Source organism: Bordetella ansorpii, from assembly GCF_900078315.1.
Taxonomy (GTDB): Bacteria; Pseudomonadota; Gammaproteobacteria; order Burkholderiales; family Burkholderiaceae_B; genus Bordetella; species Bordetella ansorpii.
This window is the reverse complement of sequence record NZ_FKBS01000006.1, coordinates 57672-115342: the sequence shown is the minus strand read 5'-3', so window position 1 is coordinate 115342 and position 57671 is coordinate 57672. Positions and strand designations below refer to the sequence as shown.

Sequence of the window (57671 nt, the reverse complement as noted above, 5' to 3'; positions counted from 1 at the left end):
CAGCACGGCCTCGTTGGGGATCACGTTGTAGGCGTCGCCCGCATGGATCTGCGTGATGGACAGCACCGCCGAATCCAGCGGATCGCGGCTGCGCGAGATGACGGTCTGCAGCGCGTGCACCATGTCGGCCGCCACCACGATAGGATCGACCGCGCGGTGCGGCTGCGCGGCATGGCCGCCGATGCCCTTGATCACAATGTCCCAGCGGTTGCTGGAGGCCATGGCCGGACCGGTGCGGAAACCGAACTGGTTGGTCGGCATGCCGGGCATGTTGTGCATGCCGAAGATGGCGTCACAGGGGAATTTCTCGAACAGTCCGTCCTGCATCATGGCGCGTGCGCCGGCGTTGCCGCCTTCTTCCGCGGGTTGGAAGATGAAGTTGACGGTGCCGTCGAAATCGCGGTGCTTCGCCAGGTACTGCGCCGCGCCCATCAGCATGGCGGTGTGGCCATCGTGGCCGCAGCCGTGCATGCGGCCGGGAATGGTGGAAGCATGCTCGAAGCGGTTCAGCTCGGGCATGGGCAGCGCATCCATGTCGGCGCGCAGGCTGACGGCCCGTTTCGAGTTGCCGCCCGTGCCGCGCAGCACGCCCACCACGCCGGTCTTGCCCAGGCCGGTGTGCACTTCCAGACCCAGGTCGCGCAGGCGCTGCGCCACCAGGCCGGACGTGCGGGTCTCTTCGAAAGCCAGTTCGGGATGGGCGTGGATGTCGCGCCGCAGGGCGGTGAGTTCAGCATGCGCGCGTTCGATTTCGTCGATGGTCTTCATGGGAAATTCCCTCGTAAAGCGTTGGCCCGACAACGGGCCCTTAACCAATCCATCTTAAATCATGCCGCGGGAGCGTCATTCAAATGGCAGGCGCTGAGATGGCCCGGCGCCACGCGGCGCAGCATCGGCTGCTCGGTCTTGCAACGCGGCATGGCGTGCGGACAACGGGGGTGAAAAGTACAGCCCGGCGGCGGCGCCAACGGCGACGGCAGCTCGCCCTTGATGGGCTGGTACTGACGCCGGCCCGCCGACAGCGTCGGCAGTTCCTTCAGCAATGCCTGCGTGTACGGATGGTTGGCGCGCGCGAACACGTCCTGCGCGCTCGCCAGCTCGACCACCCGGCCCAGGTACATGATGGCCACGCGATCCGAGATGTGGCTGACCACGCTCAGGTTGTGGCTGATGAACAGGTACGTCAGGTTCAGGTCGGCGCGCAGGCGCTCGAACAGGTTCAGCACCTGCGCCTGGATGGACACGTCCAGCGCGGCCACGGCCTCGTCGCACACGATGGCGGAAGGCTTCAGGGCCAGCGCGCGCGCGATGCCGATGCGCTGACGCTGGCCGCCGGAGAACTGGTGCGGATAACGCTGCGCATAGGAAGGATCGAGCCCCACCTGGCGCATCAGCTCGGCCACGTATTCCGTGCGGTCGCGGCGCGTCACCAGGCCGTGCACCATCGGCGCCTCGCCCACGATGTCGGCCACGCGCATGCGCGGATTCAGCGAGGCATACGGGTCCTGGAAGATCATCTGCACGCCCAGTTCGTACTGGCGCCGCTCGTCGGCCTGCAGGCCGGCGACGTTGCGGCCGCGGTAGTGGATGGCGCCGTCGGTCGGCCGCAGGATGCCCGCGGCGATGCGGCCCAGCGTGGACTTGCCGCAACCCGACTCGCCGACGATGCCGATGACTTCGCCAGCCGCCACGTCGAGATCCACGCCATCGACCGCATGCACGGTCAGCGTCTTCAGGCCCGCGCCGAACAGGTTGGCGATGCGGCCGGCCACGTCGACCGGCTGCACGAAGCGCATCTGTACCTGGCGCAGCGACAGCAGCAATGCGGCGTTCTGGGGGGTATCCACTTACGGCTCTCCGGGATGCCAGCAGCGCACCCAATGCGCGGGCCGGTGTTCGACGGACTCGGGCGCTGTCTCGCAAGCCTGCGAGGCACGGGGACAGCGCGTGCGAAAGGCACAGCCCTGCGGCAGGTTCAACAGCGAAGGCGTCATGCCCGGGATCTGCGCCAAAGGCTTGCCACGCGATTCGGGCGTGGGGATCGAGGCGATCAGGCCATGCGTGTAGGGATGCAGCGGATGGCCGATGACGTCGCCGGTGGCGCCCGTTTCCACCACGCGTCCCGCGTACATCACCGACACGCGGTCGGCCAGCCCCGCGACCACCGCCAGGTCGTGCGTGATCCAGATCAGCGCCGTGCCGGTGTCGCGGCACAGGTTCTGCATCTCGTACAGGATCTGGCCCTGGATGGTGACGTCCAGCGCGGTCGTGGGTTCGTCGGCCACGATCAGGCGAGGCTTGTTCAGCAGCGCGATGGCGATGGCCACGCGTTGCCGCATGCCGCCGGACAATTGATGCGGATAGGCGCGCAGGCGTTCCTGCGGCGCGGGAATACCGACCATCGCCAGGGTCTTCAGTGCGCGGTCGTGCGCCTCGGCGCGGCTGACGTCGTGATGCGCCAGCACCGTTTCGATCATCTGGGTATCCACGCGCAACACAGGGTTGAGCGTCATCATCGGATCCTGGAAGATCATCGCGATCTCGTTGCCGCGCAGCGTGCGCCACTGCGCGGGCGAGGCCTGCCGCAAGTCGTTGCCCGCGAAGCGGATGCTGCCGTCGACGATGCGGCCCGGCTCGTCCAGCAAGCCCATCAACGAGAAGCCGGTGATGCTCTTGCCCGAGCCGGACTCGCCGACCAGGCCCAGGATCTCGCCGCGCGCCAGCGTCAGGTCGACGCCGTCCACGGCCTTGACCACGCCGGCGCGTGTATGAAAATGCGTCTTCAGGCCGCGCACGTCCAGCACGGCTTCGTTTTCAGGGGCGATGACGTTGTCCATGGCGTGCAGCCCTCAGGAAACGTGGCGCGGGTTGAGCACGTCGCGCAGATGATCGCCCACCAGGTTGATGGCGATGATGGAGATGGCCAGCGCGATGCCGGGAAAGAACGAGATCCAGTATTGCCCGGACAGCAGGTACTCGAAGCCGTTGGAGATCAACATGCCCAGCGAGGGTTCGGTCACCGGCACACCCACGCCCAGGAACGACAGCGTAGCCTCCAGCGCGATGGCGTGCGCCAGGTCGATGGTGGCGATGACGATCAGGGGCGGCATGCAGTTGGGCAGCACGTGGCGGAACAGGATGCGCCCCCATCCCAGCGACAGGCAACGCGCGGCCTCGACGTATTCCTTGCCGCGCTCGACCAGCGCGGCGCCGCGCGCGGCCCGTGCGAAATAGGCCCACTGCACCACCACCAGCGCGATGATGACCTTGTCCACGCCCTTGCCCAGGATGGCCAACAGCATCAGCGCCACCAGGATGGCGGGAAAGGACAGCTGGATGTCCACGATGCGCATCAGCAGCGCATCCACGCGGCCACCGAAATAAGCCGCCACCAGGCCCACCGCCGCGCCGATGGCGAACGCCGCCAGCACCGACACGAAACCCACCATCAGGCTGGTGCGCAGGCCGTACAGGATGGCCGACAGCACGTCGCGCGCCTGGCCATCGGTGCCCAGCAGATAGGCGCTGCCGGTCATGCTTTCGCCGCCCGGCGGCAGCTTGGAATCCATGATGTCCAGCGAGCCGATGTCGTAGGGATTCTGCGGCGCGATCCACGGCGCCAGCAGCGCCGCGCCGATCACCAGGACCAGCAGCACCAGGCCCAGCGTGGCAAGCTTGCTGGCGAAGAAATCCGAGGCCAGTCTGCGCCACGGAGACTCGACGGCCGGCGTGGAAAGCGTGGTGGTAGTCATCGGCGGGCATCCAGACGTACGCGGGGATCGAGCACGGTGTACAGAATGTCGACCACGAGGTTCAGCATCACCAGCAGGAAGACCGTCAGCATCAGGTAGGCCACCACCACCGGACGATCCAGGTTGATGATGGAGTCGATCAGCAGCTTGCCCATGCCGGGCCACGAGAACACCGTTTCGGTGACGACGGCGAAGGCGATCACCTGGCCGTACTCCAGGCCTGACACCGTCACCACGGGAATCAGGATGTTCTTCAGCAGGTGCACGCCCAGCACGCGCTTTTCGGACAGGCCCTTGGCGCGCGCGAACTTGATGTAGTCCATGGGCAGCGATTCGCGCGTGGCCGCGCGCGTCACGCGGATCACCAGCGAACACTTGGCCAGCGCGATGGTCAGCGCGGGCAGCAGCAGGCGCGACCAGCCATCCAGCGTCAGCACGCTGAGACCGATGGGCCCCAACGCCACGGTGTCGCCCCGCCCGCTGGCCGGCAACCAGCCCAGCATCACCGCGAACACCATGATCAACATCATGCCGACCCAGAAGTTGGGCAGCGAGAAACCGAGCACCGAGCCCGTCATGATGGCGCGCGATCGCGCCGCCTTCGGCTTGAGGCCCGCCAGGATGCCCAGCGGCACGCCCACCAGCACCGAGATCAGCATCGCCACGGTGGCCAGCTCCAGCGTGGCCGGCATGCGCTGCAGGATCAGGCGCATGGCCGGCTCGCCGGTCAGGAAGCTGTTGCCGAAGTCGCCTTGCACCGCCTGGCTCATGAAGATCAGGTACTGGCGCCACAACGGCAGGTCCAATCCCAGCGCACGCCGGATGGCTTCACGCTGCGCCTCGGTGGCCTCGGGGCTGGCCAGCATGGCGATGGGATCGCCGATCATGTAGATGCCGGCGAACACCAACGCCGACATCACCACCATCACGACGATCGTCTGCAGCAGGCGGCGGATGATCGTGGCTAGCACGGCAACCTCCTCCCGCCGCTTCTACAGCTACAACGGATAAGCGGCACGTCGATTACTTCGCGGGCGTGACGAACTGGGCTTCGGTGGTCTGGTCCGCGCGGCCCTGATAGCGCAGGTCCGACTTCATTGCCCACACCGACAGCTCGAAGTGGATGGGCAGCAGGGCATAGTCGTCGACCGCCATGCCGCTGGCCTTCTGCAGCAGTTCGGCGCGCGCCTTGTCGTCCATCGTGGACGAGGCCTGCGCGACCAGCTTGTCCATCTCGGGATTCGAGTAGCGGCCGCGGTTGGTGGTGCCCACGCCGCGCTTGGGATCCGGCGTGACCAGCAGCGAGTTCAACGGGTTCGACATCTCGCCCGTCGATACCGCCCAGCCGGCCAGATAGGCGCTGAACTGATACGAGTCGCGGCCCTTGAAGAACACCGGCGGCGCCAGCGCGTCCACGCTGGTCTTCACGCCGATGCGGGTCCACATCGAGGCGATGGCCTGCGCCACCTTGGCGTCGTTGATGTAGCGGCCCGACGGCGAGCCCAGCGTGATCGAGAAGCCCTCGGGGTAGCCGGCCTCTTTCAGCAGCGCCTTGGCTTTTTCGACATCCGCCTTCGGAATGGCGGTGCGTTCCTTCGAGGTGCCGAACATCGGATACGGCAGCAGGTTGGCCGCGGGCAGCGCCGCGCCGCCCATCACGCGCTGCACGATGGCGTTGCGGTCGATGGCCAGCGACAGGGCCTGGCGCACACGCTTGTCCTTCAGCGGGTTCTTGTCGGCGCCCTGGATGCCAGGGCTTTTCTCGGCGTTGAACTGGTCCATCGCCACGTAGATCATGCGCGCCGAAGGTGTCTGTTCGACGAAGAGTTTCTTGTTCTCTTTCAGGCGCGCCAGGTCATCGGTCGGGGGATCCTCGATCATGTCCACGTCGCCTGCCAGCAGCGAGGCCACGCGCGAAGCGGCGTTGGTCATGGGCCGGTAGACGATGCGGTCCCATGCGGGCTTGGGCCCCCAGTAGTTTTCATTGCGCGCCAGCACCAGTTCGGCGCCGCGCTTCCACGACACGAACTTGTACGGGCCCGTGCCGACCAGGCCGTCGCCGCTGTTCAACTCCATCGTCGTCTTGCCTTCGGGGGCCGCGCCCGACGCGGCCTTCTTCGACATGATGGGCAGTTGCGCCAGGTTCACCAGCAGCAGCGGCGAAGGCTCTTTCGTGGTGACGCGCACGGTCTGCGGATCCACCGCCTCGACCTTGTCGACCGCGCTGAGATACAGCGTGAAGGGCGACGGGCTGTTCGGCACCTTGGGCACGCGTTCATAGGTGAAGACCACGTCTTCCGCCGTGAACGGCGAGCCGTCGGAGAATTTGACGCCTTTACGCAGCTTGAAGGTCCAGACCTTGCCGTCGACCGTCCACGACTCGGCCAGCGCCGGTTTCGGATTGAGCTTGGGGTCGGTGTTCACCAAGCCGTCGAACATCGTGTTGGAGATCTGGATGTTGGGCGTGAGCGCGTGATATTGCGGGTCCATCGAGCTGGGCTCGGTCTTCAATCCCACCACCAGGTCTCGCGCCTGGACCGCCCCCACCGCACCGAAAGCCATTGCCACCGCCGCCGCGCCACAGGCCAGTGCCCGTGCGAACTTGAACGCCATTGTGTTCTCCATGGTGTGCCGGCTTGTGGCCGGTGATGCATGCTGAACCAGCAAAGTCCATGCCAAGTCGATTGAGGGCAAGGCAGGGTGCCGGGCAGCAGGTATATTCCCTTATCCCCCAGGCCTTTTAAACAGAGTAATTACCCGATGTTCCCCACCGCCCCCATCGCTGCCATCGCCACTGCTCCCGGACGGGGCGGCATTGGCGTGGTGCGCGTGTCAGGCTCCGACTTGGTGCCTGTGATGCTGTCGCTGTTCGGCCGGACGCTGACGCCGCGGCATGCGCACTACCTGCCGTTCACGGCGGCCGACGGCGAAGTGCTGGACCAGGGGATCGCGCTGTACTTCAAGGGGCCGAACTCGTACACCGGCGAAGATGTGCTGGAGTTGCAGGGACATGGCGGACCCGCGGTGTTGCGGCGCCTGCTGTCGCGTTGCCTGGAGGCGGCGCGCGAGCAGGGCATCCGGCTGGCCGAGCCGGGCGAGTTCACGCGGCGCGCGTTTCTGAATGATCGGATGGACCTGGCCCAGGCCGAGGCCGTGGCGGACCTGATCGACGCGTCGTCCGAGGCGGCGGCGCGTGGCGCGATGGCGTCGCTGTCCGGCGACTTCTCGCGGCGCGTGGAAACGCTTGCCGAACGCATCGTGCACCTGCGCATGCTGGTCGAAGCGACGCTGGATTTTCCGGAAGAGGAAATCGACTTCCTGGAGAAGTACCAGGCGCGGCCGACGCTGGCGGCATTGGTAGCCGATCTGGATACGCTGATCGCGCAGGCGCGCCAGGGCGTGATCCTGCGCGAGGGCTTGCATGTGGTGCTGGCCGGGCAACCCAACGTGGGAAAGTCGAGCCTGCTGAATGCGCTGGCGGGTGACGAAGTGGCCATCGTGACGCCTATTGCGGGCACGACGCGGGACAAGGTGGTGCAGGAGATCCATATCGATGGTGTGCCGCTACATATCGTCGATACCGCGGGGCTGCGCGAGACCGAGGATACGGTGGAGAGCATCGGCATCGCGCGTACGTGGAAAGAGATCGAGCGGGCGGATGTGATCCTGCATCTGCAGGATGTCACGCGGCCGGGGGATCAGCTGGATGCCGCGATCACCGATCGGCTGCCGGCGCGCACGCCGGTGCTGGTGGTCTACAACAAGGCGGATCTGTTGGGGAATGCGGCGGGGTTTGTGGCGCCGGAAGGGTCGCTGGCGATTTCCGCGCGTGAAGGGGTGGGGCTCGATACGCTGCGCAGCGAGCTGCTGCGGTTGGCGGGGTGGAACCCCGGTGGGGAATCGCCCTGGCTGGCGCGCGAACGGCATCTGCATGCGCTGCAGGCGTCGGCGGAGCATCTGGCGATTGCCGGGGAACATGCCGAGCTGGATGATCGGGTGCTGGATCTGTTCGCCGAGGAACTGCGGCTGGCGCATGAAAGCCTGACGTCGATCACGGGGAAGTTCACCAGCGATGATCTGCTGGGGGAGATTTTTTCGAGTTTCTGTATTGGGAAGTGATGTGATATCCAGGGACATCCATTGAAGTCTACTGATGCTCCTGAAAGCCGCATAAATAAAGGAATTTTTGTCTACTGACGGATTTGGTGATACAGTCACAGCCATTGCTATTCGGGTCCATAAACGGGTCCAAATATGCCGAATGGCTTGATTAAATAATTTAGATGGACCCAATGGAGGGTCCATGTCTCTCACAGATACTGCGCTCAAAGCACTCAAACCCAAGGGTGCCTCGTATATCGTCAGCGATGATCGTGGGTTGTACGTTGAGGTGCTGCCAAGCGGCAGCATTGTCTGGCGCTATCGCTATCGGCTTAATGGCAAACGTGAAAAGCTCACTCTGGGCAAGTATCCAGCTCTGACACTGAAGAATGCCCGACTGAAACGAGACGAAGCTGCTCAGCTAATTGCGATGGGCGAATCGCCTGCCAAGAAAAAGCAACAGGAAAAAGTCGTTGGCTCTGAAGATGCCACCGTCACTGACTTTTCTGACCGTTTCTTCAAAGATATTCAGTCACGTGACCGCAAAGACATAACCATACCGAAGCGCTACCTTGAGAAGGACATCCTGCCGCACATCGGCAACAAACGGGTCAAAGACGTTACCACCGAAGACGTACGCAACCTCATCTGGCGCAAGAAGGAACAAGGCTTCGACGCTGCAGCAGGCCAAGTTCGTGGCCTGCTCAAACGTATGTTCGACTACGCACTGACTTGCGGCCTGATCCAGGCCAACCCGGTCATGGCGCTACCTATGCGACACGTCTACCGAGCTACCACTCGTGACCGGGCACTGACACCAGAAGAAATCCGGCTGTTCCTTCGTGCCATGCAAACCTCCAACATTCGTCGTCAGTTCAAGATCGCCTTCCAATTGATCCTGATGACCTTGGTACGTAAATCCGAGCTGATGCAAGCTCAGTGGAAAGACGTGCATCTGGACGAACGCGAATGGCATATTCCAGTGGAAAACTCCAAGACCGGCAAGCCGCACATCATCTACTTATCCACACAGGCTAAGACACTGTTCGAGGAACTCAAACCGATGGCCAGCAGCAGTGTTTGGGTGTTGCCTGGACGAGGTTCCTTGACCAAGCCCTTCGCAGACAATGCGCTGAATCATGCACTGAAAGTGTCATTGCAAGGGCAGGAGATTCCGGCTTTCACTATTCATGATCTGCGGCGTACTGCTTCGACACTGCTACATGAGCAGGGCTGGCCTTCAGATGTGGTGGAGAAGGCGTTGAATCACACGATTGGCGGGGTACGTGGTGTTTATAACCGGGCAGAGTACGCCGAGCAGCGGCGGGAGATGCTGCAAGCGTGGGCGGATTACATCGACAGGCTGGCGCCGTCGGCCAATTTGGTGGTGTGAGCCCGTCCGGGGCACCGATGGCCTTTTCCTTTTTGGGGTAGGCCCGTTGCCCCTTGATTGCCATTCCCTTACACCTGTCTTTTCCTTTGTGGAAGGCATTTGTGATCGACGATGATTATCAGACACTGATACAATTTTGAATCAACGTGTCATTGGATTCGCGATCATGAAGCGCTGCATTGTGGGTATCCGACAGCCAGAAAGTTCGCCGCCGAAAGGAAGCGAAACGCCCAGCATTTGGTTTCCGTCTCTGGCATCACTGGCAGCAGTGCTGTCGGACGACAATCGCCGCCTGTTGCACCTTATCCATGACAAACAACCCAAGTCCCTGACCGAGCTGGCCGAACTCAGCGGCCGCAAGGTACCAAACCTGTCGCGCACCCTGCGGATGATGTCGGATTACGGACTGGTTTCGCTGCAGCGCAAAGTTCGGGATGTTCAGCCGACCGCACTGGCGACTGAGTTTCTGGTGGTGCTGGACTGATGACTATAAATACGAAAGGGAATGCGATGGCACGGATGTGGATGGTGCGCGGCGAAGGCGGTAGCCTGTACGACGCCTTTCGCGAACGCGGCGTGGCTGCTGTGGGCTGGAATCAACTGGCGGCCCATGCCAAACCCGGTGTCGGGCGTAAGCAGCTAATCGCCCTGTACCAGTCCGCCGAGCCCCAAGTAAAACAAGGCACGGTGGTATCGGGCGCATCCCAGGTCTGGCGCTTCGTCAACGACATCCAGGATGGCGATTGGGTCATCACCTATTCGCCAGCCAATCGCCTGTACTCGATTGGCAAGGTCACTAGTTCAGCCGAGCACCACCCGGAGTGGGTCGAGCAAGGCATGCCGCTGGCGCGCAAGGTGCAATGGCAAACGCAGGAGTTGCCGCGTGACAGCTTGGGCACCAGCACAAAAAACAGCCTGGGTTCAACCTTGACCCTCTTCGAGGTGCCGTTCAGCGCGGCTTCCGAAGTTCTGGCGGCGCTAAAGGGTAAACCTGCTCCAATAGTGGAAGACGAGGCTGAGGAAGTCATCGCCGACCCACTGGCCGACATCGAGTCCCAAGCGCTGGAGCGCATCAAGGATCGGGTCAACGAACTCGACTGGGACGACATGCAGCAGTTGGTCGCCGGTATCCTGCGCGCCATGAGCTACAAGACCCAAGTTTCACCACCTGGTTCAGACCGGGGCAAGGACATCGTCGCATCGCCCGACGGCTTCGGCTTCGAACACCCGCGCATCGTCGTGGAGGTCAAGCACCGCAAAGGACAGATGGGCAGTCAGGAAATCCGTAGCTTCCTCGGCGGCCGCCACAAGGATGATCGTGGGCTGTATGTCAGTACTGGCGGCTTCACCAAGGACGCCCAGTACGAAGCAGATCGAGCATCCATCCCTCTGGCAATGTGGACGCTGGACCATGTGGTGCGCGCTCTGATCGAGCACTACGACGCTACAGACGCCGAAACCAAACGAATCGTGCCGCTGAAGCGGCTGTACTGGCCTGCTTGAGTTATCAATGCAAGACGTGTGCTTGACAGCCCCTGAACAAACGCCAATTCGGAGTACGACAATGCCACCTAAATTTTTCGTCAAGGTGAACACATATGGCACAAGCTGATACCTTGGTCGCCCTGGTAAAAGCAGCCAGTAGCGGCGACCAACCTTCTTTTCGGAAGTCGACCGAAGCCTTGATTCAAGAAGAACGTGGCAAGGGGCACCGAATCCTAGCCGACCGCCTGGAAAAGGCATTACGAGCGCCAGCCCATCAGCCGACCTTATTCCAGCCTTCTGCAGCAGCGACGCGACCAGCCCAAACTGGGGGCATAGCGCAGAAAGATCTGATTGCCGAGTTGACACCAGAGCGTTCGCTGGAAAGTTTGGTGCTTAACGATAGTATTCGCGGGCAGTTACGAGAAGTTGTCGAAGAACAGCATCGTGCTGAGTTGCTGCATGCTCACGGCTTAAGCCCAAGGCATCGAATCCTACTAGCTGGGGCGCCAGGGAACGGTAAAACATCGGTTGCTGAAGCGTTGGCATTTGAGTTGATGGTGCCGCTGATCGTTGTGCACTATGAGTCGTTGATTGGCAGCTACCTGGGCGAAACTTCTATCCGCTTGAAAGCCTTACTTGACTACGCTCGAACACGGCGCTGCGTGTTGTTCTTTGACGAGTTCGAAACATTGGGCAAAGAGCGAGGTGACACTCATGAAACGGGGGAGATAAAGCGTGTCGTTAGCTCTTTGCTGCTTCAACTCGACGATCTTCCAGATTATGTCGTTGTCGTTGCTGCTAGCAATCACCCAGAACTTTTGGATAGGGCCGTTTGGCGGCGCTTTCAGGTTCGACTGGAACTCCCTCTTCCTACACGCGCACAGTTGACCGCGTTCGTCGCCTCTATCAGTGAACGCAGCAAGGTCAATTTTGGCTTGGCCAATGAGACTGTCGCAAAAAGACTTTTAGGCCTCAGTTTTTCAGAGGTGGAAGAGTTCTGCTTGGGAGTAGTCCGGAGAGCGGTACTAGATCAGAAGGTAGATGACGCCAGAACCATCGTCTCTTCCAGGTTGGAACAATGGAAGAAGCGGTTGAAACCTGCCAATAAAGAAGTATCAGACGAATAAGGCACAAGGAGGGGGATATGCCTGATGAGTATTTGCCATTACTGGTTTTTCCTGAAAAGCGAATTCTCCAGCCAGAAAAGGGCAACGGTTTTCCTCCGGGAAAACAGAATTTGCCCGGCCATGGTGCCCAAGTAGCCCGTATTGGAAGACAGATCGAACATCTGGAAGAAGACTTCGCACGCTATCAGGCCAGCCTGACTGGTGCTCTGGCCGGGCTCGAACCTGAAATGGTCCTGGTCATCGAGATCGTTGGACGTCTGGACGACTTCCGACAAGCCGTTGAAGCGGCTGGCTTGGAGTGGCTAGGGGAGACGGAAATCGACGATCTGGAGGCTGAGGATGATGGCTTCCATGAGCGAGATGCTGCCGGTCAACCTGCGGTTAAGCCGCTGAGCGGTCGCATGTTTCTGGCCATGAGCAACATGGCGGGCTTGCAAGAGATTCTCGCGCTTTGGGAGCAATGGAAAGCCAATAGAAGCCTGCCCCACGGAAAAACAAAGTGGAAAGCCGTTTTCGAGCAATTGAACGTGCTGAGGCGCTGGGGCATTGAGGAGACATTGGTCGAAACAGGAATGATCGACCGCTGGCAAGACCTGCTTGAACCCCTCGACCCCAAAGAGAAGGTGAGATTTCAGATTGAGCTTTTCTACCGCAAGAGGGTTGAAAAGCGTCGAAATAATGAAGCAACAATTCGATCCTTGCTTGAAGGCCTCGGAGGCCAAACGCTTTCGGAGTTCCTTGATATGCCTCAGATCGCATTCCATGCGGTCAAGGCCGAATTGCCTGCTCACGCCATTCAGTCGCTGCTCGATCAAGTAGCTGCGGATGACGCTGATATCGACATTGAGTTGTTCAAATTCGCCGGCATCATGTATTTCCGCCCTACCGGGCAAAGCCTGGCGGTTTCTGAGGAGGGCGAGGGAGAGCCGGCTGCGTTCCCCGAAAGTGTCAGTGCCCTCCCTCCTGTCGCAGCGCTCCTTGATGGCGCTCCATTGCAATTGCATGAAGCGCTGAAAGACCGACTGCTGGTTGATGACACCTTTGGCTTGGAGGCAACTTATCAACCTGGAGAGCGCAAGCATGGTACTGCCATGGCTTCCTTGATTCTTCATGGGGATCGCAGCAATCCCGAGTCCGAACCGCTACCGCACAAACTGTATTGCATCCCGGTGATGCAGCCTGACCATCAGACACGCGAACATGATGAACATATGCCGGATGACGTTTTCTTTGAAGACCGCATCCATATTGCCATTCGGCGCATGTTCGAAGGCTCTGGCGACGTTCCCGCGCAAGCGCCTACGGTCAAGGTCATCAATCTTTCCATTGGTGATACAGCACGGGAATTTATCCATACGCCGAGTCCTTGGGCACGGTTACTCGACTGGTTGGCCTACCGCCACCGCGTGCTGTTCTGCATCAGCGCGGGCAACTACTGCGACAAGATTAATATCGGACTCAATCAACAGCAGTTCGCCGCTCTTTCTGATGGAGAGAAGGTAAGTGCCACCGTCAAAGCAATATCAAATAGCTTGACTTCCCGGCGCCTGCTTTCGCCAGCAGAAGCGATGAACGCCATTACGGTAGGAGCCGCTCACGCCGATGATTCTGGAGATGCATATCCGCAATTTGGCCAGCGTGTCGATGTGCTGCCTTCGCAAACACTGTTCAGTCCTGCCACCCGTCTGGGCTTTGGTTTTAAACGCTCCATAAAGCCTGACATCCTCATGCCCGGAGGGCGGCAACTCTACAACGCCCCTGTGCTAGCTAGATCTACCCTGTACAGCGTCGACAACTCCATCGTCGGGCCAGGTCAAAAAGTTGCGCTGGACAGCAGACAGCAAGGCGTTTTGAACAACGAAGCCTTCTGGCGTGGCACCAGCAATGCGACGGCGCTGGCCACACGAGGCGCGGTGCGGCTGTACGACATGCTGGACAGACTACGCAATGAGGAGGGGGAGGATATTCCCGAGACGTTGATGTCGGTGCTGATGAAGGCGCTACTGGTACATGGAGCTAAGCAAGACGACGCTGGCAAGCAACACATCGAACAAGCGTTGAAAGACGCGCGCAACTCTCGTCAGTTCAAGCAGGTAATCACGCGCTACCTAGGCTATGGAGCCGTGGATATCGAGCGTGTGCTGACCTGCACTGCCCAGCGAGCAACCGTCCTAGGCTGTGGAGAGATACGAGAAAACGAGGTACATGAGTATGCCTTTCCGATCCCTCCCGGCTTCTCTTCCCAAAAGATTTGGCGGCGGCTGGTAGTGACCTTAGCTTGGCTGACACCAATCAATCCGGACCACCGCAATCTTCGAGAAGCCAAACTGACGCTAGAGCCCGGAGGGGGGAATTGGTCCAGTCAGATCCTTAAACTGGATCGTCAAGACGGTGACCACAATCAGGTGGAGCGTGGCACCGTGCAGCATGAAGTGCTGGAAGGCAAGAAGCAGATCCAGGCTTTCGAGGATGGTGAGACCTTGCGCATTCGCGTCACCTGCAAAAAGGACGCGACCGCACGCCTTGATGCTGTCATTCCCTACGGGCTCGCTGTGACTTTGGAAGCGAAGGAAGACATTCCGATCTACCAACAAGTCCGCGCCCGTATCAAGCAGCCGGTGCGTATTGCACCGGGCGTAGGCCGGTGATCGCATAACGACATGAAACATATAGAACAAGGCATTTGTGCATGAAACCCATAGAACAACAGTTCTTTAACGACCTGGAAAAGAAGCTCTGGACCGCCGCCGACAAGCTGCGCTCCAACCTCGACGCCGCCGTGTACAAGCACGTCGTGCTCGGGCTGATCTTCCTCAAGTACGTCTCCGATGCCTTCGAAGAACGGCAGCGCGAACTGCGCGAGCAGTTCACCAACCCGGATCATGACTACTACATGAATCCGGACGAATACGGCGGTGCAGGCACCCAGGAGTACGAAGAAAACATCGCCGCCGAACTGGAAGTACGTGACTACTACACCGAGAAGAACGTGTTCTGGGTCCCGGTGGAAGCGCGTTGGCAAACCCTACGCGATTGCGCGCAACTGCCGCCCAAGGCGGCGTTGCCGTGGAACAAGCCGGGCAAGGACGAGCCGGAGGAAATGCGCTCGGTCGGCTGGCTGATCGACAACGCCATGGAGGCTGTCGAGCGCGAGAACGCCCGCCTGAAGAACGTGCTCAACAAAGACTTCGCCCGCGTGCAGCTCGATTCCAGCAAGCTGGCCGGGCTAATCAGCCACTTCTCGGATACCGACTTCAGCGCCAAGGAGTACAAGGGCCAGCCGCTGGACCTGAAATCCAAGGACATCCTCGGCCACGTCTACGAATACTTCCTCGGCCAGTTCGCCCTGGCCGAAGGCAAGAAGGGCGGCCAGTACTACACGCCAAAGAGCATCGTCACCCTGATCGTGGAAATGCTCCAGCCGTTCAAAGGCCGCGTCTACGACCCGGCCATGGGCTCCGGTGGTTTCTTCGTGCAAAGCGAGGAGTTCATCGAACAGCACGGCGGCAAGGCAGCCAACGGCAAGAGCGGGCAGATCAGCGTCTACGGGCAAGAGAGCAACCCCACCACCTGGCGGCTGGCCGCAATGAACATGGCCATTCGCGGCATCGACTTCAACTTCGGCACCGGTCCGGCTGACACCCTGCTCAACGACCTGCACCCGGACCTGCGCGCCGACTTCGTGATGGCCAATCCACCCTTCAATATGAAGGAATGGTGGAACGAAAAGCTGGCCAACGACCCGCGCTGGATTGCCGGCACGCCGCCGCAGGGCAACGCCAACTTCGCCTGGTTGCAGCACATGCTCTGGCACTTGGCGCCCACCGGCAGCATGGCTCTGCTGCTGGCCAACGGCTCCATGAGTTCCAACACCAACAACGAAGGCGAAATCCGCAAGCGGCTGGTCGAGGACGACTACGTGGAATGCATGGTCGCGCTGCCCGGCCAGTTGTTCACCAACACCCAGATTCCGGCCTGCATCTGGTTCCTGACCCGCGACAAGCAGAACGGCTTCGCACTGGACAAGAAGAAGCGCGACCGGCGCCGTGAATTCCTGTTCATCGACGCTCGCCAGTTGGGCTATATGAAGGACCGCGTGCTGCGCGACTTTACCCTGGACGACATCCAGAAAATCGCCGATACCTTCCATGCCTGGCAGCATGGCGAGGGGTACGAGGATGTCCCCGGCTTCTGCAAATCCGCCTCATTGGAGAAAGTGCGAAAGCATGAGCATGTGCTCACACCGGGGCGCTATGTGGGCGCGGCGGAGCAGGAAGACGACGGCGAACCCTTTACCGAGAAGATGCAGCGGCTGACGGCGCAACTGGCGGAGCAGTTTGAGGAAAGTGCCAAGCTGGAAGCGGAGATCAGGAAGAATTTGGCGGGGTTGGGTTATGGCTTCTAAGTGGAGACCAACAGTTTTCGGTGAATTAGTGGATTTTGTTTCCGAGAAGGCCAAAGCACAAGATGCAGCCTATGCGACATACGTTTCAACTGAGAACATGCAGGCAGACTTTGGGGGCGTGGAAATAGCAGTAACCGTGCCAAAAAGTGGAAGCGTGACGAAATTTATTATTGGCGATACGCTGTTCTCTAATATTCGCACATATTTCAAGAAAGTTTGGCAAGCAGAGTTTGATGGATACTGCTCAAATGATGTATTGGTCTTTCGCACTAAAGACGAAACTGCTTTGCGCCCTGGGTTTCTAAATAATCTTTGTCGGTGGGAAAAATTCACCGAGTTCAGCATTAGAACATCCAAGGGTGCAAAAATGCCACGCGGAGATAAAGATGCGCTGGCACAGTTTAAATTTGAATTGCCGTCCATCGAAGAGCAGCGTGCGATAGCCAAAACACTTCGTTCTTTTGATAACAAGATCGACCTCAACCGCCGCATCAACCAAACCCTCGAAGCCATGGCGCAAGCCATCTTCAAGTCCTGGTTCGTCGACTTCGATCCGGTCAAGGCCAAGATCGCCGCCATCGAACAAGGCCAAGACCCGCTGCGCGCCGCCATGCGCGCCACTAGCGGCAAGACCGACGCCGAGCTCGACCAGATGCCCCGCGAGCACCACGACCAACTAGCCGCCACCGCCGCGCTGTTTCCCGATGCCATGGAAGAGTCGGAGTTGGGAGAAACTCCAAAGGGATGGAGTCTTGTTCCCTTTGGTTCATTGCTTTCGTACACCATTGGCGGCGATTGGGGGATAGAAGCACCGGATACTGTGAAAGACACGCGTGTTGCCATCATTCGCGGAACTGACATCCCCGACTTAGATCAAGCTCAATTAAGCCGAGTACCCATTCGATATACGAATCAGAAGAAGCTCGCCACACGGCGCCTACAGGTTGGCGATATTGTTCTGGAGGTTTCAGGTGGCAGCAAAAATCAGCCTACAGGCAGATCATTTTATATGACTGCCAACGCGCTGCGGGAGTTTGACTGTCCAGTCGAGCCTGCCAGCTTTTGCCGACTTTTGAGGCCTGTCAGTATTGAGGTTGGTGTAGTACTTAGTTTGCATCTGTCCTACATCTATCAACAAGGAAAGACTTGGGAGTATCAGAATCAGAGTACCGGAATTGCCAATTTTCAAACGTCCCATTTCCTTGAGGCCGAGCTGGTAGTTGCCCCCCCGAATTCGGTCTTAGAAGTATTCTTTCGAATGGTTAGTCCGATTCTGGAGCGGAGGCATGATGCACAAGGGCGGAAACTGGCTCTAACGCGTGACACGCTTCTCCCCAAACTTATGTCTGGAGAACTTTCTGTTTCGTGCCCATTTAATGAGGATGCTCAATGACTCAACAAGAGAGCCCCCTCCCAGAAGAACAACGCACAGATTATTTCGAGAGAATTCCGGTCTGGAGAACTGGTGAAAAGTGCTTTGAAGTCATGGCGGACGAGCGCAGCGGTCGTATCCCGGTAACACGCTTGGAGTCTTGGCGAAATTACGCTGAGCTACTAGAGAGCCCATTCTTTAATCGTTTTGGCGTACAACTGATTTTTCGTGGGCAACGCCGCTCTGATTGGAGCCTTATGCCTACATTAGGTCGCCTATCTGCCAATGGGATAGTTACCAAGAATTTGGCTGAAGCCCAGCTTGAACGCTTCAAGAGAGCGATTCGTGGGCGACTAAGCGACAACAGTCTTGTAGATGAAAATGACGAGCTTTGGTCCATTGGTCAGCATCACGGGCTGATGACGCCTTTGTTGGACTGGACATACTCTCCTTATGTTGCTTTGTTTTTTGCTTTTGCAAAGGCCGACAGCAAGGATGAAGAGGAAAACACCTACCGGGTTGTCTATGTGCTTAACAAAAGTTTTATTCTAGAGAATGAGGGCGAAACAGGCATCCGACTTTGGGAGCCGCGCAAGGATAGCTATGGGAGATTGGTTAATCAGGCCGGACTGTTCACCTTCTCCCCTGACGATGCCACGATAGAAAACAAGCTGGCGAATGTTTTAGCCGACGACAAGGCTTTTGAGGATGAGGAGCTGCGCTCTGCAGCAGAAGAGGATCAGCCCGATTTATTGGCTAGATACATCTGCAAGATCTATATCCGTAACGAAGAACGTGATGTTTGCTTGCGCCATCTGCGGCGGATGAACGTGCATCATGCCAGCCTCTTTCCTGATCTGATCGGCGCGTCTGATTATTGCAATATCGCAACCGCCGAAGCGGAGGAAGAGGCCAGCCTTGCACAGGCAGCAAAGCGTGAGCGCTCGATGGCTACTCAAGTTGTTCAAGTGCCTTCTGTTCCATCTGTGGGCGTTGTGGAGGCTCCCATCATTGATTCGGAGCAAATGTCTTTCAGCATTGAGGCCATCTTGCGTGCTCATCCTGACGCACAGCAAGTGGAACCAGGGCGTATCGCGTTGATTGCCAGCGAGCTGTCCCGCGATATTTCCAAACACCAGGTTGTAGATTGGGACAAGCGCGAAGACGCTCAGGCTCGAATGCGTAACGTTATCCGAGTCACGTTGCGAAAGAATGGCTATCCATCGCAACTACGTGATGAAGTGGTCGAGCAAATCATGGATGCGGTGAAGCAGCAGACAGGGGAGGTGAGATGATTACTGAACAACAACTCGAAGACCTCTGCATTGGGTGGTTCGGGAGCCTCGGTTGGACATACACACAGGGTCCAGACATTGCGCCCGATGGAGACCAACCTGCCCGCTCCGACTATAGTCAGACCGTACTGCGCGAATGCCTGTTGGTTTCGCTCACACGCATCAATCCGCACATCCCCGCTGCGGCGCTTGAGCAGGCGACACACGAGCTTCTGACGGTCAGCGAGCCGCTGCTGATCGCACGCAACCGTCGTGTGCACCGCTTACTGCTGGCCGGCATTCCGATTGAGTTTTCAGTGGGCGACGAGAAACGCAGCGATCTGGTCAATCTCATCGACTTCGCCAACCCACGCAACAATGACTTCCTGCTGGTTAGCCAATTCACCGTGGCTGGCACCAAGCAGCCGCGCCGTCCCGATCTGGTGGCCTTCGTCAACGGCCTGCCGTTGGCAGTGATCGAGCTGAAGAACCCCGCCAACGAGCAGACCGATATCTGGGATGCCTTCAACCAGATCCAGACCTACAAGGATGAGATCAGCGACCTGTTCAACACTAATGTGGCGGTGGTGGTCAGCGACGGTTTCACGGCGCGGCTAGGATCGCTCACGGCCAACCAGGAGCGCATGCAGCCCTGGCGGGCGATCGCCAATGAGGACGACCGACCGCTATTGGAGTTCGAGTTGGAAACGCTGGTGCGCGGCTTCTTCGAGCCTGCGCTGTTTCTGGACTACGTGCGCCACTTCGTGTTGTTCGAGCAGGATGCCGACCAGATCATCAAGAAGATCGCGAGCTACCACCAGTTCCATGCGGTGCGCGAAGCGGTGAAAGCCACGGTGATCGCCGCTAGCAGTCCGAACAAAGGGATGCTAGAGGTGCAGGAGCCGCGTGCCACCTATGGCAAGGAAGTGCAGCGCGGTAGCCGCAAGGCCGGCGTGGTGTGGCATACGCAAGGCTCGGGCAAGAGCATCACCATGGCCTGCTACGCGGGCAAGCTGTTGCAGCAGCCGGAGATGAAGAACCCCACGCTGGTGGTGGTGACCGACCGCAACGATCTGGACGGGCAGTTGTACGGCACCTTCTGCGCCGCCGAAGACCTACTCCGGCAAAGACCAGTGCAGGTCGGTAGCCGCGAAGAACTGCGCGAGATGCTGGCTTCGCGCGAGGCGGGCGGCATCATTTTCACCACGGTGCAGAAATTCGCATTGTTAGACGACGAGGAGCAGCACCCGTTGTTGTCGGATCGCAGCAATATCGTGGTGATTTCAGACGAGGCGCACCGCAGCCAGTACGGCATGAAGGGACGGCTGGATACCAAGACCGGCAAGTACGTATTCGGCTATGCCAAGCACATGCGCGACGCGCTGGCCAACGCCACCTTCATCGGCTTCACCGGCACGCCCATCGCGCTGGAGGACAAGGACACGCGGGCGGTGTTTGGCGACTACGTCAGCATCTACGACATTCAGGATGCGGTAGACGATGGTGCCACGGTGCCGATCTTCTATGAAAGCCGTCTAGCCAAGCTGGACGTGAATCAGGCCGAGATCGACGCGCTCAATGCCCAGGTGGATGAGGTCATCGAGGACGAGGAAGACATCACCGCCCGGGAAAAGACCAAGAGTGATTGGGCTGCGCTGACCAAGTTGGTGGGCGCGCAGCCGCGTCTGGAGCAGGTGGCTGCCGACCTGGTGCAGCACTTCGAGACACGCACCGCCACGCTGGAAGGCAAGGCGATGATCGTCTGCATGAGCCGCGACATCTGCGCCGAGCTGTACAACGCCATCGTTGCCTTGCGTCCGGATTGGCACGACACTGACTCGGAAAAGGGTGCAATCAAGGTGGTCATGACCGGCTCGGCAGCGGACAAGCCCTTGTTGCAGCCACACCTGTACAGCCAGCAGGTGAAAAAACGCCTGGAAAAGCGCTTCAAAGACCCGGCAAACCCGTTGAAACTGGTGATCGTGCGCGATATGTGGCTCACTGGCTTCGACGCGCCCTGCTGCCACACCATGTATGTGGACAAGCCCATGAAGGGCCACAACCTGATGCAGGCCATTGCCCGCGTCAACCGGGTGTTCCGCAACAAGCCCGGTGGATTGGTGGTAGATTACATCGGCATTGCCAACGAACTGAAAGCGGCGCTCAAGACCTATACCGAATCCAAGGGCAAGGGCGACCCGGCGCACAACGCGGCAGAGGCCCTGGCCGTGCTGCTGGAGAAGCTGGACATCGTGCGCGGGTTGATGCACGGCTTCGATTACAGCGGGTTCGAGACCGATGCGATGAAGCTGCTGGTGCCGGTGGCCAACCATATCCTGGGACTGAAGGACGGCAAGCAGCGCTTCCTCGATGCCATGCTGGCGGTGAGCAAGGCGTTTTCCCTGTGTAGCACGCTCGATGATGCTGCCGCCCTGCGCACGGAGATTGCCTTCTTCGCCGCCGTCAAGGCCGCCATCGTCAAGTTCACCACGGTGGACCGCAAGCGTTCCGACGCGGACAAGAACAGCGCGCTCAAGCAGATTCTGGACAATGCCATCGTGGCAGACGGGGTGGCGGACATCTTCGTTCTGGCGGGCTTGGACAAGCCCAACATCGGCCTGCTGTCGGAAGAGTTCCTGGAAGACGTGCGACAGATGAAGACCCGCAACCTGGCGGTGGAGCTGCTGGAAAAGCTGCTGCGCGACGAGATAAAGGCGCGAGCGCGCAACAACGTGGTGCAGGAGAAGAAGTACGGCGACCGCCTGCTGGAAACTCTGCGCAAGTACCACAATCGGGCGGTGGAAACGGCGCAGGTCATCGAAGAGCTGATCCAGATGGCCAAGGACTTCCAGGCAGCGCTGGAACGCGAAGCGGCGCTGGGACTGAATCCGGACGAGATCGCCTTCTACGATGCGCTGGCCAACAACGAAAGCGCCGTGCGGGAGTTGGGCGACGATACCCTGAAGAAGATCGCCGTCGAGATCACCGAGAAACTGCGCAACAGCACCACAGTGGATTGGCAGGTACGCGAGAGCGTGCGGGCGAAGCTGCGGATTCTGGTGCGGCGTACACTGAAGAAGTGGAAGTACCCGCCGGTGGGTGAGGATGCCGCGATCGAACTGGTGCTGAAGCAAGCGGAATCACTGTCGAACGCTTGGTCGAAGTGATGGCTGCATAGGTGGCTTGGTATGAATGGCAAAAAATTGATCCGCAACAGCACAGCCGAGTTTCTGATCTTCACTGGCCAGGCCGGCGAACAGAGCATCGAAGCCCGCTATGAGGACGAAACACTGTGGCTGTCGCAGAAGTTGATGGCTGAGCTGTTCGGGGTAGATGTGCGCACCGTCAGCGAGCACCTGAAGAACATCTTTACCAGCCAAGAACTGACCGAGGAAGCAGTTATCCGGAAATTCCGGATAACTGCCAGTGACGGCAAGAACTACCAGACCCAGTTCTACAACCTCGACGCCATCATCTCCGTCGGCTACCGGGTCAACTCCATACGCGCAACGCAGTTCCGCCAATGGGCGACCGGCGTCCTGCGAGAGTTCGCCATCAAGGGCTATGTGCTGGATCGTCAGCGCATGGAAAACGGCAGCTTCCTGGGCGAGGACTACTTCGAGCGGCTGCTGGCGGAAATCCGCGAGATCCGCCTCAGCGAGCGACGTTTCTACCAGAAAATCACCGACATCTATGCCACCAGCGTGGACTACAACAAGGATGCACCGACCACCAAGGCCTTCTTCGCCAAAGTACAGAACAAATTGCACTACGCCATCCATGGCCATACCGCTGCAGAGTTGATCCGTAAGCGGGCCGATAGCAGCAAGTCACATATGGGGCTGACTTCCTGGGCGAGCGCGCCCGAAGGCAAGATCCTGAAAACCGATGTGACCGTGGCCAAGAACTACCTGACCAAGGACGAGTTGGATTCACTCGGGCGTATCGTCAACGCCTATCTGGAACTGGCCGAGGATCGTGCTCGCCGCAAGATTCCCATGAGCATGGAAGACTGGTCCAAGCGGCTGGACGCTTTCCTCGAATTTGATGAACGGGAAGTGCTACAGAACAGCGGCAAGATTTCTGCGAAACTTGCCCAGACGCATGCGGAAAGCGAATTTGAGAAATACAGAATTGTGCAGGATCGCCTGTTTGAAAGTGACTTCGACAAAGCAGTGAAAAAACTGGCAGCAGGTGAGCCGAACACCAGAGATGACGGATAAGCCTCAGGTTCCCAAATAGATCGACGTCACTTTCAACCTTTCATGCCCGAGCTCATGGCCGATCTGCTGTCGGGCGTGTTGGTCACTCAATCGCTGGCTGGTATTGAGCTGAGCTTTATCAGGTCCTCCCGCCGCCGGCGCCTTCCACCCCGTCAACACCTCATACCGCAGCTGCGCATACCGATGCCTCAGCCCGTGCATGTTGCTCAACCCTGCCGCCTTGCACTGCCCGTCGTAGACATGCCGCTGCTGGATGTAAGTCTTGTGCGATGGAATCAATGATCCCTGGCCTGCCAGGCGATGAGCCTCATTCAGCACCGCACGCTGTTCCAGCGTCGTGATCGGCACCGTCCGATCGCGCCCGCCTTTTGCCCATGATCCCTTGATGGCGATATGGTCGCCACAGTCGGCATAGCGGGGCTGGAACTTGATGGACTCTTCCCGCCGCAAGCCGAAGTCAGCCTGCAAACGCAGGCTCATGCGGACATGAGGGTCGTTGATCCTGTCTAACCTATCCCCCAACTCCTTGGCCTTGCTTTCATTGGTCACATAGCGCCGCTCGGGAATGCCCAGCTTGGTGTTGTCTGCCGGCAAGATGCCTGCCTTGCCAACCTTCTCGGCCCACCAGCGCAGATGCGCCATACGGTTCTTCAATGTACCGGTAGACAGGCCTTCGGCTTGCCAGCGTTGCAGCAGGACTTCGACATGCTTGCCCTTCAACGAAGGGGCACGCATCTGGCGGAAGCCTGCTTCGCGCAATTGATGAGCGGCCAGGCTCAGCGAGCGCTGCCGGTCGGCCTGGGTGGCGTGGCTGCCGTCGCGGTTGCGCAGGCAGAGCTGTCGCAGGGTATAGGTCAGGTCGTCCATCGGAGTGTCCCTCCATCGGTTGTCGGTTATTGGGGCTGAGATACAAGGGTCAGTGTTTGTGCCAACCCGCCAAGGCGAGATCCCGTAGGGGCAAGGGCCAGGTGCTCAGTTCACCTGTGGCCTCGAATGAGGCATCCGCCGCGCTTCCTGCAGGAAGACCAGGCGGAGGAGTTGCAAGGGACGACGACGCGATGTGCTGGGATGGATACCTCCTGTGGAGTGATGGAAAAAGGCGCAAGTATGTCGTGCCAGGTCGGGGCGACCGGCAATGCACGCCGTGTATGGCAAAGCGCCAACTGGCACTGGACAACAAGGATTGGCGGGACGAACCGCGCCGAAGATGAGAAAGGCTCCGCCCGTGGGTAGGGAGGCACACCGAACGAGCCTGTGGTGTGCCTGGGATGGTTCCATCCGGCAAGCCGGATCAGCGCTTGCAGGAACCTGCGCTATCGGGGAAACCGTATGGGAACGGCATGGAAAGCATGGCGATGCTCCATGTGGCGCTTACTGCCCTGCGCCAAAGTTCCGGTGTTCATACCCACCGGCAGGTCATTGCAAGGCCAGTGTGCCGAGGCATCATCATGTACGCAGCAATCAATGAGGTTCCGCGCCGGCCCGTATTGTTGCTGCAGTTCGCCGGGCCGTCACTGCGGCGGGCAGTGACGGCCCCATAGCTAGAGCCAAGCATTGCAGCAATACCTAAATCACCAAGGGCTGGCGCAATTCCTGCGCCACTTTCATTGTGTCTGCAGACGCTTGATCGGCGGATGTGGTCGCTGCCGAGCCTGCCACAGGTCGTAGGCGATCTGCTCCTTCAGATACTGGCTCGCACTACCCATGCCCGCCAGTTCCAGTCGATAGGCCAGATCGGCGCTAATGGCGGCACGGCCATTCCTTACGTTGCGCCAAGCAATCCAGGCATTCCTGCAATGGGCATCCTCTTGCGCCGAGTGGGTAGCACACCACTGCCCTCCATGCTCTCAATGATCTGTCCAACCGATTTTGCGGGAGTCTGCAGGATTTGCCGAATCTGCGCCAAGGACTGCTCCACTACCTCGCGAGAGGCCGGCTTTACGGCTGGGACATCAGGAAATGCAGAGGCTGCAGGCGGCGACACTTGCAATCCACAGCCCACTTTTGCAGCCCCTTGCTGCGGAGCAGGTTTGCGCGCAGCCCACAGCTTGAACATCCCATTCACCGCCTTCTTGATCAGCCCGTACAGATAGGCAATGGCGTTATGCACACCACCCGAGGCGCAGCGCGCGTCCCATTCCGCCAACACAGCCTGGCGTTGTTCCAGCGCCAAGCCCCTGAGACGCGCAATGAGGATTTGCTGCTGATCCTGCGGCAGTTGCCGGAAGCGGATCGGCAAAGCTGACCCGGATGCTTGCACTTCGGATTGTGACGGGTACGTATGTACTTCTTTTAATACTTCTTTTTCTACAGTACGTACTGTTGCAGTGGATACTGGTGCGGACTTCGGAATGCCGTCCCTGGCTTCGACAGACCCGTTCGTGATGGGACCGCGACCATCGGGTGGCGTTGACCCACTTGGGCCACCTGGATCATGGTCATCGCCATTGCCCCGCAGCTGTTCGATGCGTTCCCTCGCTGTAGCAGGCAACCTCTCCAGCGCATCAGGCTGACGCAAAGCCTCGTCGAGGATGGACTGAGCCAACTGGCGAATCGTCGCGCTGATATGGTTGAGTGCCCGTTCGAGCAACGGCAGGTAATCGTCGTCTTCCAGGCATGCTTCGACGAAGGTCAGCGGTTGATTGCGCACGGTATAACGGCTGGCCATGGAAAATCCGGTTATGGGGTTGCGACGGTATTCGACCAGGGCAATCCATGTGGACAGCCGCAGGCACAGCACGGCCCTGGACACGGTTTCAAGGGCCGCCTGCTTGCTGCCCGGTGCACTGGGCAGGTATTTGCGTAGCGCGTCGTAGCTGAGGACCACGGTGCCGTCGCTGCTGGCTAGAGCACGGAAAGTCAGCCTGGCATTGCGCTCCAGCGGCGTCAGCCGCTCATCCAGCAACAAGGCTTTCGGGGTGATGATGTCTGATGGTTGATGTGACATGGCAAGGCTCCTATCGGTATCGGCCACATGGCCAAAGGAGCCGTCATCTCACCCCAGCATTACCGCTGTCGCCGTAAACAATCCGAACTGCGCGTTACCCGTATTGTTTGGGCTGGAACAGGTCAAAGGCTCCTGGGTATTCCGCGACAGAAAGTAGGAAAATAGACTTGCAGCAGTCATTGGACGTTAATGGCAAGATCAGCAGTCGCCAGCCAGCGCGCTTCATCGACGCGGGCAGAGCACGGATCGTCCAAGAAGCGCCATGCACGTCCATCAAGAGACACGTATCGGCTTTGGGTCCAAGAATAGGTCCAAGCAAGCCAGCGACCTACTATAAGATCATTAAAATCAAAAAGATACGACTCAATCAACCCTTCTGTATTGGGAAGTGAGGTGGGTGTCAGGGGCGATCACTATGTGCCGCACAGATCAATCCTCTTTAAATAGTCGGATTTTTTCTGTTGGGTGATCCGGTGATGAACCAGAGCTATTAGCTTTTAGGTCTACGTCCAAGGTGCTCCAGCAGCAGAGCGAGACGCGGGACAAGGAGAACCCTGATGGCCTGGGACTGAGCAGTGATTGGAACCGCAGTTGGCGGCTTTTCCACCCTGCTCTACACAGGATTTACCTATGCATTGCTACGTGAAAACCGCGCACTGCGCAAAGCGGGCAGCTTGCCCCGGGTAGTTGCGCATTTCGAGCCCCACCCTGACGGTAATGGAGCATTGCAGCTGGCGTTTTCCAACGTGAGCAGTGGCCCAGCCTTGGATGTCTGCTATTCGTTCGAGCGTGAGGCCGGTGATTTCGAGAACTATCACATTCTATTCAAACACACCGAGGAGCGCCCTGCTCTGACCATGATTGGCCAGGGGGAAAAACTCAGCTTCATCTTTGCGGTTGGAGCAATCCCTGTTCGCGCGACTACGCAGATTGGGCAATGCCATTCCGTCGGACAACACCATCGCCCCACGCGATCTCACGCCCGACCGAGAAAGTCATGGAGATGTGCAGTGAGTGGCAAACGCACCTTAATCCGTAACAGCACGGCCGAGTTCCTGATCTTCACGGGCCAAGCGGGCGAGCAGAGCATCGAAGCCCGCTACGAGGACGAGACCCTGTGGCTGTCGCAGAAGCTGATGGCCGAGTTGTTCGGGGTGGATGTACGTACCGTCAGCGAGCACCTGAAGAACATCTTTGCTAGCCATGAGCTCACGCCTGAGGCAACTATCCGGAAATTCCGGATAGTTCAGCGGGAAGGCCAGCGGGAGGTGTCCCGGGCGGTGGACTTCTACAACCTCGATGCCATCATTTCCGTCGGCTATCGGGTCAACTCCATACGCGCAACGCAGTTCCGCCAGTGGGCGACCGGCTCCTGCGTGAGTTCGCCATCAAAGCTCCTGTCGGTATCGGCCACATGGCCAAAGGAGCCACTATCTCACCCCGGCATTACCGCCGCCGCCGCAAACAATCCGAACTGCGCGCTACCCGTGTTTATTGCCAGAGCAAGAAACTCGCTCTACACCGGCAACTCCAGGTTCAATTCCCCCGTTGCAACCATCTGATAACCCATCGCCTGGTAACCACGCTGGCGCCGTTCCCACATGCGCAGCAGCGAAGGGTGCCCGGCGTCGATGAAGTCGATGATACGTACGCGCTGCTTGCCCACCTGCTCTCGGTGCAAGCGACCAGCATACTGCTGCAGCGTGCCTTTCCATGAAATCGGCATTGTCAGCACCAGTGTGTCGAGCGGTGGATGGTCGAAACCTTCGCCAACCAACTTGCCACTGGCCAGCAACACACGCGGTACATCCGCATCCAATGCATTCAAGGCCGCGATCACGCTGGCGCGTTGTTTCTTCGATTGACGGCCATGCAGCAGGAACAAAGGCTGCACCCGCCCAACCAGAGCAGCATGCAATGCGTCAAGATGCTCAGTCCGTTCGGACAAGGCCAGCACCTTGCTATCCTGCGCAAAAGCGCCTGCGATTTCGTCGGCAATCGACGCGGTACGAGTCACCTCGTTAGCAAGCTGGCGGAATATGTCCTGGATGGCCGCATCTTCGGGAAATGCAGTTCGCGCCGGCAAATAGCGTGGCACACACTCCAGCATCCGGGGCGCGCCAGCCGGTTTAGCAGCGGTATGGCGAATCGGGCCACATTGCATGAACAAAATGGGTTGACGGCCATCGCGCCGGATTGGTGTTGCTGTCAACCCCAGTACGTAACGGGCGCGGACACGTTTGAGAATGGCCTCAAACGACACTGCCGAGAGGTGATGGCATTCGTCGACAATGACCTGTCCGTAATTTTCCACAATGGGATTGGTTTCTCCCTGCCGATGTATGGACTGCATGACGGCGATGTCAATGCGGCCTGTCGGTTTGGACTTTCCGCCGCCGATCACGCCGACCATCTCCTTGCCGCAACCCAGGAAAGTTTGCAGACGTGCCTGCCACTGCCTGAGCAGTTCCGTGCGATGCACCAGTACCAGCGTATTGACGCCACGCCGGGCGATCAGCGCCGCGGCGGTGACGGTTTTTCCGAAGGCGGTGGGTGCGCACAGGATGCCGGTATCGAACCGGAGCATCGCTCTGACGGCTTGCTCCTGGTCTTCACGGAGTTGGCCTGCGAACGCAACAGCAAGAGCTTGGCCGCCGCAGCGTTCGTCCCGCAATTGGCAGCCAATGCCATTCTCACGCAGCAGATCGCAGATGGCATCGAGACAACCGCGTGGCAAGGCAATATGGCGAGGGAAATTATCAGCGCAACCAATCAGGCGAGGTTTATTCCAGACCGGCAGGCGCAACGCCTGGGCTTGATGAAATTCCGGATTGGCGAACGTGGCCAGACGAATGAGCCGGTTGGACAATTCCTGCGGGAGCCCGTCCTTCCCAATGTAGATTAGATTAGCCAAAGTCAACGTGAGCGAGGCTGGCATCACACCCAGCAAGCGTTTCCGACTCACTGCCGAACGCTTCCATGGCTCGTGCAGGTCTTCATCGGTGGCGAAGGTCACATCCAGTGGATGAGAGCCGTCGGTAGCACGCAGGATGGCTTGCTCAATGTCGTTAGGTGCCATTGACTGCTGCGAGGCGAGAAAAGCCCACTGGTCCGGATGCGGTTGCAGAGCGTCGTCCACGAAGACACTTGCCCCTCGCTCACGAGGTATCTTCTGCAGCGGTAGGGCGATCAGGTTGCCGAACCCACCTTTAGGCAGTGTGTCCTGGTTAGGAAACAAGCGATCGTAAGAGCCCAGCGACAATTGCCGCGTACGGGCACAGGTGTGGCTGATGAGCGCCGCCCCCAAGCGGCGCGCATCGCGGGCAGCGACACGTCCAGCAAAGAAGATCCAGGCATGGGCGCCATTGCCAGAGCGAGAAATTTCCAGGGCTACTGGAACATCCAGTTCACGACAGGAGTGAACGAATGCTCGGGCATCATCACGCCAGTCCGATTCGTCGAAATCCACGGCAAGCAGATGGCAATCATCGCCTGACAGCAGTGGATAAAGGCCGATGGTATGGCGTCCCGCCAGGTGATTGAAAAGGACTTGATCGGTCAACGGCAACAGTTGTCGCTGCTGACAGTCACCGCATTTGATGCGAGGCTTTTCGCAGACACCGGGGCGCCACTCGTTGGCACATGCCGGCGAATATCCGCTCTTGCCTGCCTTGCTGCTCCAGCGGACTGGATAGACGTCGGTGCGTCCCCGGAACAACCGGCCAAAGAGCGCGACTTTTTCGTCGGTGCTCAGCGATAAGGTTGCCGAAGGCTTAGAGAGCGGCGCAGGTGCTTGCCAAGCGATGCCGTGCGCTTCGAGCAGAGCGACAAGGCGGGCGTTCTCGGCACGGAGGCGAGCGAGTTCGTCGTCGCGACCCATCATCGCTTGCGTTTTATCCTGACCACAAGCCCGCTTCGGTCAGGCGACGCAGCAGTGCAGCCCGCTTGGCATGAGGGACAAGGAAGCGCCGCAACTGGCGCTCGAAAGCGTCGGGCCCGGCAACCAAGGCATACCCTTCGGCGAGCACTTTCAGCAGACTGACCGTTTTTTCGTAGCCGGATGCGCTTCCACGGGATGCCTGTGCGCTCGCTGCTTGCCAGTATTTGTCCGGCGTGTCCATGAGGCGGCGTAATTCGGCATCACGCTTTTGGCGACGTTCCGCCTCGCGCTTTGTATGCACCTCGGCTTCGCGAGTCCGTCTGCGTTCACCTGCCGATTGCGCCAGCTCGCGCAGTTCTGCCACTCTGCGTCGTGGAACACCCGAAGATGCCGGGTGCTGTGCCTTGAGCCAAGCAGCATAGTGAGACTTCACCTGACGTTCCGCCTCCTGGCCCCGGCCCAATACAATTGTCTTGAGCACATCCTGCATATCTGTTGTCTGCCAGGTGTCCAGCCAAGTGGAAATTGGCAGCGTTTCATCCTGCAGTGCTGTGGCTGCGGCACTGGCCATGCTGGCGGCTTCAAGCAGATCCAGACCAATTTCCAGAAATTCGACCAAGGCCTGCTGTGCTGGCGAGAGGTCTGTCAGTCCAGCAGGCACTTCCGGCTCCAGCACGTCATCGTGCAAGGCATCGCCAGCGGCCAACCAGCCCAGGTACAGAGGCCGCAAATCGCCGCGCATCAACTCATCGCGCAAGGGAATCAAGCGACGCATCCAGCCGCTGCCGTCGTCTTCGGAAAAGCGGTCATAGTCTTCGCTTTCCTCTAACGTCCAACTGAAAATCCAGTGCGCATCGGTGGTGTCAATCGACAATACAGCGGAGCGGATGAAAGCATTCAGCTCGACCTTTCGGAAAACGGCTTTCGGCAGTCGCAACGACAAGTGGCAACTGCACCAATTGGCTGAATAAACAAAGGCATCGAAATAGCGCCGCATCCAATCAGCAGGATCGGCCTTGAGGTCGCCCCATTCATAGTGATTGGTAAAACCGCTGGGGCTAATGATCGCCCGGGTAGAAACAGCGCGCAGTTCGGCCATTTCGGTGCGGGTCAATGGTCTGTCAATCGCCGCGAATTCGTAGTACTGGTATTCACTCATGGTACAAGTCCAATGGACTCTGTTCTCTGTATTGCGTGATCAGCGCAATTCAGTCCAGCCTGAGCGCAAGTCTCGGACACAGCCGCACTCAAAGACCGAAGTCCTCTCGCAAGTGCCCAATCTGGTGCATCTTCTCATGCAGAATGGTCACGATACCGATGTCACCATTCGAGAGGCGGCGCCAATAGACAAAGTGCCGCTCATAACGGAAGAAATAACCATCAATGCCGAACGTGGCCGGAATAGTACGGGATACTGTCTGATGTGTGGCAATACCCTCAAATGCTTCAAATAAACCCGTGATGTAGCGCTCGGCCTGTTGCGCGCCCCAACGCTCATGCGTATAGCGGTAAATGTCGTCCAGCCGCCAGGATGCGGCTTCCTGAACGCGTATCTGTGCCTTGACCATAATGGCAATCAGACCCGGTTACGCGCGATGACGTCTGCTGCCGTCAAGGGCTTGTATGACGACTCCGGCGCCGCCCAAGCGTGGGTGAGTTCGGCCTTGAGCCGCTCGAATGCAGCCGCTTCCCTGGTTTCTTTGTCACGACGAATAAGGTCCCGTACATACTCGCTGACGTTCTCGTAGTCGCCTTGCTCACCCACATTTGCGGCAACGAATTCGCTCAGAGGGCCACTGAGGCGCACTGTCATGGTAGTGGTGTTCGTGCGGGGCATGGTCAGCTCCTTGCAGTCTTGATGTCTTCAATATACTCAATAATGAATACACCAACAAGTCTGAGCGTTGCAGGACGGCGCGGAGCGCTGGAGCTTCCATCGGTTGAATCGCTGTCCGCGTGGCTCAAGCGGCCGCTGGAGTGGCAACTGGTGCACAGTGTCGGCCGGACCCAGGCCACGCGTTACTTCATTGATCCAGAACTGTTGCGCAGTCTGGACTTCTCCACGTCCACCACCCTAAAGCGCATCGAGCCGCACCGGCTCTTAGCCTTGATCGTGGAGGATGTCGGGCGCTATCCACTGACCAGAATCAGCGAGATTCACCAGCGTATTGGCGCCGAAATTCCTCGCTCGCGCATCCGCCGCAGCCTTGAGCAACTGGTCAGGGAGGGCGCACTGTATCAGGAGGGAGTTCGCAGTGGCACACGCTATCGCCTACCTTGATTTGGCTCAAAACGACGACTATCTACCAAGTCTGCGCCAAAACCATGCGCCAAACCGGCTGAAATCCCGGCTAACCCATTGTCGCGGCGAATATTTTCTTTGGCTCGCATCTTCTGCTTGAGTCAAAAACCGAACCAAACCCATTGAATCAGGAACCACCGCATGACAAGCACCCCAACGCGCTGCCTTGCAACGCCAGATCTGGCGGATTGCCAATGACGTGCGTGGCGCGGTCGATGCGTCGCGGGCGGCATCGTATCCATGACGCGAGCCTGGCAGCGCGCTTATCCGGGCGCCAGCGGCCCCTTCGTTTTCGATGCGCCAGAGGCTGCCGAACCCGCCAAGTGAAGGCCACGCAAACGCGCATACACGGTCCGAGGTAGCCGGTATTGCACTGCCTCGCCCCCAAAGCAGTAGCATTGCCTGCACCATGGCCTCGACCCTCCACGTGCGATCACTGCCTCGTCCCGCCATACCGGACGACATCCAAGGCATCCCCGACGTCTTCATCACGCGCTGCCTGTGCTTCGGCTTCGCGGCGATGCTCCTGGTGCCGGCGGTCATGCTGACCGTCTACTTCCCGAGCGAACCCACCGGCCAGACAGGCCTCGGCATGCTGTTGCTGCTGGGCCTGCTGGTGCTGGGCCTCTACGGCATGGTCGGCTACTTCGGCGTCGCCGGCGCGCGCGCCGGGCGTGCCTGGCTGCGCGTGGACCGGGCCGGCGTCTATGCCGGCCACGGCATCGAGCCCGGCCAGGCCGACGAATTCTCGCTGGAGTGGAAAGACATGGCCATCGATCGCAACCTGGTCTACGACGTGTCGGCCAGCTCGCCGGCGGGCGGGCGCGCCCCGGCCTCTTACCTGCGCTACTGGCGCAGGCAGCCCGATGGCAGCCTGGCGGAGGGCTCGTTGAATCTGTCCCTGGCCGTCGGCCTGCACTGCATACGGTTTAGCAATCACGATGCGCTGATGCGTGCCATCCTGCAGCACATCGCCAGGCAGCCCGGCTTGCGCATCGACGGCAACCTGTTCGTCGATGCGGGCTTCAATCCCGAGACCTGGGAAGTCCGCAAAGGCCCGCGCCGGGCGATGTGGGTGGGCACGCTGGCCATGCTGGCCATCGTCTTCGGACTGGCGAGTCTCATGATTGACTGGCCGCCCGCGGCGATCGCTCTCGGCACGCTGGTGCTCTTTGTGATCGGCATGGCCGTCTCGGTAAGCACGTGGCGCAGCACTTACGCGCACACGCAAGGCATCTTCGTCTTTGGCGAGCCCGCCGCCACGCCGCAGGCGCCCGTCGTCCAACACGCCCGGCCACGCCCCGCAGGGCCGCGCATCCAGGCCAAGGCCTCGCACATACCGCGCAAAAGGAGCCGTAAATGAAGACCTATCTACGCGTCAGTCTCGGCGTCGGCATCCTGATGATGGCCGTGTGGCTGGGCCTTTACGCCAATACCCCTTTCGCGCCCGGACGCGATGGGCAGGGGCCCTCCGAAGCGGGCATGCTGCTGTTCTTCGCGACCATCGCGCTGAGCCTGGCGCTGGCGCACGCCACCATCGTGACGCTGGGCATGTCTTTCAGCAAGCTGGTGGGACCGCTCGCGAAAGAGGGCAAGATCGGCATGGGGCTGTGCGCCGTGATGTGGATCGTGATGGCCGTGTGTTTGAACCTGGCGTGATGCCCGGGACGCGGCCCATTCACCTGCGCGGCAGCGTCACACCGTCGGTCGCACCTCGCCGGCCTTGTTCCGGCTGACCTGTTCCACTTCGAAGCCCAGCGCCATCGGCTTGCTCACCGGCGCCTGGGGCACCTTCACTTTGACGCGCGGCTGTATCCGTATCGGCTCGTCCCGGCCAGCGCCAGCGGCCTTCCACGCTGGCCGGAACCATGCGCGCAGGCTGTCGGGCACGCGCGCGAACTGCGTGGCGAACATGAATTCCCATACCTCGGCGAACCACACCCTGGCGGACCGGCGGAAGCTCCAGCGCATGGCACGGCGCGTCATGTCGTCCTCATGCCGCAGGATGCGCCACAGGGCGCGTGGCCGGCAATGCACCAGCACCTCCATCAGCTTGACCAGCGCGAACACCTGCCAGGGCTTGAGGTGCGGCGTGTCGAGCAACTGATGCCGGTAATCCCACTTGCCGCGATCGGTCTGGATGACGCGCCGCTCGGCATTCTCGACCACCCAGTCCGACCAGCGATGCGGCGTCACGTACATGGCGTTCAACAGATCCGGATCGTAGGCGAACAACTGCCGCAACGCACGCCAGTAGTGCCCGAAGCGTTCGTCCTCGAAACCCACGATGTGCCCCAGCATCGACAGGATGCCGTGCTGGCGCAGCAGGCGCACGGCCTCGCGGTCGGTCGCGGTGGTCGAGCCCTTGCGGATCGCGGCCAGGGTTTCGGGATCGGTGGTCTCCACACCCATCAGGATGCACATCAGGCCCGCGCCGCGATAGAGATGCAGCATCTCGGCGTCGCGCACCACGTCGGCCGCGCGCAGCGTGGCGAACAGGCGGATGGGCAAGCGGCGCGAGGACAGTTCTTCCAGGAAGGCGCGCCACATCTTTTTGGACGAGGTCGGGTTCTCGTCCGCCAACGTGATGAAGGCGATACCGTGCTCGCGGTGCAGGGCCTCGATCTCGTCCACCACCAGCTTCGGCGAGCGATGCCGCCAGCGCTCCCAGAATTGATATTGCCCGCAATAGTTGCACTGGTGCGGACAGCCGCGCGAGAACTGCACGATGGCGGCGCGCCCCAGGCCGAAGCACTGATAGCGGTCCCAGTCGTCGATCAGCTCCCAGCCCACGCGCCAATCGTCCAGCGCGCGGATGGCGGGTGCGTCGGGCGTGCGGAAGGGTTCGCCCGCCAGGCGCAGCACCAGGCCCCGCACGTCGGCGGGATTGCCGCCTTCGGCCAGGGTGCGCACCAGTTCGCGCGCGATGGCTTCGCCTTCGCCGGACACGATGAAGTCGACAGCCGGCTCGGCGGCGAGGATGTCCTCGCCGTGATAGGTGGGATAGGGGCCGCCGTAGACGGTGCGGATGGCCGGATCGACGGACTTGGCAGTGGCCAGCGTGGCGACCGCCACTTCGTGCGCGGGCGTGGAGCCCGCATGGCCGGTCATGACGATGTCCGGCCGGCAGTTCCGGATGTGTTCAGCGATCTGTCCCTGGTTCAACCGCAGGGCTTCGGCGTCCAGCAGGCTGACCTCGTGGCCCGCATCGGTCAGCGGACCGCCGACGCACAGCAGGCCCAGCGGTATCTGGTGCCCGGCGCCATGGACGCTGGTGATGGACAGGTAAGGCGGATTGACCAGCAGGATACGCAACGACGGACTCCCCGATCTGGCACGGCCCACGCCGTGTCTCGGCTTCTTCTGGCTCAGGCATGGTGTAGGCCGCGCGCCTGTCGCGGCGAGTGCCACCCAGCGGATGCAGCCTAGCACGCACGGGAAATCCCTAGGATTTAGGGTCGCAACGAAGTGTATACACTGAGGCTTCGCCAAAGTGTATACAGACACGCATACAACCTCTGCCTCGCTCTGCCATGCCTACCGCCGCCCCCTCCACCGCCCCGGTCTATGACCGCATCAAGGCGATGGCCGCTACCTTCCGGTTGCGGCCGGGCGAGCGCGTCAACGAGGTCGAACTGGCCCGCCTGCTGGGCGTCAGCCGCACCCCGGTGCGCGAGGCGCTGAACCGCATCGCCGCCGAGGGCTTCCTGGTGGCCACGCCCAACCGGGGCTACTCGGCCCGGCCGCTGGACGCCAAGCAGATCCTGGACCTGTACGAGTACCGCGCCACCGTCGAGCTGGGCCTGGTGCGCCTGGTGTGCGCCCGCGCCACCGATGAACAGCTGCGCGAACTGGCCGACTTCACCGAGCAAAGCCGCGACACGCCCGAGACCGACGACCAGGCGCTGCACCTGCTGGAGCGCGACGAGGCCTTCCACGAAAGGCTGGCGCGTCTGGCCGGCAACGACGAATTCCTGCGCTCGGTGCGCTCCTTGAACGAACGCATCCGCTTTGCCCGCTGGCTGGACCTGAAGTCGCGCCGTTTCGCCACCCGCAACGACCATCCCGAGATCGTGCGGGCGCTGCAGGCGCGCGACCTGGAACGCGTGGAAGCGCTGATGCGCGGCCACATCAGCCATCACCTGGATCACGTCATCGAGCTGATCCGGGCCGGTTACGCCGAGATCTACATGGGCAATGCCCTGGCCGACTTCGCCGAGACCCGGCTGGCCGCCGCCGCGCTGCCCCCCTGTACGCCTTGATTTCCTTTTTCACCCGCCAAGACGAGACAACCGCCCCATGAAAGCCTGCTTCATCGACGCCAACCCCACGCTGGCCAAAGTGGCCGAGCGCCTGCATCTGCCCGCCGACCTGCCGCTGACGATCAATCGCCAGCCGGACATCACTTCGGACCAGATTCCGGCGGTGCTGGGCGACCACGAGATCATGATCGTCGACCATACCCATCTGCCCACCGACATCGCGCGCGCCTGCAAGCAGTTGAAGCACGTGGTGTTCCTGGGCACGGGTCCGCGTTCGTACATGAATCCCGAGGAGCTGGCCGAGATCGGCATCGAAGTGCACATCATCAAGGGCTATGGCGATACCGCCGTGGCCGAATGCGCCTTCGCGCTGATGTGGGCGTCGGCCAAGGGCTTCGCCAAGATGGACCGCGCGATGCGCGCCGGCAACTGGCTGCGTTCGGATGCTGTGCAGATCACCGGCAAGACGCTGGGCCTGGTGGGCTTCGGCGGCATCGCCGCCGAGATGGCGCGCCTGGCCATCGGCGCCGGCATGAAGGTGATCGCCTGGAACCGCAGCCCCAAGTCGCATCCCGGCGTGGAATTCGTGTCGCTGGAAGACGTGCTGGCGCAAAGCCACGTGGTGTCGATGCACCTGCTGCTGACCGACGAGACGCGCGGCCTGATCTCGCGCGAACGCATCGCGCAGATGCGCGACGGCGCCATCCTGGTGAACACCGCGCGCGGCGCGCTGGTCGACGAGGAAGCGATGATCGACGCCCTGAACTCGGGCAAGCTGCTGCATGCCGGCCTGGACGTGTTCGCCATCGAACCCATGCCCAAGGATCATCCGCTGACCAAGCTGGAGAACGTGACCCTGTCGGCCCACTCGGCCTTCCGCACGCCCGAGGCCAGCGACAACCTGGTGCAGGCCGCGCTGAACCACTGCCGCCGCGTGTCGGGCATCGGAGCGCAACAATGAGCGCACCCATCACCCGCCTGGACCAGAACGCGCGCCGCTCGCGCGCGGTGATCCACAACGGCACCGTGTATCTGGCCGGCCACACGGCCGACGATCGCAGCGCCGACATTCAAGGCCAGACCCGCCAGGTGCTGGCCAAGGTCGACGAAATGCTGGCGGCCGCCGGCACCGACAAATCGAAAGCCTTGAACGTGACCATCTGGCTGTCGTCGATGGCGCACTTCGCCGGCATGAACGAGGTGTACGACAAGTGGATCGTGGCCGGCCAGGCGCCCGCGCGCTGCTGCGGCGCCATCGAGCTGGCCGCGCCGGACATCCTGGTCGAGATCATGGTCACGGCGGCGCTTTGATTCTCCTATCTGGAATGCAACGAGATGTCTGAACAGAACACCCCCACGAACGAGGCCCCGGTGCTTCGGCGAGCACGGCGAATCTCCGCCATCGAGGTCTCCGGCATCCTGCGCATCGGTGCGCAGGCCGCGCGCATGAAGCGCGAAGGCCGCGACGTGATCGTGCTGGGCGCGGGCGAGCCCGACTTCGACACGCCGCAGAACGTGAAGGAAGCCGGCAAGCGCGCCATCGACGCGGGCGACACCAAGTACACGCTGCTGGATGGCACGCTGGCGCTGAAGGCCGCCATCTCGCGCAAGTTCAAGCGCGAGAACGGCCTGGAGTACGGCGCCGACGAAGTCACCGCCAGCGCCGGCGCCAAGCAGGTCATCCACAACGCGCTGATGGCCACGCTGGACGACGGCGATGAAGTCGTCGTGGGTACGCCGTACTGGGCTTCGTACGCCGACATGATCACCATCGCCGGCGGCAAGACCGTGCAGGTGGCCTGCCTGGAAGAGAACGGCTTCCGCCTGCTGCCGCAGGACTTGGAAGCGGCCATCACGCCGCGCACGCGCTGGCTGATGCTGAACTCGCCGTCCAACCCCACGGGCGCCGCGTATGGCCGCGAACACCTGCAGGCGCTGGCCGAGGTGCTGCTGCGCCATCCGCACGTGTGGATCATCGCCGACGACATCTACGAACACCTGATGTACGACGGCTTCGAGTTCACCACGCTGGCGCAGGTCGAGCCGCGCCTGAAGAACCGCACGCTGACGGTCAACGGCCTGTCCAAGGCCTATGCCATGACGGGCTGGCGCCTGGGCTATGCCGGCGGTCCGCGCGAGCTGATCGCCGCGATGGCCGTGGTGCAGAGCCAGAGCACGTCCAACCCGTCGTCGGTCACGCAGGTTGCCGCGATCGAGGCGCTGGACGGTCCGCAGGACGTGCTGGCCGAACGCCGCGAATCGTTCCGCGAGCGCCGCGACCTGGTGGTGGACGCGCTGAACGCCATTCCCGGCATCCGCTGCCGCCGTCCCGAAGGCGCCTTCTACACGTATGCCAGCTGCGCCGGCGTGCTGGGCCGCCGCACGGCGAAGGGCGAAGCACTGAAGACCGACACGGACTTCTGCCGTTATCTGCTGGAAGAGCATGACGTGGCCGTGGTGCCTGGCACGCTGTTCGGCCTCGCGCCGTACTTCCGCATCAGCTACGCCACGTCGAAGGCGCAGTTGGAAACCGCCATGGCGCGCATCGCGCGCGCGGTGGAGGCCTTGCAGTAAACACACCCGCCGCCGCACCGCGCGGGACCTGCGGTGCGGCAGGCGGCGAACCGAACAACACGCAGTACGGCATCCTGCCAATCGCACATTCACAAGGGGAAAAACCATCATGATGCGTACGATCACGATTGCAGCACTCGCTTTGTCCACCTCGCTGGCCGCCACCGCGCATGCGGAAGATGCCGCCAAGTGGCCCACCCGCGCCATCACCATCGTGGGCGGCTTTCCCGGCGGCGCCGGCACCGATCTCTATGCCCGCAAGCTGGGCGAAGGCCTGACCAAGGAACTGGGCGTGCCCATCGTGGCCGACAACCGCACGGGCGCGGGCGGCAACGTCGCCTCGGACATGGTGGCGCGCGCCAATCCCGACGGCTACACCTTCCTGCTGGGCACGGCCGGCACGCATGCCATCAACGCGGCGCTGTACAAGACGCTGCCTTTCGACGTGCAGAAGGACTTCACGCACGTCGCGCTGCTGGGCGACGTGCCCAACGTGCTGCTGGTCAATCCCAAGAAGCACCCTGACATCAAGACCTGCGGCGACCTGGTCAAGCTGGCCAAGGCCAACCCCGGCAAGCTGAACTACGCCTCGACCGGCAACGGCGCATCGGGCCACCTGGCCGGCGCGCAGTTCACCAACGGCGCCAAGATCGACGTGCCGCACGTGCCGTACCGCGGCCAGGGCCCGGCCATGACCGCGCTGCTGTCGGGCGAAGTCGACTTCTTCTTCAACCAGAGCGCGCCTTCCGTGCCGGCCGTGAAGGCAGGGCAGGTGGTCGCGCTGGGCGTGACGACGGCCAAGCGCATCAAGGCGCTGCCCGACGTGCCGACGGTGGCCGAGGCATGCAACATCCCCGGCTATGAAAGCAGCACGTGGTACGGCCTGTTCGGACCGGCCAAGCTGTCGCCCGAAATCCAGAAGCGCATGAGCGAAGCGGTGATCAAGGTGATCAGCACGCCGGAATTCCGCGCATGGCTGGAAGACCTGCAAGGCATCGCGCCGCCGGCCGATCCCAGCATCGCGGCCTTCGAACGCATCCACAAGGCCGACATCGGCCGCTGGGCCAAGCTGGTCGAGCAGTCGGGCGCCAAGGTCGACTGATGTTCGTGCGAGCGGTGCTTGCCATGGCGCGAGCACCGCTTTCTTGTTCCGGACACCACGCCGGAGTGCCGTCCTCTTCAGGCCTGGCGCCGCGCCAGCGTGGCGGAACGCCGATCAATCCTCCGATGCGGACACCTTGCCGCGCAACCATTCCAGATCGGCGGCGTCGATGCCTTGCAAAGGCAGGGTGTTGAACTGGTTGGGCCCCATGAACAGCATCCAATAGCCTGGCCGCTCCCAGATCTCGGTCAGCGCAGACCATGCGATGAGGCCCGATCCCAGTCCGGACGCGATCGCCAGTCCGTCTTCCTGAAACGTGAAGCTCGCCGCAGGCGACGGCATGCGCCGTAGCTTGCCGACGCTGTTGCGATAGTGGGCGACCCAGCCTGCCGCCACGAAGAAGATCGGCATCATGGACGCTACGAGCATCACCCCTACCGTCCAGTCCTGCATGCCCCTGAGCAGCATGAAAATGCTCACGACGAAGATGACCAGCGCCGTCAGCCACCAGCTCCTTTCTTCACGCACGAGCCGCCGCATGACGTAGGTGCGCACGGCGTCACGCACCATCGCCTCGTCGTAGACCACCTCATAGACGCGCGGTGCTCTCGTTGTGTGGTTCATCGTGAGTTCCCGAATGGGTCAGCGCGCGCACGCCATGTCGTGCCACCACCAATCCCGCAGATCGGTATGGAACTCGAAGAAGGCCTTCCAGACCTCGAAGGCCTCTTCGCACGGCACCGGCTTGCCGTATCTGTATGCACGCAAGCGGTCCACCGCGCAGTAATGCATGCCAGGATGCGGTTCGCCTGGAACCGGCACGCGAAAGGTCGCGGCATCCGCGTCCTCGATCAGCAGCTTGGCGTCGTGGAACCACACCTGCACGCCATCGGTGCCGTAGCCATTGCCCAGGTCACGGAACGAGGGACGCGCGCCACGCAATCGCGCGCCATAGAAATAGACGTGTTCGGCATCGCGCGCGAAGACGCTGGTCTTGTACAGCGGGTCCTGGCTGATGTCGCGGAAGTTCAGGCGCACCTCGGGCACGATTTCGAAGCGGTCCACGCTCTTCGTACGCAGCGTCTTGCCGGTGATGTAGTAGCCATTGAACGCGTCCTTCGCGTAGCGCAGATTCAATGCCTGGAAGGTGGCGGGGTCGGCCCCATTGACCACATACCAGTACACGCGCCCGCCAGGTCCGCCGAGCTCGCCTTGCCCATAGATGTGCGCGACATCCTTCAGCCATCGTCCACCCAGCCATTCGAACGTGGCGATGTCCACATCCAATGGCTGGCGATCCTTGGTGGCAAGAGGCTTGCCGAGAAAATAGACGTGTTCGCCGTCATGGCTGTAGAAGCAAAGCGTCATCTCGGGATGCGTGGCGATGTGCACGCCCGTCCACGGCACGTTGGCGAATGGACCGATATGCGGCTTGGCCCATACGGCGGGACGCACCTCGCGCACGAAGGCTTCCAGAGTGGCGTTCACGGGGTCGGAGAGGCGCCAGCGCGGACCGGCCACGCGCGCCAGGATGTCGGCCTCGTCGTCGCTGCCGAAGTAGTCCTGGTAGCCGAAGTCGAATCGGCCCAGGTAGTCGTAGGCCTTGTGCAGCGCCATCCATTGCGCCTCCGAGAGGTCCAGCAGCGGCAGCACGTCGTCCAGCGTGCGGCCCATGGCCATGAAGAAACGCGCGGCGACGTAGACGTCGAAAGGAATGACGGGGCCGGGCCCGGCGGGCGGCACGGCCTTCTTCGATCTAGCCACCCTGGTCCTCCGCATGACGCGCCGCGATCCACGACAGTACCGCGGTATCGGCTCCTCCGCGCTCGACGACCTCGGTGCCGCACAGCATCAGGCCGTAGCCGTGTTCCGGCTCCCACGCGCAGCGAAAGCCCACGCCGATGTAGGGCGCATGGCCGGCGACGGGTGGCAGGTTGATGGTCTCCAGCCAGACAAGGGACGATGCCATTGCGGCATCCCATTGCCTGGGCAGCCTGAAGTCGTCATCGCCCAGAACGACGGCATTCTCGATGTCGCGCAGCCTTGGCAGATCGGCCACCAAGGTATCGAGCACGACCTGGGTGAAGTCGGCATCGTGAGCCAGCAGCCAGCGCGCGGCGTCCAGCATGACGGGATCGGGCGCGTCGCCCGCGCCGTCGTCGTTCTCGAGGTCGATTGGGATCTCGCCTTCATCGGCGATGTCGAAACCCGGCGCACGGCCAAACCACGGGCCTGGCGGCTGGCGCAATGCCGCGGCGGCTCGCGGCATGGGCAATGCGGAAGTCCAGCTGACCCACTTGTCGCCAGCAGCGAACAACGTGGGCAGGCCGGGGACATCAAGGGAGCGGTGGTTGCTGCTCAGACGTTCCAGTCTCATCGGCGGTCTCGTCATGGCTTGCCGCGAGATGCGGCGTGTTCACGGCGCAGTGCCGGGCCATTCTAGCAACCGCAAACGGCATGCCCGTGCTGCAGGCATGCCGTCCTTGCAACCAATCGTACGGACGTCACGCCAGCGCGGGCGCGTCCACCTTCAACGGCGTCAGCTTGCCGTTCTCATGCACGTGGATGGCCGGCGCGCAGGCCAGCGCGATCTCCAGCAATTGCGAGTCGCAGTAGCGCGGGCCCACCAGCTGGATGCCCAAGGGCAGCGCGCGCGCGCTGACGCCGACGGGAATGCCCACGCACGGCACGTTCAGCAGGGTCCACATCGCATTGAACACGGGGTTGCCGGAAGACGCCAGGCCTTCGGGCGCTTCACCCGGCGAAGACGGCGTCAGCACCACGTCCAGGCTGGCGCCGAACTGGCTGTCGAACAGACGGCGGCATTCGGCGGCCAGGTCGTAGGCGCCGACCAGCTTGGCCGGCGTGATCTTGGTCGAGTTGCCTACGATGTCCAGGAAATGCTGGGCCAGCATGTGGCGCTTCGGGCCCAGCACTTCGGGCAGGAAGGAACCACGGCCTTCGCCACGCATCACGATCTGCTGCGCGTCGTCCAGGCGCGCGAAGGGCTCGGGCAACGTGATCTCGGTGACGATGGCGCCGGCGGCCTCCAGGCGGCGGCCGGCCTCGAACAGCGCCTCGCGGGCATACGCATCGGCCAGTTCCCACGCGGGCGAGCGGTAGAGGCCGACCTTCAGGCCCTTCAGCTGCACCGGTTTGGCGAACTCGGCATCCAGCAGGCGGAACTCGCGTGCCACCAGTTGCAGGTCTTCCACGCTGCGGCCATACCAGCCGATGGTGTCCAGCGTGTGCGAGTAGTTCTTCGCGCCTTCGCGACTGACGGCGCCGTGCGTGGGCTTGATGCCGTAGATGCCGTTGAACGACGCGGGACGGATGTGCGAGCCGCCGGTCTGCGTGCCGAAGGCCAACTGCACCTGCTTGTCACCCACCGCCGCGCCCGAACCCGACGACGAACCGCCCGGCGTATGCGCGAGGTTGTGCGGGTTGCGCGAGGCCGCCATGCGGCCGCCGGACGCGAATTCAACGGTGTCGGTCTTGCCGACCACCAGCGCGCCGCTGTGGCGCACCACGGCCACGCAGGCCGCGTCCTGTCCGCTTTGGTGATCGATGTAGAGCTGCGAGTTCTGCTGCGTGGGCATGTCCACGGTCTGGATCACGTCCTTCACACCGAAGGTCAGTCCGTGCAGCGGGCTGACGGCGGGCGTCTTGTCCAGTTCGCGCGCGCGGCGGATGACCTTGTCCTGGTCGATGTAGCTCCAGGCGCGCACGACGGGGTCGCGCTCCTCGATGCGGGCCAGCGTGGAGCGGGCAAGCTCTTCGCAGGACAGTTTCCTGGCGGCGATCAGCGCCGAGGCTTCGGTGGCGGTCAACTCATAGGGTTGCATGGCGGTTCCTTGTGGCGTGGGTTACTCGACGGGCATCTTGAAAGTCAGCGCGGGCTCGCAATCCTTGGTCGGCATGCGCGCGATATCCATGCCGGTCTGCGATACGTTGGCGGACAGCTCGTGCATGCGCTTGATCAGCGGCTCGGGCAGCGACAAGCCGAAGCGGCGGCAATGCGCGGCGATCTCTTCGACGGTCCAGAGTTCTTTGGGCGGGGTAGGCATGAGGAACGATCTCCAGGAATGGAACGATGAGAGTTACAGCACCGGGCGCCTGTCGCGCCACGACGTGGCGCGTTCGTAGGCACGGGCAACCTTGAATACGGTGGCTTCGTCGAACCAGCGGCCAACGACCTGCGCATTGGTGGGCAAGCCGTCGGCGTCGAAGCCGGTGCATACCGTCATGGCCGGATGGCCCGAGGCGTTGAAGGGCGGACACACGTTCTGGCTGGTGAACGTGCGCAGCACGTCGTTGTCCGCGAACCTGGGCGCGACGTGGAAGGCGCACGGCGCGATCAGCGCATCGACGCTGCGCACCAGCTGGTCGGTGGCATCGGCCAGTTCGCGGCGGCGGCGCTGCGCGGCCAGGTAATCGACGGCGCGCGTCATGAAGCCGGACATCAGCTTGTCGCGCAGCGCGAAGCCCATGTCGGCGCCGCGCTTCATCAGGTCGTCCTCGTGGATCGTCATGGACTCGGTCCAGTTGATTACCGAGGTGACCTTGCGGTACTCGTGGATGGGCGCGGGCAGCGTCACCTCGATCACGCGCGCGCCTTCGGCGCGCAGCACGCGCACCATGTCCTCCAGGCCCTCGCGGTTGGCGGGTTCCAGATATTCACCCTCTGCGCCGAAATCGCGGATGACGCCGATGGTCATGCCGCGCACGCCGTCTTCCAGGCCCGCCAGATAGTCGGGCACGGCGCGATTGCCGGACGCGGGATCGCGGCTGTCGTGGCCGGCCACGGCGCGCAGCACGATGGCGCTGTCTTCCACCGTCCACGTCAGCGGACCCGGCGTGTCCATCGAATAGCAATTGGGCAGGATGCCGTAGCGGCTGACCAGGCCATACGTGGGTTTCATGCCCTGCAGGCCGCACGCCGCCGCGGGCAGGCGCACCGAACCGGTGGTGTCCGATCCCATGGCGATCATCGCGGTGCCCGCCGCCACCGACGCGCCCGCGCCGGTGGACGAGCCGCCCGTGAAGCGGTCCAGCGCCCACGGATTGCAGGCGGGATCGAACGGCAGGTCGAAGTACACGCCGCCGTTGCCGGTGCCGTACTCCCAGGTATTCAACTTGCCCAGCATCACCGCGCCCGCGCCGTCGAGCTTCTCGACCACGGCGGCATCGTGCTCGGGCACGAAATCCATCAGCAGGCGCGAAGCCGCGCAGGTGCGCACGCCGCGCGTGTAGTAGTTGTCCTTCACCGCATACGGAATGCCATGCAGCAGGCCGCGCCAACGGCCCGCCATGATGTCGGCCTCGGCTTGGCGGGCCGCGTCGCGCGCGGCATCGGCGGTCACCAGCAGATAGCTTTTCACGCGACCATCGACAGCCTCGATGCGCGACAGGAATGCATCCAGCAGTTCGACGGGCGACAGCTTGCGGGCCTGCATCAGGCGGCCCGCATCGCCCGCGGTCAGGTGAAAGAGTCCAGCGTCCATGTCCCGGGTTCCCATGACGATGCCTCTCAGACCGTGGGACGGTTTTCGCGCCAGCCCGTGGCCTGCTCGTACGCGCGGGCGATCTTGAAGACGGTGGCCTCGTCGAACCAGCGGCCGACGATCTGCGCATTGGTCGGCAGGGCCTGTTCGTCGAAACCCGTGCACACGGCCATGGCGGGATGGCCCGAAGCGTTGAACGGCGGGCACGCGGTGTCGGCGGTATAGGCCTTGACGCGTTCGATGTCGTCGATGGGCGCGGCGGTATGGAAGGCGCAGGGCAACACCAGCGCATCCACGCTGCGCACCAGCTGGTCGGTGGCGGCGGTCAGCTCGCGGCGGCGGCGCTGCGCGGCCAGGTAGTCCACCGAACGCGTCAGGAAGCCGCTCATCATCTTCTCGCGCAGCGCGTAGCCCATGTCCTCCGCGCGCGTCATGAACTCCTGCTCGTGCAGCGACAGCGACTCGGTCCAGTTGATGACGGTGGTGGCGCGCTTGTAGTCGGCGATCTGGGCGGGCAAGGCCATGTCCACGATGCGCGCGCCCTGTTCGGCCAGCACGCGCGTCATCTCGTCCACGTTGCGGCGATTGGCCGCATCCACCAGCGATTCCGCGTCGCCCAGGTCGCGCACCACGCCGATGGTCATGCCGCGCACGCCATCGCCCAACCCCGCCAGGAAATCGGGCACGGCCACGTCGGCGCTGCCGGGATCGCGTACGTCGTAGCCTGCCAGGGCGCGCAGCATGATGGCGCTGTCCTCCACTGTCCACGTCAGCGCACCAGGCACATCCAGCGAATAGCAATTGGGCAGGATGCCGTGGCGGCTGATGCGGCCATACGTGGGCTTCATGCCCTGCAGGCCGCACGCCGCGGCGGGCAGGCGCACCGAACCGCCGGTATCCGAACCGAGCGCCACCATCGCTGTGCCGGCGGCCACCGAGGCGCCGGAGCCGGATGATGATCCGCCCGGTGAGTGCGCCAGGCTCCACGGGTTGCGGGCCGGCTCGAACGGCAGGTCGAAATACACGCCGCCGTTGCCGGTGCCGTACTCCCAGGTGTTCAGCTTGCCCAGCAAGATGGCGCCGGCCGCGTCGAGCTTCTCGATGGCGGCAGCGTCGTGGTCGGGCACGAAATCCAGCAGCAGGCGCGAGGCCGCGCAGGTGCGCACGCCACGCGTGTAGTAGTTATCCTTCACCGCATACGGAATGCCGTGCAGCGGCCCGCGCCAGCGGCCCGCCATGATGTCTGCCTCGGCCTTGCGGGCCGCGTCGCGCGCGGCGTCGGCGGTCACCAGCAGATAGCTTTTCAGGCGGCCGTCGATCGCCTCGATACGGGCCAGGAAAGCATCCACCAGTTCGACCGGCGACAGCTTGCGGGCTTGTATCAGGCGGCCGGCCTCGCCGGCGGACAGGTGGAACAGTTCGGCACTCATGGGTGCGCTCCTCGGGACGAATCAGGCAATGGGTGGGGCAGTTCGATCAGGCCGATGCGCCGCATCGCGGCAAACAGCCAGGGCGTGGCGGACACCACGATGAAGACTCGGCAGATGTGAAAGCCCACGACCAGCGGCACCTCCAGGCCCAGCGAGCGCGCGGTCAGGCACATCTCGGTGACGCCGCCGGGCGCGGTGGCCAGCACCAACGCGGCAAGCGAGGCGCCGGACACAACGGCCAACAGGGCGGCCACGGCGGCGCAGCCGGCGGCCAGGATGCCGACGTTCAACAGGATCGCCGGCAACGCTCGGCGCACGGCCATCAGTTCCTGCCGGCGAAACGCCAGGCCCAGTTGCGTACCGATGCAGACCTGCGCGGCCGCGGCCAGCACGGAGGGCATGGCGGGCGGCGCCCAACCCGACAAGGTGGCGGCAATCGCGCACGCCAGCGGCACCAGCAGCCAGGCGCTGCGCACCCCGGCGCGCGTGGCCGCGAAAGTGGCGGCGGTGGATCCGGCCAGCAACAGGCCCAGCTCCAGCAAGCCCAGGCTGGTCAAGGCTTCCGGCGCGGGCGCCGGACCGCGCCCGGCGCCGCCGAAGGTCAGCGCGGCGGGCAGCACCATCACCAAGACCACGATGCGCAGCATCTGCGACACCGCGATGGGCACCGGCTCGCCGCCATAGCGGCTGGCCAGCATGCACATTTCCGCGGGGCCTCCCGGCACGCTGCAGAAAAATGCGGTGACGCGATCGATGCCGCTGGTGCGCGTCAGCAGCAGCGACGCGGCGCAGGCGATGAGCACCGTGGCGAATACCGCCGCCAGGATCAACGGCACATGATCGAGCAGTTGCCGCGCGGCCTCGGGCGTGAAATACAGGCCCAGCGTGGTACCGACCACGATCAGGCCCGCGCTGCGCAACCCGGCCCAGCCCGCCACGCGCAGGCCCGATAGCGAGGCGATGGCCGTGATGACGACGGGCCCCAGCATCCACGGCAGCGGCACGTGCAGGCGGGAGAACAGCCAACCCGCCAGCGCCGCGCCCGCATATGTAGCGGCGGCACGCGCCACCAGGCCAGCGCTGATCACCGGCATGCCGCATCCGTTGCGTAGGCGTTGGCGGGGCCTTGCATCAGTCGACTCGGCGCCAGCACGCAGCGCGCGCGGTGTGCGCCCATGCCGATCATGGCGGGCACGCCCGCATCGCATTCGGGCCGGTGCGAGGGGCAGCGCGGCGCGAAGGTGCAGCCGGGCGGCAACGCGGTCAGGTCGGGCGGCGCGCCCGGAATCGGCACGAGATCCTGCTCGCGGTCATCACCCGACACCGTCGAGCGCAGCAGGCCCTGGGTATAGGGATGCGCGGCGCGATCCATGATGTCCTCGATGGAACCCGTTTCCGCGAAGCGGCCGGCATACATCACGGCGACCTTGTCGGACACCTCGCACGCCACGCCCAGATCGTGCGTGACGAAGATGGTGGCCATGCCCAATTCTTTCTGCAACTCGCGGATCAGCAGCAGCACCTGGATCTGCACGGTAGCATCCAGCGCCGTGGTGGGTTCGTCGGCCAACAGCAGCTTGGGCCGGCACGACAGCGCCAACGCGATCATCGCCCGCTGGCGCAGGCCGCCGGACAACTCGTGAGGATACGCCGCCAGCCGGCGCGTGGCCGAAGGAATCTGCACCAGCTCCAGCAGTTCCAGCGCACGCTTCATGGCATCGCGATGGCTGACGCCATCGTGGCGCACGACGGTCTCTGCGATCTGCTGGCCGATGGTGTAGACCGGGTCCAACGCCGTCAACGGCTCCTGGAAGATCATCGAGATCAGCGAACCGCGGATGTCGGGCAACTTCTTGCGCGGCAGGTTCAGCACGTCGACGCCGCCGACGTTCACCTTGCCCGACAACTGCGCGCTGGGCGGCAACAGGCGCATCAGCGCACGCAGCGTGACGCTCTTGCCGGAACCGGACTCGCCCAGCAGGCAAAGCACTTCCCCTTGCGCCAGCGAGAACGACACGCCGCTGACCACCGGCACGTTCATGTCGCGGGTGATGAAGCGCACGGACAGGTCTTGCACGTCGACCAGCGGCGCGCGTGAGGCATTCGTGGATTCTTGCATCGCGGTTCTCCGGTCAGGCTGCGGCGCTGGCATGCGGCGTCGTGATGCGCGGCGTCGCCACACGCGGCATCCGGCTTTGCGTCAACGGAAAGTGGCAGGCAGCCATATGGCCTTCGACATCCGGCGAAGGCATCAGCAGCGGAACCTCTTGCGCGCAGCGTTCCTGCGCGCGCGGACAGCGCGTGCGGAAGCGGCAGCCGCTGGGCGGGTCGATGGGATTGGGCGGATCACCCGACAGCGGCGGCTGCGTGACGCGGCGGCGCGGATCCATCGATGGCCGCGAGGCCAGCAGCGCGGCGGTGTACGGATGGCGCGCGCCGCCGTAGATCGCATCGACGGGACCGGACTCGACCACCTGCCCCAGGTACATCACCAGCACGCGGTCGCTGACGTACTGCACCACGTTCAGGTCGTGCGAGATGAACAGATAGGTCAGCCCCAGTTCTCGCTTGAGCTGCCGCAACAGGTTCAGCACCTGCGCCTCGACGGACTTGTCCAGCGCGGACACCGACTCGTCCAGGATCAGCAGGCGCGGCCCCATGGCCAGCGCTCGCGCGATGTTCACGCGTTGCCGCTGGCCACCGGACAGTTCATGCGGATAGCGCTGCGCGAAAGTGCCGGGCTCCAGCCCCACCATGCGCAGCAGGCTCAGTGCGCGATGGCGTGCCTGCGTGCGCGCCATGCCGGCCACAGCCGGGCCGAAGGCGATGCTGTCGGCGATGGTCAGGCGCGGATTCAACGACGCATAGCTGTCCTGGAACACCATCTGCATGTGCAGGCGCAGGTCGCGCACGCTGATGCCGCGCACGCCGGCCACTTCATCGCCGTCGAAGATCAGCGAGCCCGAGTCCGGCTCGATCAGGTGCATCAACAGGCGCGCGGTGGTCGACTTGCCGCAACCCGACTCGCCGACGATACCCAGGGTCTCGCCCTTGGCCACCTCGAAGCTCACGCCGTCGACGGCGCGCACCGCGGTCTTCTGCCCTCTCAGCAGCGCGCCGCCGCCGATCTCGAAGTGCTTCTTCAGGTCGCGCACGATCAGCATCGGCTGCGCGGGGCCGCCGCGATCACGGCGGTCATCCTGCTTGTCCAGCAACCGCAACCCGTCATCGACCGAAACGGGTTTGGCAACGGCAGCGTTCTTCAGTCGTGCAAACATGGCGGTCTCCGATCAGGCCTTGACGTCCATCGCGCTGCGCAGGCCGTCGCTCATCAGGCTGCAGCACATCGAGGTCACGAAAATCATCACGCCGGGCAGGATGGCGGCGACGGGGGATACGTAGATGGCCTGGCGCAACGCATTGAGCATCAGGCCCCATTCCGCGTTGGGCGGGCTGACGCCCAGGCCCAGGAAGCTCAGGCCCGAAGAGATGACGATGCTGACGCTGATCAGGCTGGAGGCGTACACCAGGATGGGGCCGGTGACGTTGGACAGCACGTGGCCGCGGATGATGCGCAGCGCCGAGGCGCCGGTGGCGCGCGCGGCTTCCACGTAGTCCTGCGTGCGCACCTGCGTGGTGACGCTTTCCGCGATGCGCGCGATGGGCGGAATGAAGACCAGCGTCAACGCGACGATGCTGTTCAGCAGGCCCGCGCCCAGCGCCCCCGATATGGCCACGGCCAGCAGCACCGACGGGAACGCGTAGAACACGTCGATCAGGCGCATGATGACCATGTTCCAGCGTCCGCCCGCATAGCCCGCGATGACGCCCATCGCGCCGCCGATGCACGTGGCCAGCACGACAGGCGTGAAGCCCAGGAACAGCGACAGGCGGCCGCCGTGGATCAGGCGCGACAGCATGTCGCGGCCCAGTTCATCGGTGCCCAGCAGATGCCCTTGGTAGCCGAACGGCTTCAGGCGCCGGACCATGCTCATCTTGAAGGGATCATCCAGGCCCAGCCACGGCGCGAAGACCGCCAGGCCGATGATGGTCAGCAGGATGCAGCCACAGACCAGCGTGACGGGATCGCGCGCCAGGCGGCGGCCCACGGTATGCCAGAAGCCCCGGCTGGGCCGGCGGAACGCCACGGGCGCGGCAATCGGCGCGGCGCCGGCGGTTGCGGTGTTGGAAGTCATGGTGCGCTCTCGTTCAGATGCGCTTGACGCGCGGATCGACGACCATCTGCAGCACGTCGACAATCAGGTTCATCAAGACGAACAGCGAGGCCAGCACGAGGATCGTGCCCTGCAGGATGGGCAGGTCTCGCGTGAAGATGGCCGAGTTCAGCAGGAAGCCCGTGCCGGGCCAGGCGAACACCGTCTCGACCAGGATGGAGCCGCCCAGCATCTGGGCGAACTGCAGGCCCATCACGGCCATCACGGTGGGCGCCACGTTCTTGGCCACGTGCATCAGCACCTGCGGGCCGCGCAGGCCCTTTGCATAAAGGGTCTGCACGAATTCCTGCTTGCGGATTTCGATGACCGAGGCCCGCACCGAACGCGCGATGATGCCCATGGGGATCACCGCCAGCGTCACGGTGGGCAGCACCATGTGCTGCCAGTCCAGGTTGCCCATGCCCGAGGCTGGCAACCAGCCCAGCTCGACCGAGAACAGCACGATCAACACCATGCCGACCCAGTAATGCGGCAGCGATACGCCCGTCACCGCCATGCCGGTGACGACGCGGTCCAGTACCCGCGAGCGCGAGTAGCCGGCCACGCCGCCCATCGCGCAGCCGCCCACGAAGGCCACCGCGATGGCGGCGGCCGCGAGGATGACGGAGTTGCCGATGGCCGGCGCGATCTCCTCCATCACCGGGCGCCCGCTCTTGATCGACGCGCCCAGGTCGCCCGTGACGGCGCGGCCCAGCCACTTCAGGTACTGCACAGGCAAGGGCTGATCGAAGCCGTACGCCGAGCGGATCTGGGCGATCACCTGCGGCGAAGCGTTCTCGGGCAGCACCGAGCTGAGCGGGTCGCCGGGCGACAGGTGCACCAGCGCGAAGCACACCAGCGACACGCCCAGCGCGATGGGCAGCGTGTACAGGATGCGGTGAAGGATGTATCGCAGCATGGGAGGTCTCCCGGCTTATTCGACCGACACGGGGGTCAGGTCCTGGAACCAGCTCTGCGCCTGCACGAAGCCCTTCACGTTGGGCCCCAGCGCCCGCGGATTCAGGTCATGCACGACCCAGATCCACATGGCCTGGTCGACGATGCGCGTGTGCAGCCTGGCCAGCAGCGCGTCCTGCTTGGCGGGGTCGAACTCGACCTGCGCGGCGGCGGCCAGTTCATCGGCCTCCTTGTCCTTGAAGCCGCCCCAGTTGTAGCCAACCGGCGGGCGCGTCTTGGACCACGACGGACCGATCAGGCCGATGTAGGGATCCCAATAGGCCACGCTGTTGTTCAGGCCGTTGATGCCCTTGTTTTCAGGCGCATCGGAGCTGACGCGGCGATGCGAGCGCAGCGCTTCCCACTCCATCACGTCCAACTGCACGTCGAAGCCCACGGCGCGCAGGTTCTCCTGCACGAACTCGTTCATCGGCAGCGGCTGCATCTGGCCCGAGCCTGCGGTGGACACGGCGAACTTCACGCGCAGCGGCTTCTCGGGGCTGTAGCCCGCTTCCTTCATCAGGCGCAGCGCCTCTTCCGGGTCGTAGCGGATCTTGAAGCCGGGCTTGCCGAACCAAGGATGCTTCGGATCGATCATGCCTTCGGCCGGAATGGCCGTGCCGCCCAGGAATTCGGACAGGCCCTTGCGATCGATGGCCAGGTTGGCGGCTTTACGGATGCGGATATCCCTGAAGGGCGAGTCCTCGGAATAGCTGAGGATGTACGGCCAGTTGTGCGGGTAGATATTGGTGACGATCTGCATGCCGGCGGACTTCAGGCGCGGCAGCGTGTCGGGCGGCGGGGCCTCGACCCAATCGACCTGCTTGGACAGCAGCGCGGCCACGCGCGTGTTGGGATCGGGCATGGTGCGCAGCACCAGGCGGTCCGACTTCGGCACACGCTTGGGATCCCAGTAGTTGGGGTTGCGGACCATCTCGGCGCGCTCGCGCGGCACCAGCTTGTCCAGCATCCACGGCCCCGTTCCCGACGGCTTGAAGGCCACCTTGTTCCAGTCGTTGCCCACCTCCTTGAAGCGGGCTGGGCTGGACATCAGCACGAAGGTCATCAGGTAGGGAAAGACCGCATCGGCCTCCTTGGTGGTGATTTCCACCGTCATCGGATCGACCATGCGATACGACGCGATGTTCGAGATGTACTGGCCGGCCTGCGTGGCCTGGCTCTGGTCGAACTGCGGCGAATCGCGCTTCATCAACTTGTCGAGATTCCACACCACGGCGTCGGCGGTGAAGGCCGAACCGTCATGGAATTTCACGTCGGGCCGCAGCTTGAAGCTCCACTTGGTATGGGTCGCTTCATCGGCCTGCCAGCTCAACGCCAGGCCAGGCGCGAGCTTGGCCGGCACGTCCGCGCGCGACAGGTCCCAGCGCACAAGGCCGTCGTACAGGGCGAAGCCGACGAAGCGCAGGCCTTCGCCGCCCTGGCTGGGCTGGCCGGTGGTCAAGGGAATGTCGGCCATGGTGGACGCCACGCGCAGCACCTTCTCGGCGTGGGCGTCGCAAGCGTGGATCGCGAAGGCGAAGAGCGCGGCGAATAGTGAAGCCGCTGGTTTTTTGAGAGCCAAGGTGATTCTCCGGTTTGCTGGCGGGATCGGCGGACGGCACGAGTCCGCCGGGTACGGAAAAACCGACTGCAGGAAAAAAAGCGGATCCTTGCCACGCGCCTTGGCAGGCGGTGGTCAGGCACGGATTCGGCAGGGATGCGCGGAACTACGCCGCAACGGGTTCGGGCGGCGCGACCGTCTGGCGCGCCAGCGCGGCCACGTCGGGCCTGCGGCTACGCTATGCGGTGGCGCGCTCATAGGCATCGCCCGCGCGCAGCACCGTGGCTTCGTCGAACAGCCGACCGGCCAGTTGCAGCGAGAACGGCATTCCGTCGGCGTCGAAGCCGCTGCAGATCGACAGCGCGGGATTGCCCGTGACGTTGAAGGGCGCGGTGTAGCTGGGCGCCTCGAACATCCATTCGGGCCGGGTGGCGGCCAGCACGCCCGCAGGTTCGGCGCAAGGCACGGCCAGCAGGTGTGTGTCGGCGAAGACGGCCTGCGTGGCGGCGGCCAGGCGCGCGCGCATGCGCATGGCCTGCACGTAGTCCTCGGCGCGCAGCAGCGAGCCGCACATGATGCGAAAGCGCAGGCTGGCGCCGAACAGATCGGGCCGCGTGCGCAGGTCCTGTTCGTGGATGGAGAACAGCTCGGCCATGGCGATGACGCGCTTGCTGTCGTTGTATTCCAGGATGGGCGGCAACTCGACGCCGCGCACGGTGGCGCCCAGACCGCGCAGCACGCCCAGCGAGGCCTCGAAGGCCTGGCGGTAGGCCGCGGAGATCGGCGCTTCCTCATCCAGCCAACGCCACGGCACGCCGACGACCAGACCCTTCGCATCGCCGTTCAGCGCGGCGCGGTAGTCGGGCACGGGCACGTTCGCGCAAGCCGGGTCCAGCGGATCGTGGCCCGCGGTGAAGCCCAGCAGAATGGCCAGATCCTCGCAGTTCCACGCCATGGGGCCGGCATGATCGTGGCTGAAACTGTTGGGCAGGATGCCACGACGGCTCAAGCGGCCATACGTCGGCTTGATGCCGGCGATACCGCAGGCGGCCGCGGGCAAGCGGATCGAACCGCCGGTGTCCGAACCCATGCTGGCCAGGCACATGCCTGCCGCGATGGCCGCGCCCGATCCCGACGACGAGCCGGCGGGGCTGCGCTCGGCATTCCAGGGGTTGCGCGCGGGCGGCGCCACGACATCCCAGGACGGTCCGCCATGCGCGAATTCCCAGGTGGTGGTCTTGCCCATCAGCACGCCGCCAGCAGCGGCCAGCGCGGCCTGCGCGGGGCAGTCCTGGTCGGGCACGTTGTCCGCCAGCAGGCGCGACTGGCCCGTGGTGCGGATGCCCGCCGTCTCGTAGATGTCTTTCAGGGAATACGGGATGCCATGCAACGGGCCGCGTGGCCCGCTGCGCTGGATCTCGGCCTCGGCCTCGCGCGCCTGGCGCCGCGCCAGGTCCGGGGTGGGCGTGATGAAGCTGTTCAGCACGCCATCCACGGCGTCCATGCGCGCCAGGCAGGCATCGGTCAGCTCGACCGGCGACAGCGTCCTGGCCGCGATCATGCGGCCGGCCTCGGCCAGGGTCAGGAAAGTGGGATCGTCCACGTCAGCCATGGCAGGCCTCCGGCACGGGCAGGAATGCGCGGGGATCGAACACATGGGCGGGTTCCGCGCCACGCGGATAGCCGCCGTGGATGCGCGCCGCCAGACGTTCGACATAGCCGTAGGCCACGATGACCTCGGGCACATAGGCATCCGGCAGACAGAACCGGGCATTTTTCAGCAGAACACGGATATGTTCCGCGGAAGTGGGGGAAGCCCCCTCGGGTACGGCCGTATGCGACATTCGTAAACCCCTTGTCTGTCCGGGCGCTGCGCCATGCTGCGTACGCACAAACCCGTGATTTCAGCCACTTGGACTGATTTACCGTGTTTAAACACTTGTTTTCATTCTAGGCAGCAAGAGTTGAGAGTCAAGGCAACAAGATGGTGAATGCTGCACCACGACGGAGAATTTCGGCTATAGAATGGTGAAATTGGTCGGTTTTTCAGGGTAAATACTGATGAATAAAAAATGCTCGTCTTCCCTGAGTGTCGCCGGCCAGCCTCAACTTGTACTATTGACCGATATTTATAAAACAACCATTTAAATTCAGGCGAGACATGGCTACCTCCGACCTCATCCCGGCACCGCCGGACCTGGAAGACGATGACACCGCGGACATGCCGGTGCCGGACCGCATCCTGAAGGTCGCCAAGGAATTGATCGCCCGCAAGGGGCCCTCGGCCACCACGGTGCGCGACATCTGCGATGCGGGCAACGTCAACGTGGCCTCCATTCACTACTACTTCGGTTCGAAGGATGCGCTGGTCAAGACGGTGCTGCTGACCATCCTCGAACCCGTCAACATCGAGCGCCGCGTGATGCTGGACGAAGCGCGGCGGCAGTTCCAGCCCGGCCCCCTGCCTGTACCGACGATCCTGGAAGCCCTGTTCCGCCCGCTGGTGATGGCCGAGCGCAGTATCGACGGCGGCCGCCTGTTCGTGCGCGCCGAGAGCCACCTGCGCGCCGCGCCCGACAGCGATTACACGTTGTTCGTCGGCCAGCACATGGACGGCTATGCGCAGATGTTCATCGACGCCCTGGAAGCCAGCCTGCCGCGCTTCACCCGGGCCGAGATCATCTGGCGCTATGAGTTCGTGCGCGGATCGGCCATGCACCTGCTGGCCAACTGCGATCCGCTATCGCAGAAATTCCAGGTGTTGACGGGCACCGGACAGATGATCGACCTGGACGACAACGAGTTGGTGCTGCGCGAATTGCTGGGCACCGCGCTGTTGGGCCTGAGCGCGCCGGCGGCGTGGACGTCGCAGGATATCGAGCGGTAGCAGACCCACGGGCCGGGCTCGCGCTTTTGCCATCGCGGACATCGACCGGCCGATCGCGCCGGCGCAAGGCGGCCAGCGGCCGGCGTGAGCAAACGGCACCACACCGACGGCAAAAACTACCAGGCGTGCTCCCGCGCCGCCAACCCATGACGCCATGCCCGCCGCGCGGTGCCGACGGCCTGCCGGGGCTCAGGCACGGCCCTTGCTGATAGCTGCCGTCCGCACCCCGCGGCGCCATCATCGAGGACGACCAGTCATGAAAACCGTCACGCGCTTCCTCGGCTGCCTGCTCGTCGGCATGGGCGCAGCCACGACCGCCGCGCATGCGCAGCAGGCCCAGCAACAACAAGGGCAAGGCCGGCAACAGGCGCAGCCCCAGATCCTGACGCCCGACCAGATCAACGCGCGCTATGACGCCGCGAAGAAGCAATGCGATGCGATCAAGGGCGATCAACGCGAGATCTGCCTGAAGCAGGCCACCGCGGACCGCACCACGGCAAAGGCCGATGCCAAGGCCGCGAAGGAAAAAGCCGAAGCCAACCACGATGCGGCCAAGACCAAGCGCGACGCCAACTACGACGTCGCGAGGAAGAAGTGCGATGCCTTGTCGGGCGATGCCCAGGACAAGTGCGAAGCCGATGCGAAGACCCAATACGGCAAATAAGCCGTCCAACCCCGAGAAAGGAGCATCACATGAAACACTCCCGCAAACTGCTCGCCGCTGTGCTGGCCATGGCCGCGATGGTCGCCGGCTGCAACACGATGGAAGGCGCCGGCAAGGACATCGAACGTGGCGGTGAAAAGATCCAGGACAGCGCCCGCTAGTAAGCCGCGAGACGCAATAGACCGCGCCGGGCCGTTGCCCGGCGCGTTTTGCTGTACGCGCTTCAGAGCGGCGAGATCATCGGTTGCCCGGCGA

At 62.6% G+C, this 57671-nt stretch carries 52 protein-coding genes (2 of these 52 cut by a window edge); 23 read left to right on the top strand and 29 right to left on the bottom strand.

Annotation, left to right across the window (positions count from 1 at the left end; all coding sequences use genetic code 11):
* The 6 genes in view from A7W11_RS01630 to A7W11_RS01605 are tightly spaced (at most 59 nt apart) and all read right to left on the bottom strand, a layout consistent with a single transcriptional unit that may run on beyond the window.
* Positions 1-768, bottom strand: partial view of a M20 aminoacylase family protein gene (locus A7W11_RS01630; RefSeq protein WP_066406853.1) — the 5' portion only. It extends 438 nt beyond the left edge of the window; the window shows 768 of its 1206 coding nt (coding positions 1-768); its start codon is at positions 766-768; the stop codon falls past the left edge of the window.
* Between the two features lie 59 nt (positions 769-827).
* On the bottom strand, positions 828-1796 hold the full coding sequence (locus A7W11_RS01625; RefSeq protein ID WP_082887042.1) for an ABC transporter ATP-binding protein: 969 nt from the start codon (positions 1794-1796) through the stop codon (positions 828-830).
* Between the two features lie 51 nt (positions 1797-1847).
* On the bottom strand, positions 1848-2837 hold the full coding sequence (locus A7W11_RS01620; RefSeq protein WP_066406846.1) for an ABC transporter ATP-binding protein: 990 nt from the start codon (positions 2835-2837) through the stop codon (positions 1848-1850).
* A 12-nt stretch (positions 2838-2849) separates the two neighbouring features.
* Positions 2850-3752 (bottom strand): ABC transporter permease, encoded by a 903-nt coding sequence (locus tag A7W11_RS01615; protein ID WP_066406844.1) that lies wholly within the window; start codon positions 3750-3752, stop codon positions 2850-2852.
* On the bottom strand, positions 3749-4723 hold the full coding sequence (locus tag A7W11_RS01610) for an ABC transporter permease (RefSeq protein WP_066406842.1): 975 nt from the start codon (positions 4721-4723) through the stop codon (positions 3749-3751). Before A7W11_RS01610 ends, A7W11_RS01615 begins: the two co-directional genes overlap by 4 nt.
* 52 nt (positions 4724-4775) lie before the next feature.
* Positions 4776-6365 (bottom strand): ABC transporter substrate-binding protein, encoded by a 1590-nt coding sequence (locus A7W11_RS01605; protein WP_066406841.1) that lies wholly within the window; start codon positions 6363-6365, stop codon positions 4776-4778.
* A 147-nt stretch (positions 6366-6512) separates the two neighbouring features.
* On the opposite strand from A7W11_RS01605, the gene mnmE reads away from it, so the two are divergent.
* The 11 genes from mnmE (at position 6513) to A7W11_RS01555 (ending at position 23132) form a co-directional block, all read left to right on the top strand.
* Positions 6513-7871 (top strand): tRNA uridine-5-carboxymethylaminomethyl(34) synthesis GTPase MnmE, encoded by a 1359-nt coding sequence (gene mnmE / locus A7W11_RS01600; RefSeq protein WP_066406840.1) that lies wholly within the window; start codon positions 6513-6515, stop codon positions 7869-7871.
* A 184-nt stretch (positions 7872-8055) separates the two neighbouring features.
* Positions 8056-9246 (top strand): tyrosine-type recombinase/integrase, encoded by a 1191-nt coding sequence (locus tag A7W11_RS01595; protein ID WP_066406838.1) that lies wholly within the window; start codon positions 8056-8058, stop codon positions 9244-9246.
* Positions 9247-9412: 166 nt separating this feature from the next.
* Positions 9413-9730, top strand: a complete 318-nt coding sequence (locus A7W11_RS01590) for an HVO_A0114 family putative DNA-binding protein (RefSeq protein ID WP_066406836.1) — start codon at positions 9413-9415, stop codon at positions 9728-9730.
* A 26-nt stretch (positions 9731-9756) separates the two neighbouring features.
* A complete protein-coding gene (locus A7W11_RS01585; protein ID WP_066406833.1) occupies positions 9757-10749 on the top strand; it encodes a restriction endonuclease in 993 nt (330 codons plus the stop codon).
* A gap of 95 nt (positions 10750-10844) precedes the next feature.
* A complete protein-coding gene (locus A7W11_RS27215; RefSeq protein ID WP_082887026.1) occupies positions 10845-11858 on the top strand; it encodes an AAA family ATPase in 1014 nt (337 codons plus the stop codon).
* 17 nt (positions 11859-11875) lie between these two features.
* Positions 11876-14506 carry a S8 family peptidase gene (locus A7W11_RS01580; protein WP_066406831.1) on the top strand — a complete coding sequence of 877 codons (2631 nt, stop codon included), beginning with the start codon at positions 11876-11878 and terminating at the stop codon, positions 14504-14506.
* Between the two features lie 41 nt (positions 14507-14547).
* Positions 14548-16263, top strand: coding sequence for a class I SAM-dependent DNA methyltransferase (locus tag A7W11_RS01575; protein WP_066406828.1), 1716 nt, complete (start codon positions 14548-14550; stop codon positions 16261-16263).
* Positions 16253-17656 carry a restriction endonuclease subunit S gene (locus A7W11_RS27210; RefSeq protein ID WP_082887025.1) on the top strand — a complete coding sequence of 468 codons (1404 nt, stop codon included), beginning with the start codon at positions 16253-16255 and terminating at the stop codon, positions 17654-17656. Before A7W11_RS01575 ends, A7W11_RS27210 begins: the two co-directional genes overlap by 11 nt.
* Complete coding sequence (locus tag A7W11_RS01565) at positions 17653-18930, top strand: FRG domain-containing protein (protein WP_066406819.1); 1278 nt, start codon at positions 17653-17655, stop codon at positions 18928-18930. The genes A7W11_RS27210 and A7W11_RS01565 overlap by 4 nt, the downstream gene beginning before the upstream one ends.
* Positions 18927-22076 carry a type I restriction endonuclease subunit R gene (locus A7W11_RS01560; RefSeq protein ID WP_066406815.1) on the top strand — a complete coding sequence of 1050 codons (3150 nt, stop codon included), beginning with the start codon at positions 18927-18929 and terminating at the stop codon, positions 22074-22076. The genes A7W11_RS01565 and A7W11_RS01560 overlap by 4 nt, the downstream gene beginning before the upstream one ends.
* Positions 22077-22097: 21 nt before the next feature.
* Positions 22098-23132, top strand: a complete 1035-nt coding sequence (locus tag A7W11_RS01555; protein ID WP_066406814.1) for a virulence RhuM family protein — start codon at positions 22098-22100, stop codon at positions 23130-23132.
* A 3-nt stretch (positions 23133-23135) separates the two neighbouring features.
* Here A7W11_RS01555 and A7W11_RS01550 read toward each other — a convergent pair whose 3' ends face one another.
* On the bottom strand, positions 23136-23999 hold the full coding sequence (locus tag A7W11_RS01550; protein ID WP_066406811.1) for a phage integrase N-terminal domain-containing protein: 864 nt from the start codon (positions 23997-23999) through the stop codon (positions 23136-23138).
* An 895-nt stretch (positions 24000-24894) separates the two neighbouring features.
* The gene (locus tag A7W11_RS27200; RefSeq protein WP_173678801.1) at positions 24895-26079 is read right to left on the bottom strand and encodes an STY4528 family pathogenicity island replication protein; all 1185 of its coding nucleotides are present in this window, start codon (positions 26077-26079) and stop codon (positions 24895-24897) included.
* 575 nt (positions 26080-26654) lie between these two features.
* On the opposite strand from A7W11_RS27200, the gene A7W11_RS28665 reads away from it, so the two are divergent.
* Entirely contained in the window at positions 26655-27641 is a 987-nt protein-coding gene (locus A7W11_RS28665) for a virulence RhuM family protein (RefSeq protein WP_235816778.1), read from the top strand.
* On the opposite strand, the gene A7W11_RS01535 is transcribed toward A7W11_RS28665, so the two are convergent.
* The 4 genes from A7W11_RS01535 to A7W11_RS01520 form a co-directional block, all read right to left on the bottom strand.
* The gene (locus tag A7W11_RS01535; RefSeq protein WP_328587195.1) at positions 27596-29962 is read right to left on the bottom strand and encodes a TOTE conflict system archaeo-eukaryotic primase domain-containing protein; all 2367 of its coding nucleotides are present in this window, start codon (positions 29960-29962) and stop codon (positions 27596-27598) included. The genes A7W11_RS28665 and A7W11_RS01535 overlap by 46 nt on opposite strands.
* A gap of 10 nt (positions 29963-29972) precedes the next feature.
* Complete coding sequence (locus A7W11_RS01530; RefSeq protein WP_066406808.1) at positions 29973-31118, bottom strand: hypothetical protein; 1146 nt, start codon at positions 31116-31118, stop codon at positions 29973-29975.
* 88 nt (positions 31119-31206) lie between these two features.
* Positions 31207-31527: a type II toxin-antitoxin system RelE/ParE family toxin gene (locus A7W11_RS01525; RefSeq protein ID WP_066406805.1), complete on the bottom strand. Its 321-nt coding sequence runs from the start codon at positions 31525-31527 to the stop codon at positions 31207-31209.
* A gap of 8 nt (positions 31528-31535) precedes the next feature.
* Complete coding sequence (locus A7W11_RS01520; protein ID WP_066406804.1) at positions 31536-31796, bottom strand: ribbon-helix-helix domain-containing protein; 261 nt, start codon at positions 31794-31796, stop codon at positions 31536-31538.
* A 42-nt stretch (positions 31797-31838) separates the two neighbouring features.
* Here A7W11_RS01520 and A7W11_RS01515 point away from each other — a divergent pair, with 42 nt between their 5' ends.
* From A7W11_RS01515 to A7W11_RS01505, 3 genes are all read left to right on the top strand, one after another.
* On the top strand, positions 31839-32240 hold the full coding sequence (locus tag A7W11_RS01515; RefSeq protein ID WP_175582037.1) for a hypothetical protein: 402 nt from the start codon (positions 31839-31841) through the stop codon (positions 32238-32240).
* Positions 32241-32670: 430 nt separating this feature from the next.
* Entirely contained in the window at positions 32671-33624 is a 954-nt protein-coding gene (locus tag A7W11_RS01510) for a hypothetical protein (protein WP_066406800.1), read from the top strand.
* Positions 33621-33920, top strand: coding sequence for a hypothetical protein (locus tag A7W11_RS01505; protein WP_066406794.1), 300 nt, complete (start codon positions 33621-33623; stop codon positions 33918-33920). Before A7W11_RS01510 ends, A7W11_RS01505 begins: the two co-directional genes overlap by 4 nt.
* A gap of 36 nt (positions 33921-33956) precedes the next feature.
* Here the strand turns inward: A7W11_RS01505 and A7W11_RS01500 are convergent, their stop codons facing one another.
* Complete coding sequence (locus tag A7W11_RS01500) at positions 33957-35576, bottom strand: B12-binding domain-containing radical SAM protein (RefSeq protein ID WP_066406793.1); 1620 nt, start codon at positions 35574-35576, stop codon at positions 33957-33959.
* A gap of 218 nt (positions 35577-35794) precedes the next feature.
* Between A7W11_RS01500 and A7W11_RS01495 the strand changes: the two genes are divergently transcribed.
* The 5 genes from A7W11_RS01495 (at position 35795) to A7W11_RS01475 (ending at position 40199) form a co-directional block, all read left to right on the top strand.
* Positions 35795-36523: a GntR family transcriptional regulator gene (locus A7W11_RS01495; protein WP_066406792.1), complete on the top strand. Its 729-nt coding sequence runs from the start codon at positions 35795-35797 to the stop codon at positions 36521-36523.
* A gap of 37 nt (positions 36524-36560) precedes the next feature.
* Positions 36561-37484 carry an NAD(P)-dependent oxidoreductase gene (locus A7W11_RS01490; protein ID WP_066406789.1) on the top strand — a complete coding sequence of 308 codons (924 nt, stop codon included), beginning with the start codon at positions 36561-36563 and terminating at the stop codon, positions 37482-37484.
* A complete protein-coding gene (locus A7W11_RS01485; protein ID WP_066406787.1) occupies positions 37481-37834 on the top strand; it encodes a RidA family protein in 354 nt (117 codons plus the stop codon). The genes A7W11_RS01490 and A7W11_RS01485 overlap by 4 nt, the downstream gene beginning before the upstream one ends.
* Before the next feature lie 24 nt (positions 37835-37858).
* On the top strand, positions 37859-39097 hold the full coding sequence (locus tag A7W11_RS01480) for a pyridoxal phosphate-dependent aminotransferase (protein ID WP_066406786.1): 1239 nt from the start codon (positions 37859-37861) through the stop codon (positions 39095-39097).
* 109 nt (positions 39098-39206) lie between these two features.
* On the top strand, positions 39207-40199 hold the full coding sequence (locus tag A7W11_RS01475) for a Bug family tripartite tricarboxylate transporter substrate binding protein (RefSeq protein WP_066406785.1): 993 nt from the start codon (positions 39207-39209) through the stop codon (positions 40197-40199).
* A gap of 114 nt (positions 40200-40313) precedes the next feature.
* Here the strand turns inward: A7W11_RS01475 and A7W11_RS01470 are convergent, their stop codons facing one another.
* The 15 genes from A7W11_RS01470 to A7W11_RS28240 all read right to left on the bottom strand — a co-directional run bounded on the left by A7W11_RS01470 (position 40314) and on the right by A7W11_RS28240 (position 55709).
* A complete protein-coding gene (locus tag A7W11_RS01470) occupies positions 40314-40823 on the bottom strand; it encodes a YcxB family protein (protein ID WP_082887023.1) in 510 nt (169 codons plus the stop codon).
* 18 nt (positions 40824-40841) lie between these two features.
* A complete protein-coding gene (locus A7W11_RS01465; protein WP_162270237.1) occupies positions 40842-41963 on the bottom strand; it encodes a DKNYY domain-containing protein in 1122 nt (373 codons plus the stop codon).
* On the bottom strand, positions 41956-42576 hold the full coding sequence (locus tag A7W11_RS01460) for a DUF6985 domain-containing protein (RefSeq protein ID WP_066406781.1): 621 nt from the start codon (positions 42574-42576) through the stop codon (positions 41956-41958). Before A7W11_RS01460 ends, A7W11_RS01465 begins: the two co-directional genes overlap by 8 nt.
* A 127-nt stretch (positions 42577-42703) precedes the next feature.
* Positions 42704-44044 carry an amidase gene (locus A7W11_RS01455; protein ID WP_066406778.1) on the bottom strand — a complete coding sequence of 447 codons (1341 nt, stop codon included), beginning with the start codon at positions 44042-44044 and terminating at the stop codon, positions 42704-42706.
* A gap of 21 nt (positions 44045-44065) precedes the next feature.
* Positions 44066-44266 (bottom strand): hypothetical protein, encoded by a 201-nt coding sequence (locus A7W11_RS01450; RefSeq protein WP_066406776.1) that lies wholly within the window; start codon positions 44264-44266, stop codon positions 44066-44068.
* Between the two features lie 33 nt (positions 44267-44299).
* Positions 44300-45703 (bottom strand): amidase, encoded by a 1404-nt coding sequence (locus tag A7W11_RS01445; RefSeq protein WP_066406773.1) that lies wholly within the window; start codon positions 45701-45703, stop codon positions 44300-44302.
* 26 nt (positions 45704-45729) lie between these two features.
* Positions 45730-47133 carry an amidase gene (locus A7W11_RS01440; RefSeq protein ID WP_066406765.1) on the bottom strand — a complete coding sequence of 468 codons (1404 nt, stop codon included), beginning with the start codon at positions 47131-47133 and terminating at the stop codon, positions 45730-45732.
* Positions 47130-48227: an AbrB family transcriptional regulator gene (locus A7W11_RS01435; RefSeq protein WP_066406763.1), complete on the bottom strand. Its 1098-nt coding sequence runs from the start codon at positions 48225-48227 to the stop codon at positions 47130-47132. The genes A7W11_RS01440 and A7W11_RS01435 overlap by 4 nt, the downstream gene beginning before the upstream one ends.
* Positions 48218-49252 carry an ABC transporter ATP-binding protein gene (locus A7W11_RS01430; RefSeq protein WP_066406761.1) on the bottom strand — a complete coding sequence of 345 codons (1035 nt, stop codon included), beginning with the start codon at positions 49250-49252 and terminating at the stop codon, positions 48218-48220. The genes A7W11_RS01435 and A7W11_RS01430 overlap by 10 nt, the downstream gene beginning before the upstream one ends.
* Before the next feature lie 13 nt (positions 49253-49265).
* Positions 49266-50297: an ABC transporter ATP-binding protein gene (locus A7W11_RS01425; protein ID WP_066407350.1), complete on the bottom strand. Its 1032-nt coding sequence runs from the start codon at positions 50295-50297 to the stop codon at positions 49266-49268.
* Between the two features lie 126 nt (positions 50298-50423).
* Positions 50424-51329, bottom strand: a complete 906-nt coding sequence (locus A7W11_RS01420; protein WP_066406760.1) for an ABC transporter permease — start codon at positions 51327-51329, stop codon at positions 50424-50426.
* A gap of 13 nt (positions 51330-51342) precedes the next feature.
* Positions 51343-52266, bottom strand: coding sequence for an ABC transporter permease (locus tag A7W11_RS01415; RefSeq protein WP_066406758.1), 924 nt, complete (start codon positions 52264-52266; stop codon positions 51343-51345).
* A gap of 15 nt (positions 52267-52281) precedes the next feature.
* Positions 52282-53886, bottom strand: coding sequence for an ABC transporter substrate-binding protein (locus A7W11_RS01410; protein ID WP_066406757.1), 1605 nt, complete (start codon positions 53884-53886; stop codon positions 52282-52284).
* A gap of 217 nt (positions 53887-54103) precedes the next feature.
* Complete coding sequence (locus A7W11_RS01405) at positions 54104-55477, bottom strand: amidase (RefSeq protein WP_162270236.1); 1374 nt, start codon at positions 55475-55477, stop codon at positions 54104-54106.
* Positions 55470-55709: a hypothetical protein gene (locus tag A7W11_RS28240; RefSeq protein ID WP_066406754.1), complete on the bottom strand. Its 240-nt coding sequence runs from the start codon at positions 55707-55709 to the stop codon at positions 55470-55472. Before A7W11_RS28240 ends, A7W11_RS01405 begins: the two co-directional genes overlap by 8 nt.
* Positions 55710-56026: 317 nt before the next feature.
* On the opposite strand from A7W11_RS28240, the gene A7W11_RS01395 reads away from it, so the two are divergent.
* The 3 genes from A7W11_RS01395 to A7W11_RS01385 all read left to right on the top strand — a co-directional run bounded on the left by A7W11_RS01395 (position 56027) and on the right by A7W11_RS01385 (position 57577).
* Complete coding sequence (locus A7W11_RS01395; protein ID WP_082887017.1) at positions 56027-56752, top strand: TetR/AcrR family transcriptional regulator; 726 nt, start codon at positions 56027-56029, stop codon at positions 56750-56752.
* Positions 56753-57008: 256 nt separating this feature from the next.
* Entirely contained in the window at positions 57009-57416 is a 408-nt protein-coding gene (locus tag A7W11_RS01390) for a hypothetical protein (protein WP_066406752.1), read from the top strand.
* 29 nt (positions 57417-57445) lie between these two features.
* Complete coding sequence (locus A7W11_RS01385) at positions 57446-57577, top strand: entericidin A/B family lipoprotein (protein WP_066406748.1); 132 nt, start codon at positions 57446-57448, stop codon at positions 57575-57577.
* Between the two features lie 62 nt (positions 57578-57639).
* Here A7W11_RS01385 and A7W11_RS01380 read toward each other — a convergent pair whose 3' ends face one another.
* Positions 57640-57671: the end of a 2-hydroxyacid dehydrogenase gene (locus A7W11_RS01380; RefSeq protein WP_066406746.1), read on the bottom strand. Its footprint extends 904 nt past the window's final position; the window shows 32 of its 936 coding nt (coding positions 905-936); its start codon lies beyond the right edge, outside the window; the stop codon is at positions 57640-57642.

Coding starts and splice junctions, on each gene's coding strand:
- mnmE (WP_066406840.1), top strand. CDS start 6,513: ATGTTCCCCACCGCCCCCATCGCTGCCATCGCCACTGCTCCCGGACGG.
- A7W11_RS01455 (WP_066406778.1), bottom strand. CDS start 44,044: ATGCAACCCTATGAGTTGACCGCCACCGAAGCCTCGGCGCTGATCGCC.
- A7W11_RS01625 (WP_082887042.1), bottom strand. CDS start 1,796: ATGCGCTTCGTGCAGCCGGTCGACGTGGCCGGCCGCATCGCCAACCTG.
- A7W11_RS27215 (WP_082887026.1), top strand. CDS start 10,845: ATGGCACAAGCTGATACCTTGGTCGCCCTGGTAAAAGCAGCCAGTAGC.
- A7W11_RS01450 (WP_066406776.1), bottom strand. CDS start 44,266: ATGCCTACCCCGCCCAAAGAACTCTGGACCGTCGAAGAGATCGCCGCG.
- A7W11_RS01535 (WP_328587195.1), bottom strand. CDS start 29,962: ATGATGGGTCGCGACGACGAACTCGCTCGCCTCCGTGCCGAGAACGCC.
- A7W11_RS01590 (WP_066406836.1), top strand. CDS start 9,413: ATGAAGCGCTGCATTGTGGGTATCCGACAGCCAGAAAGTTCGCCGCCG.
- A7W11_RS01525 (WP_066406805.1), bottom strand. CDS start 31,527: ATGGTCAAGGCACAGATACGCGTTCAGGAAGCCGCATCCTGGCGGCTG.
- A7W11_RS01565 (WP_066406819.1), top strand. CDS start 17,653: ATGACTCAACAAGAGAGCCCCCTCCCAGAAGAACAACGCACAGATTAT.
- A7W11_RS01445 (WP_066406773.1), bottom strand. CDS start 45,703: ATGGACGCTGGACTCTTTCACCTGACCGCGGGCGATGCGGGCCGCCTG.
- A7W11_RS01515 (WP_175582037.1), top strand. CDS start 31,839: ATGAATACACCAACAAGTCTGAGCGTTGCAGGACGGCGCGGAGCGCTG.
- A7W11_RS01620 (WP_066406846.1), bottom strand. CDS start 2,837: ATGGACAACGTCATCGCCCCTGAAAACGAAGCCGTGCTGGACGTGCGC.
- A7W11_RS01395 (WP_082887017.1), top strand. CDS start 56,027: ATGGCTACCTCCGACCTCATCCCGGCACCGCCGGACCTGGAAGACGAT.
- A7W11_RS01385 (WP_066406748.1), top strand. CDS start 57,446: ATGAAACACTCCCGCAAACTGCTCGCCGCTGTGCTGGCCATGGCCGCG.
- A7W11_RS28240 (WP_066406754.1), bottom strand. CDS start 55,709: ATGTCGCATACGGCCGTACCCGAGGGGGCTTCCCCCACTTCCGCGGAA.
- A7W11_RS01390 (WP_066406752.1), top strand. CDS start 57,009: ATGAAAACCGTCACGCGCTTCCTCGGCTGCCTGCTCGTCGGCATGGGC.
- A7W11_RS01430 (WP_066406761.1), bottom strand. CDS start 49,252: ATGCAAGAATCCACGAATGCCTCACGCGCGCCGCTGGTCGACGTGCAA.
- A7W11_RS01605 (WP_066406841.1), bottom strand. CDS start 6,365: ATGGCGTTCAAGTTCGCACGGGCACTGGCCTGTGGCGCGGCGGCGGTG.
- A7W11_RS01550 (WP_066406811.1), bottom strand. CDS start 23,999: ATGGACGACCTGACCTATACCCTGCGACAGCTCTGCCTGCGCAACCGC.
- A7W11_RS27210 (WP_082887025.1), top strand. CDS start 16,253: ATGGCTTCTAAGTGGAGACCAACAGTTTTCGGTGAATTAGTGGATTTT.
- A7W11_RS01415 (WP_066406758.1), bottom strand. CDS start 52,266: ATGCTGCGATACATCCTTCACCGCATCCTGTACACGCTGCCCATCGCG.
- A7W11_RS01555 (WP_066406814.1), top strand. CDS start 22,098: ATGAATGGCAAAAAATTGATCCGCAACAGCACAGCCGAGTTTCTGATC.
- A7W11_RS01460 (WP_066406781.1), bottom strand. CDS start 42,576: ATGAGACTGGAACGTCTGAGCAGCAACCACCGCTCCCTTGATGTCCCC.
- A7W11_RS01435 (WP_066406763.1), bottom strand. CDS start 48,227: ATGCCGGTGATCAGCGCTGGCCTGGTGGCGCGTGCCGCCGCTACATAT.
- A7W11_RS01475 (WP_066406785.1), top strand. CDS start 39,207: ATGATGCGTACGATCACGATTGCAGCACTCGCTTTGTCCACCTCGCTG.
- A7W11_RS01480 (WP_066406786.1), top strand. CDS start 37,859: ATGTCTGAACAGAACACCCCCACGAACGAGGCCCCGGTGCTTCGGCGA.
- A7W11_RS01585 (WP_066406833.1), top strand. CDS start 9,757: ATGGCACGGATGTGGATGGTGCGCGGCGAAGGCGGTAGCCTGTACGAC.
- A7W11_RS01510 (WP_066406800.1), top strand. CDS start 32,671: ATGGCCTCGACCCTCCACGTGCGATCACTGCCTCGTCCCGCCATACCG.
- A7W11_RS01520 (WP_066406804.1), bottom strand. CDS start 31,796: ATGCCCCGCACGAACACCACTACCATGACAGTGCGCCTCAGTGGCCCT.
- A7W11_RS01495 (WP_066406792.1), top strand. CDS start 35,795: ATGCCTACCGCCGCCCCCTCCACCGCCCCGGTCTATGACCGCATCAAG.
- A7W11_RS01530 (WP_066406808.1), bottom strand. CDS start 31,118: ATGAGTGAATACCAGTACTACGAATTCGCGGCGATTGACAGACCATTG.
- A7W11_RS01485 (WP_066406787.1), top strand. CDS start 37,481: ATGAGCGCACCCATCACCCGCCTGGACCAGAACGCGCGCCGCTCGCGC.
- A7W11_RS01490 (WP_066406789.1), top strand. CDS start 36,561: ATGAAAGCCTGCTTCATCGACGCCAACCCCACGCTGGCCAAAGTGGCC.
- A7W11_RS01440 (WP_066406765.1), bottom strand. CDS start 47,133: ATGAGTGCCGAACTGTTCCACCTGTCCGCCGGCGAGGCCGGCCGCCTG.
- A7W11_RS27200 (WP_173678801.1), bottom strand. CDS start 26,079: ATGTCACATCAACCATCAGACATCATCACCCCGAAAGCCTTGTTGCTG.
- A7W11_RS01425 (WP_066407350.1), bottom strand. CDS start 50,297: ATGCTGATCGTGCGCGACCTGAAGAAGCACTTCGAGATCGGCGGCGGC.
- A7W11_RS01560 (WP_066406815.1), top strand. CDS start 18,927: ATGATTACTGAACAACAACTCGAAGACCTCTGCATTGGGTGGTTCGGG.
- A7W11_RS01505 (WP_066406794.1), top strand. CDS start 33,621: ATGAAGACCTATCTACGCGTCAGTCTCGGCGTCGGCATCCTGATGATG.
- A7W11_RS01575 (WP_066406828.1), top strand. CDS start 14,548: ATGAAACCCATAGAACAACAGTTCTTTAACGACCTGGAAAAGAAGCTC.
- A7W11_RS01405 (WP_162270236.1), bottom strand. CDS start 55,477: ATGGCTGACGTGGACGATCCCACTTTCCTGACCCTGGCCGAGGCCGGC.
- A7W11_RS01595 (WP_066406838.1), top strand. CDS start 8,056: ATGTCTCTCACAGATACTGCGCTCAAAGCACTCAAACCCAAGGGTGCC.
- A7W11_RS01580 (WP_066406831.1), top strand. CDS start 11,876: ATGCCTGATGAGTATTTGCCATTACTGGTTTTTCCTGAAAAGCGAATT.
- A7W11_RS01470 (WP_082887023.1), bottom strand. CDS start 40,823: ATGAACCACACAACGAGAGCACCGCGCGTCTATGAGGTGGTCTACGAC.
- A7W11_RS01615 (WP_066406844.1), bottom strand. CDS start 3,752: ATGACTACCACCACGCTTTCCACGCCGGCCGTCGAGTCTCCGTGGCGC.
- A7W11_RS01420 (WP_066406760.1), bottom strand. CDS start 51,329: ATGACTTCCAACACCGCAACCGCCGGCGCCGCGCCGATTGCCGCGCCC.